The following is a 57,671-nucleotide window of genomic DNA, read 5'->3' on the forward strand; positions in this document are numbered from 1 at the left end:
CACCTGGGCAACGATGTAGGGCAGCAGTTGATTGGCCGGGAAGCGGCCGCCGGCCCACAGCCCTACGGACACCGCAGGATTTAGATGACAACCAGAGATATGGCCGATGGCGAACGCCATGGTCAAGACGGTTAAACCAAACGCGAAGGAGACCCCAACCAGCCCGATCCCCACCTCAGGGAAGGCCGCCGCCAGCACCGCGCTGCCGCAGCCGCCCAGCACCAACCAGAAGGTGCCTATGCATTCAGCCAGATATTTTTGCATTCCATGCCTCCCTGGCCGGCGGCGCGCCCTTGCGTTGCCTGATTTACACCGGCCTCGGTCACTGAGACTAGAAGAGATCCGTGAGAAAAGAGAACTTTGCAGTGAAAAGAGGGGCGATATACGGCCTTGGGGCAAGCAAGTTCCTCTTAAACGGCTTCGGTGCCCAATCATGAAAGGTCTCAGGCCAGGCTGAGCCAAACTGTCTATGGGAGGCCATAGGCCCTAATTACCGCCCTGCCCAAATGGGCCAGACTCGCCGAGGCTCTGTCTTTACCGCAGCAGCGCTCTTCCATTCGGCCCCGGATGTGGACAGAATAAACCAGTCGATAACGATAAAAACTTCACACCATCATCCAGATCATAAAGCAAAAGGACAGGCTTGCGATGACGACCCCATCAATGTCATCAGTACGACAGCTGCGGGAGAACACCGAGTTTTGAGTCCATCGCACTTCGCTAAGCACTGCGGGTGGGCCGGTTCTCATTGGCTTAAAACCTTTGCTCTGGTCCTGCTGGTGTTGGCAGCAGGGGCGTGCAGTAGCCTTCCCGACAGCTCCCATGTCGCACCAACCTACTCCCTGCCCGCCGCCGAAGATGGGCCACTGAAGGAACTGGCAGCTGGCTTCGTGCAGCAACACCCGCAGGGGCACTCTGGATTCAGCCTGATTAGCCGCGCCGACGAGGCGATGCATGCCCGCCTTGCGCTGATCGACTCTGCCACCACCTCGCTCGATCTGCAGTATTTCATCTGGAGTGATGACACCGCAGGGGATCTGTTGTTTGAACGCTTAATGCAAGCGGCCGACCGCGGTGTTCGGGTGCGCGTGCTGGTGGATGATTTTGGCCTGAGCGCCAGCAGCAAAGGGCTCTCCATTGCCAGCAAACACCCCAACCTCTCGATCCACGTGTTCAACCCGATCCCCGGACGGGACGGCGTCATCCGCAGCATGTTCAGTTGGCTCTCCTCGTTTCAGGAGCTCAACCGGCGCATGCACAACAAGCTGATGATCGCCGACAAGCAGGTGGCCATCGTCGGCGGCAGAAACATCGGTGACGCCTATTTTGGCCTGAGCGATAAGTACAATTTTGTCGATCTGGATGTTCTGGTGATAGGCCAGGTTATCCCGGAGCTGGCCAGCGCCTTCGATGAGTACTGGAACGATCCCATCGTCTTCCCGGCCGAAGCCTTCACCGACTCGGTCGACCCGAAGACACACCAAAAATTCCGAACCTGGTTGCGAGAGCGGGTCAACAAGGGAGCTGAGCGACAGTCGCTCTACCCCATCGAAGTGCAGGAGTGGGGCCCATGGCTGACACAGCGCAGCAAGGGGTGGCTCAGCGGCAAAGGCTATTTTATGCAGGATGACCCGGTGGCCATTGACGGTGAGAATCTGCGGCTGGTGGATATGCTGGCCTACATGTCGCAACCGAGCGAGCACGAGCTCATCTTGGCTTCTCCCTACCTGATCCCGGTGGACAACTTCCTGGATGCACTGGCTGAGAAGGCAGAGCGGGGTATCGAGGTACACCTGATCACCAACTCACTGGGCTCGAACAACCACACCATTGCCCACAGCCATTACCGCAAATACCGTGAAGATATCCTCGCCACGGGCGCACGACTGTACGAATTCAATCACCAGCCCGACACCGAGGTGCAATCCCTGGCAGAGCCGGAACTGGGGACCGCCAAGTTCATCTCCTTCCATACCAAAACCATGGTGGCCGATGGCCGCCGTAGCTTTGTCGGCTCCCTCAACTTCGATCCCAGGGCGTTGGTGATCAACACCGAGAACGGCCTGCTGATCGACTCAGAACCGGTGGCCGTGGCGATCCGCGACTACCTGCTCAAGATGAAGGCGCCGGAGAACGCCTGGCAACTGCAGTATCAACAAGATGGCAAGATAATATGGCGTGGCGCGGATGGTCAGGTGCTTGAGCGCCAGCCAGCCCAAGGCACGGGCCAGAGGGTCAAAGACAGCCTCTACCGGTGGATACCCATTGAGAGCCAGCTTTAGCGGTGACGAGGCAAACAGAACGGTCCTTGAGCCGCTGTGCAGGAAGTATCCAATCACCGGCTAAGTCTTTCATTTCGGCAATGAACCTAGCTAGAATGTGGCTCTCTCCCCATAGCTCAACAGGATAGAGCAGCCGCCTCCTAAGCGGCCGATCGAGGTTCGAGTCCTCGTGGGGAGGCCACTTCCGCCTCTCGCGAAAATCCAATGTATTACAACATTAAACATCGAGCCGATGTTCACTTCCAAAAGCTATAGAAATCATGAGCCACTCTACAACAGCAGAGTGAAGACTTTTAACTTCGCCAAACGGCCAAAGGCCTATGCAACTCCATTAGCCCTTCGATAGATTCAAAGGGCACTTTAAAAGAAGAACCGAGTTGCAAAGAGATACAGCTTAGCTACTCCACAAGATGACTTGCTTCAGTTCGCCTGAACCTGTCACCTAAGCTCATTAATGGCAACTACCATCACAATGAAGCACAGTAAAAGTTATATATAATATATACCTCCTGACCAAACTTCCAATCCTTACCTCCGGAATAATTAACGTTGGCTTCAGTAAACTGGCGAGAGGAAATTGACACATTATCGAAGCCATAATAGATCTTATCATGATTAAGGTTTAATGAACCGCAGTGCTTTTCCAAATTTCTTTTTTCATTATTGCTAAGGTAATGAAGTAATTCTTCAACAGCATTTGCATTTACATTTGCTGCATTTGATAAGTGTCCCATTCCATAATTATGAATTGTCAAGGATGGATAAATACTTCTAATGCTCCCTGAGCTGGTCTCCAAGTGTATATACTCCTTTGACTCTGCAGGGTTTGCACTAACTAGACATACAAAGAAAGACAAGCAACTTACTCGCATCAACGTGCGGCTCGAATAAATAATCATATTCAATCACCATAGATGTAATATACTTCATTCCATCTCTAAATGAGACCTGCCAAAGGTACTAGATTCCACACTCAAGTAGGGACAGAAGATAGAACCTTTTTTTGGTTTTTTACCTTCACTTAATCCTACTCCCTTGCGCCTCATTCTAATGAGTGAGTCAAGCGCTGGTCACAAGACCTGCCACCACTTGGCCATAACACTCACCAAACCCTATTCAACCTGAAAAGAGTGGATAGTAACACCAGTCAAATGTGTAGATATTTGTTTGTACAAAAAACATCCTAAATATGATTACCGTTTGATACAACATTTATACGAGGTATGTTTGTAATGCTTTAAATTCAATGTTTTCTATTAACAGGATAGCAAAATGAAATTCAAGAGATTGATCACCATTCCTTTAGTCGCTTTGTTTGTTACAGGTTGCTCTTCAAGAGTCGCCGACATGTATGAGCAAGAGGGTACAGACAAGTCCTCTTTATCCGGAGTCAGGTGGCACAATGTAGCTCAATCTCCTGGCATCCATGGTATCAAAGTAAAGAGCATTGATGGGCAAGCTCCAGGACTTTTCATTACTCGAGCACTAGTTGACCCAGGAGTAAAGACTGTTTCTATTGACTGCTATAATGAAGGAAAAAAACACGGAACATCTATCGATGGTATTGTTCGTGGTACCGGCAAAGCCCAACTCAACTTCGAACCCGGAGTGAATTACTTTCTCCAAGGACGTAAAGAAACTGTCAGAGACGCTAGAACTGGTACTCTAAGACAAGAGTGTGTACCCTTTATCTTCAGAACGAGCGAATTATAGACTAGTAATATGACATGCATGTCCGATGGTATTTATGCCATCGGACAATCCAATTTTAGTTATCGCCAATCTAGTTACTCATCGTCATTGGTAGAGTTAACCTGAGACTTTTTTCATCTCAAATTTCATGTGGTGTATGCTAGTGTTATTTCTCTAATTACCCCATCATACTTTTCGGCAAAATCGATGTTTTTTGCCCTTTCAACTGATATCGGAGATAAGCTCAGCGATCGCCAGTTCGGCGTTATCCGCTCGCTCCTGCTCCTTGAGGGCCGCTTCCTTCCAAAACTCCACCTCGTCGGCCCATTTGCGGTTGTTCCACATCCAGACACTGCTCATCAGCAGGACCACCCAGATGGCGGTGACTGTCTCTATTGCCATCGGGACCACCAATAGCCAAATTCATAGCCGCTGGTTTCTGCCGAACTCGCCCCAGCCCAATAGGCCAGCGCCAAAGCTGCCACCGCCAGCACGACCAGCTCTGCAATTGCCCTTATCTCTTTCATCGTCTCCCCCTGACCACTTTGCTTGGCCTCCAACCTCTATTACGTCCAGAAGCCCCTTATAGTTGGTGCGGTGCCACGGCCAGCCTGAAGCAGGGAGAACCGGCATCGGGTACCACACCGAAGCTATGAAAACAGAAGCCCAGGTTGTGATATGAGTCAGAACACGCCACGGCATGGGTATTGTGAGCTAAAACAGCCTTGAAGGCGGTATCGGGGATGTCGCCAGGAGCGCCGGGTCTCCGCCATTGAATCCTAGGCTATACACCATGCCGGGCCGTACCCGCTTTGCGCCTGTTTGCCTCCCTGCCGATTCGCGCTACGCTGAGCCCTTAGCCTGTTTGCCAAGGAAGCCGCAATGAAGCTCTATGAAACCGCCATGACCCCCAGTGCTCAGCGGGTCAACCTGTTCCTGCTGGAAAAAGGCATCCAAGTGGAGCGGGTATCAATGAACGTCCGCGCCGGGGACAACCTGACGCCGGAGTTTGCCGCTAAGTCCCCCACCGGCAAGATCCCCCTGCTGGAGCTGGACGACGGCACCTGCCTGGTGGAGTCCATCGCCATCTGTCGCTACTTCGATGCCCTACACCCGGATGAGCTGGCGCTGTTTGGTCGCACCCCGCTGGAGCAGGCCCAGGTGGAGATGTGGAGCCGAGTGGTGGAGATCTACGGCCTGCAGATAGCCTTCCAGGCGTTTCGCCATACCACCGGCGTCTACGCCGACCGGGAGCGCTGTATCCGCGCCTGGGGTGACGAGGCGCTGCTGCGACTTAAGGAGTTTCTGCCCAAACTGGAACGGCGACTGGGCGAGGCCGACTACCTGGCGGGGGAACACTACAGCGTGGCGGACATCACCGCCTATGTGCTGGTACGGATGCTGCCGCGCTTTGATATCGAGGTGAACTCACCCCACCTGGCTCGCTGGATGGAGCGGATAGAAGCCCGACCGGCCGTGCAAACCCTCAATCTCACCTGATCCTGGCTAACTCGTTCATTCAATAAAGGGTTTTAACCGCTGGCACGGAGGCCCGTGCCAGCGCGGTGTAACAAAGCTGTACAAGGTCTGATGATCCTGCCGGTAGTGTGTGCAAAGCCCCTGCCCGATCAGTACATTGATTCCTGTCGAAGCGTGAGCAACGCCCCCTTCCCCCCTTTTCGGGACGGCTCATGTCAACTCGTTTGAGGAGTCTGAATGTTCAAGCTGCTACAAACTGCCATGATGGTGCTGCTGGTCAGTAGCGCCTCCGCTTTCTCCGCACCGGCCCAGTCGGTGGGTACCGGCCATACCCTGGCCATTGCCAACGGCACCAATGCCCTTGGCCCTCGTATCACCCGCGAAGAGCGGGAAACCTATCGCCACCTGCCCCTGGGCCATAGCCAGCAGGACAGTGAAGGCTTCTATCAATCCCTGCGCGCCCTGTACGCGGCAGAAACCATTGATGCCTACCCGCGCCAGGACAGCAATGATTTCGCCACCCTGATGGCCCAGGCTGAGCTGGCCCAACAGGAGCTGGCCGCCCTGACCCAAACCCTGGCCGGTCAATACCACGCCGAGGCACTGGTTCCCGGGGTAAAATCCCAGGCCCGCGCCGAGGCCAAGCTGCACGGCGACCTGGATGGTGACGCCGCCCGACTGACCGATCTGGCCCGCGCCTCGCTGGTGGCGGATGACGTAGCCACCCTAGTGGAGCTGCACCAGGCCGTGGCCGAGTCGGTGGAGATCGTGCGCCTGAAGAACCGCTTTAAAACGCCGAAAGCCAACGGCTACCGTGACCTCAACCTGGTGGTGCGCCTGCCGCAAAGTGGCCACCTGGCGGAGCTGCAACTGCACCTCGATGCCATTGCCCAGGTTAAGAACGGCGCCGAGCATGACATCTATGAACAGATCCAGGCCCTGACTCGTCAGAGCGATCGCAACGAGTTTGACCAGCATCGCATCACCCAACTGCAACAGCAGTCGATGCAGCTCTATGCCAACGCCTGGCATCACCACCTCACCCCAGTTCACTCCTTAGCGCTGCCCAAATCAGCCTAACCTTTTGCCCCGCCTCCGAGCGGGGCTTTTTTTGCGAACCACCTGCCCTTTTGCCCCGTATACGCCACACTCAATAGTTGACCCGTTGTCCGGCTTGATGCGCTGCCGAGATGTAAGGAGGTCAAGATGCGGATCTGGGTGTGTCTGCTTGGCATGACACTGCTGTCGGGCTGTTGCCTGAACCAGCATTCACAAAAAGGCTATCAACGCTGGCCGGCGTGCATACTGCCGGTCAAATCTGAGTCCCTGGCGCCCAGCCCGGCGCCCCTGGTGCCGGCCCAGTCGGTGCCTGTACCACCAGAAAAGTCCTCGGCCATCCCCCTATCCCCCAGTCTGGTGCAGCTACCGGGTAGGCTCATGGGCCCATCCTGCACCATGGGGCAGACCGAGCTGTCTAGCCGTGTCACCAAGCTAGGCTGAAACGCCAGCGGCCACAGGTGCGCTGCCCCCCTTAACTGCGCTACCCTGAAGGCCCCGTCACAAGGAAGTGTTCACCATGTGGGTGCTGTTTACCCTGATGGCCGCCTTTATGCAGGCCTGGCGTAACGCCTTTCAGAGCGAGCTGAGTCGTGAGGTCAGCGTCGCCGGCGTGACTCTGGCCCGTTTCCTCTATGCCGCCCCACTGGCAGGGCTCTACCTGTGGTTGTTGTACCAATGGCAGCCGGTAGAACCGCTTGAGCTTAATCCCCGCTTTACCGGCTTTGTGGTGGGTGCGGCACTGATGCAGATCCTCGCCACCGGGCTGATGGTAAAGCTGTTCCAGATGAAGAACTTCGCCGTCGGGGCTGGGCTAGCCAAGAGTGAAGCCCTGGTGGCGGCAGTGCTGGGGATGCTGTTTTTCGGCACCCATCTGAGCTTGCTGGGTTGGCTCGGCATTGCCTTGGGGGCCGTGGCGGTGTTTCTGCTCTCCAGCCCCGGCAGCTGGCGCCAGTTGGCCCCGGCCACGGTGCTGCTGGGCCTGGCCTGCGGCACCGCCTTTGCCCTTACCTCGCTGTGGGTGCGCGAAGCCAGCCTTAGCATCGACCTACCCTTCCCCCATCGTGCCGCCTGGGTGCTGCTGCTGGTACTGAGCCTGCAAACCCTGCTGCTGCTGAGCTACCTGAGCTGGCGCGACAGCGCCACCCTTGTCGCCTTGTGGCAACGACCCCGGCTGACCGGACTCACCAGTCTGTCCAGTTGCCTGGGGTCCATCGGCTGGTTCTCCGCCATGTCGCTGCAGGCGGTGCCCTACGTCAAAACCCTGGGCCAGGTGGAAGTGTTCTTTACCCTGCTGATCGCCAACCTGTGGCTCAAGCAGAAGGTCAGGGTGAAAGATATGCTGGGCCTGGTGCTGATCGCCCTGGCGGCCATCATCGTGATGTGGTTCTAGGGCCAGTGAACGGCCATGGCCCCCAAAAATACATTTCGACTAATCTAGAAATTTGACAATGAGCACTACCCGGCCCTATCCTAGTCGCCAGTGACTGAAGCCGACGCTCAGGCGTCGGCTTTTGTTTGACTCAACACTTCGAACTTTGTGGAATTATTATGTCTGAAGCCTTCTACACCCAACTGTCCGAGACCGCCGGCTTCTTCCTGTTCCTAGCGGCGGAGCTTACCCTGCTGTTTCTGCTGATCAGCTTTATCATTGGGCTGGTGATGGAGTGGTTGCCGGCCGGCAAGATACAATCGATCCTCGGCTCCCAAGGGGGCCGCGGCTACCTCTCCGCTGGCCTGCTTGGCGCCCTGACCCCCTTTTGCAGCTGCTCCACCATCCCGATGCTGTCGGGGCTGCTCAAGGCCCGGGCGGGCTTTGGCCCCACCATCACCTTTCTGTTTACCAGCCCGCTGCTCAACCCCATCATCATCGGCTTGTTCTGGGTGACCTTTGGCCTTAAGACCACCTTGATCTACTTTGCCATTGCGCTGGGGATCTCGGTACTGGCGGGCTTTCTGCTGGAGAAGCTGGGCTTCGAGCACTACGTCCGCCAGGAGGTGGTAAACGCCAGGCCGACCGGCTGTGGTGCCCAATCCGGCGGCTGCGGTGCCCCGGCTGCCCCCAAGGCCAGCGAGCGCTGGCAGCGGATCTGGCGAGACACCTGGGCCCAGTTTAAGAAGATCTTCCCACTGCTGATGCTGGGGGTGGCCATCGGCTCGCTGGTGTACGGCTTCGTTCCAGAGGATCTGATCGTCAAATACGCCAGCAACGACAGTCCGCTGTCCATTGCCATCGCCTCGGTGGTCGGGGTACCGCTTTATATCCGTGCCGAAGCGATGATCCCGCTGGCAGCTGCGCTGCAGCTGAAAGGGATGGGGATGGGGGCGCTGATGGCGCTGATCATCGGTAGCGCCGGGGCCAGCATCACCGAGGTGATCCTGCTCAAGACCCTGTTCCGCAGCCAGATGATCATCGCGTTTCTGGCCGTCATCTTCACCATGGCATTCAGCGCTGGCCTGCTGTTCAGTCTGCTGTAATGACGTTGCGGTGCATTAGGGCCATATCCCCAAAACTATGGAATAATTGGCCCTAAGCCCCCAAGCACTGGACACAATATGGAACTTCTGGAATACCACGCCAAGGCACTGAAGGAGCTGGGTCACCCGGCCCGACTGGCGGTATACAAGCGGCTGTCCAAAGCGGGCTACCAGGGCCTGCCGGTGGGCAGCCTGCAGAAGGAGCTGGGGATCCCCGGCTCCACCTTGTCGCACCACCTGTCCGCATTGATGGCGGCTGGGCTGGTCAAACAGCAGCGCGATGGCCGCACCCTGTTTTGCATCGCTCAGTACGACCGCTTCGATGCCCTGGTGGCCTACCTGCAGGACCAGTGCTGCGCCGACGAGCAGTAAGGCTATTGGCCGGGCTGGATCAGCTCCGCCAGGATGGTGCCGCGGTTGCCCGGATAGACCAGGTACTCACCGTGGTACTTCACCTTGGATTTGTAATCGGTGACCTTGTGCAGCAACAACCCCTGGTCAAAGGCCAGCTGGACAAAGGCCCGCATATCGCCCCGCACATAGAGTGATACCGGCTTCACCAGCGCATCGTCATCGACGAAGTGCTCCTTCTGCTGCCGGGCACAAAGCACCAGGGAGCCCTGGCCATCGGTGTGATGGACGAAGGTGCCATCGATCTCCTGCTCCGGCTCAACCACCCAGCCCGCTTCATCCAGCTGCTCCGCCAGGGCTTCGAACTGGCGCATCGATACCGGTTTCTCCGGGTTCTCAAACAGCGGTCCGTAGGTCGCTACGATCTGCTCAAACACCTGCTTGAGTGCCGCCCCCTGGCCCTTGGTACGGGCCTGCTTCTGCCAGGCCTTAAGCTGGGCGGCGCTGCTATGGGGGAAGCGTTTTTGCTTGATCGCCAGGGTGACCCAGGCACTGAAATAGTGAGCCTCGCTGGCGGGGCTTTTGGCGGTGCGTCCCTTGGCCTGGGATTGGGCCAGTTCAGTCAGACCCTGTTGGGCCAGGGAGAGGATATCGAGTGCAAAGGGGCTGGTCATTGAGCGGACGCCTCCGGGCTGGCGGGTAAACGGGTGGCATTGAGTTGCTGGCGCAGCTGCTGACGCTCACGCTCCAGCTGCTTGAGCAGCGCCAGTCGCTGTTGGCGTAGGTCCTTGAGTTCGGCTTTCTGCTCGCCGTGCCATTGATGGATCTGGGCCTGCAGATCCCGCAGTTGCAGTTGCAGATGGCGCTGGGTGCGGGTGGTGGCCTGCAGCTGTTGCTGTGCCGCTGCATCCCCCTGCACCTGGCTCAACGCCGCCTGCAGGGTGGGCTTGGCGATACGTAAGCGGGCGCTCAGCTCGAGCTGATCCATCCCTTCCCAATCCACGCTATGCTGGTCTTCGCTGGCCACGGTTTCCAGGTAGGCGGCGATCAGGGTGTGCCATTGTGCCGCCGGCAACGAGGGCGCAGTCTGGATCATCTCCTGCTCCGCCAGGTAGTGGCTGGCGCTGCGACGGGCCTGGAACAGGGTCAGCTGGCGCGCATCCCGGGGGCGATCATTGGGGCCCAGGGTATAGCGCTGCTGCACCTTGAGCACGCTGGTCTGCTCATCATCGGACAGCGGCGTGACCGGCTGGGCCCAGGCCATGCCGCTGAACAGGCCAGCCATCAGGCAAACACTAACAAAACGACGAATGCGCCCCATGGGCCGTTCCTTCACTGACTCTCTGAAAACGGCAATCCTAGCGAATAACGCGTCTAATACAAATGCTTGCCGGATGTAACTCCCACCTGGCTCACCCTTTGAACACCGTCAATGCAGGATCCCCTGCTCCCGGCACCGCTTGGCATACAGGTACAGAGCCAGGGCCACCAGGAAGATCAACAGGGTAAAGCCCAAGGAGAAGACATCGCCGATGATCTCCATACCGTTGGACAGCACGTAGTTCTGGAAGGTGACGATCACCATACACAGCAGCGACACCAGGAAGATCGGCACCGCACTGCCCTTGCGCAACAACAACATCACCGCCCCCAACACGCCGCCCCACACTGCGATGGCCCAGCAGGCATCCGCCCAGGCTGGGAAGCCATAGAAGAACGCCAGCTGCTGCTCGGTGAAGTTGGCCATGTACTCCGGGTTGCGGGTCTGGGTCATGTAGTAATCCATCGCCCCCATGGCGTTCCAAAACAGCGCCAGTACCCCCACCACCCAGAGGTGCCACGGGGTTGTGCGATGACTCATGGTTTGATTCATGGATTGGTTCATGCTGTGCTCCTAATCCCTGGCGGGTCCCTGTCCTGGCTGACCCACTCAGGTTACCATAGCGCCAAATCCCCAACCCCGTGTGGTCATGCACCGTTTACGCGCCCTCATTCTGTCCGATCCGCAGCTGCTTCAGTGGCTTGAGGCGGTTCGCCAAACCCAGCTGCCGGATGCCTGGCTGGCCGCCGGGGCACTGCGTAACCGGGTCTGGGATCAGCTGCACGGCTATCCACCCAGCCCGCTCAACGATCTGGATTTGATCTACTTTGATGCCAGTGACCCAGAGGGCCAGGCAGGCGTGGCTGCCCAGCAGCGGTTATCGATGGGGAGCGACGCGGCGCAATGGCAGGTGAAGAACCAGGCTTTGATGCACCATCGTAATGGCCATGCTCCCTACCGGGATGCGGTGGATGCGATGCGCTACTGGCCCGAGCAGGAGACCGCCGTGGCTGCGCGGCTCGGCGCCAGTGGTGAGGTTGAGATCGCCGCGCCCTTTGGCGTGGAGAGCCTGTTGGCCGGCCAGCTCCATCCCAACCCGGCCCGCCCCTACGCCCTGTTCGCCCAACGGCTCGAAAGCAAGGGTTGGTTGAGGCGCTGGCCAAGGCTCAAGGTGGTGCGCTAAGTCTTTGTCAGTCATAGGGCGAAATGGCAACTAGACTTGCCTGATGCGGGCATGAGGCCCGACGCAATGGACAAGGAGAGCCATGGCCCACGCCCACAAGCACTCGCACTCGCACAATAAGCGACAGCTCTGGTACGAATGGCTGGTGCTGTTCGTCGCCCTCCCCCTGCTGGCCTGGTGGTGGTCGCCGATGCGGATGCCACTGCTGATTGGGGTGGCGCTGTACTGCTTGTGGATGGCACGGCGCAAGGGGATCCGACGGCGCCGGCGCTTTATTCCCCCCACCTTCAAGTTCTGGCTGGCGATCCGCATGGTGCTGGTGAGCCTGGGGATCTTTGCCTTCAGCTACTGGTATGACCCGACCCGCTTTATGGATCTGCCGCGCCAGGATATGGCGATGTGGCTGCTGTTCTGCCTGCTCTACCCCCTGCTGTCCGCCCTGCCCCAGGAGTTCATCTTTCGCCGCTACTACTTCCAGCGCTACCGGCCGCTGTTTCGCCGGGTCAACACCCTGCTGGTGAGCTCGGTGCTGACCTTCGGCCTGGTTCACCTGGTGTACGAGAACTGGTTGGCGGTGGCGTTGAGCCTGGGCGGCGGTACCCTGTTTGCCTTTACCTACGCCCACAGCGGCCGCCTCAGCTGGGTCACCACAGAGCACGCCCTCTATGGCCTGGCGGTGTTCAGTTCCGGCCTGGGCAGTTACTTCTACACCGCCTGAGCCCCTTACTAACAGGGCACAAAAAAGCCCGGCGATGGCCGGGCTTTCTCATTCAGGGGCAACGCCTCAGGCGGCGCTCACCTTCTTGCCTTTGACCGGCTTCACCTTGACCACTTTGGCCTCGGCAAAGTCCTGGCCCTCCTGGTAGGCCTTGCCATAGAAGGAGGCCAGCAGTACCTGCTTAAGCTCGGCGATCAGCGGGTAGCGTGGGTTGGCGCCGGTGCACTGGTCATCGAAGGCATCCACCGCCAGCTCATCCAGCTTGGCCAGGAACTCGGACTCACTGACCCCGGCTTCGCGGATGGAGGCGGGGATCTCCAGGTCACGCTTGAGCTGCTCCAGCCACTCGATCAAGGCCTCCACCTTGGCACCGGTGTCGTCCCCGGCCTGGGTCAGGCCCAGGTGATCCGCCACCTCGGCGTAGCGACAGCGGGCCTGGGGCCGGTCGTACTGGGAGAAGGCGGTCTGCTTGGTGGGCTTGTCGGTGGCATTGAAGCGCACCACGTTGCTGATCAGCAGCGCATTGGCCAGGCCGTGGGGCAGGTGGAACTCGGCACCGATCTTGTGGGCCATGGAGTGACACACCCCCAGGAAGCTGTTGGCGAAGGCGATGCCGGCGATGGTGGCGGCGTTGTGGACCTTCTCCCGGGCGATGGGATCCGCCGCCAGCTTGGCGTAGCTGGTGGGCAGGTACTGCTTGAGCAGCTTCAGCGCCATCAGCGCCTGACCATCGGCGTACTCGTTGGCCAGCACCGAGACGTAGGCCTCCAGCGCGTGGGTCACCGCATCGTAGCCGCCGTGGGCGGTCAGGGCCTTGGGCATGTCCATCACCAGATCCGCGTCAACGATGGCCATATTGGGGGTCAGCTCGTAGTCCGCCAGCGGGTACTTGGCGCCGGTCTTGTCGTCGGTGACCACGGCAAAAGGAGTCACCTCGGAGCCGGTACCGGAGGTGGTGGTGATGCACACCAGCTCCGCTTTCTGGCCCATCTTGGGAAACTTGTAAATGCGCTTGCGGATATCCATAAAGCGCAGGGCCAAGTCGGCAAAGTGGGTGTCCGGGTGCTCATACAGCACCCACATGATCTTGGCCGCATCCATCGGCGAGCCGCCGCCCAGGGCGATGATGGTGTCCGGCTGGAAGCTCTTCATCGCCTCGGCACCCTTCTCCACCACCGACAGGGTGGGATCCGCCTCGACATCAAAGAAGGTGTGCACCTCCATACCCTGAGCCTTGAGCAGGGCGATCAGGGTGTCGGCATAGCCGTGGTTGAACAGGTAGCGGTCGGTGACGATAAAGGCCCGCTTCTTGCCTTCCAGATCCCCCAGCGCCACCGGCAGGGAGCCACGACGGAAGTAGATGGACTTGGGCAGCTTGTGCCACAGCATGTTCTCGGCGCGCTTGGCCACGGTCTTTTTGTTGATCAAGTGCTTAGGCCCCACGTTTTCAGAGATGGAGTTACCGCCCCAGGAGCCACAGCCCAGGGTCAGCGAAGGGGCGACATTGAAGTTATAGAGATCGCCGATGCCGCCGTGGGTTGTGGGGATGTTCACCAGGATACGGGCGGTCTTGAGCTTGTCGCCAAAGTAGCGGATCCGCTCCGGGTTCTTGTCCTGATCGGTGTAGAGGCCGGAGGTGTGGCCGATGCCGCCCATTTCGACCATCTTCTCCGCCATCGCCACCGCCTGCTCGAAGCTATGGGCACGGAACATCCCCAGGGTGGGCGACAACTTCTCGTGGGCGAAGGCGTCCTCAATGCCGATCTCCAGCCCCTCGCCTACCAAAATCTTGGTGTCCGCCGGGACACTGACTCCGGCCATCTCGGCGATGGCGGTAGCGGGCTGGCCAACAATCTTGGCGTTGAGGTGGCCGTCATTGAGGATCACCCCACGGACCTTGTCGGCGTCCGCCGCTGACAGGATATGGCCGCCGGATTGGGCAAAACGCGCCTTGACCGCGTCATAGACCTCGTCCATCACGATCACCGCCTGCTCCGAGGCACAGACCACGCCGTTGTCGAAGGTCTTGGACATGATCACCGATGCCACCGCCCGCTTGATGTCAGCGGTTTCGTCGATCACCACCGGTACATTGCCGGCACCGACACCGATGGCGGGCTTGCCGGAGGAGTAGGCCGCCTTGACCATGCCCGGGCCGCCGGTGGCCAGGATCAGGTTGATGTCATCGTGAGTCATCAGGGCATTGGACAGCTCTACCGAGGGGGCATCGATCCAACCGATGATCCCCTCCGGTGCACCCGCGGCAACCGCGGCTTCCAGCACCAGGCGGGCGGCGTCATTGGTGGACTGCTTGGCGCGAGGGTGCGGCGAGAAGATGATGCCGTTGCGGGTCTTGAGGGCGATCAGGGATTTGAAGATGGCGGTGGAGGTGGGGTTAGTGGTGGGCACGATACCGCAGATCAGCCCCACCGGCTCGGCGATGGTGATGGTGCCCATGGTGTCGTTCTCCTCGAGCACCCCACAGGTCTTCTCATCCTTGTACTTGTTGTAGATGAACTCGGAGGCAAAGTGGTTCTTGATCACCTTGTCCTCAACGATGCCCATACCGGACTCCGCCACGGCCTGCTGGGCCAGGGGGATACGGGCATTGTTAGCGGCCAGGGAAGCGGCACGGAAGATGGTATCGACCTGCTCCTGACTGAAGGTGGCAAACTCCGCCTGGGCAGCCTTAACCCGGGCCACCATCGCATTCAGCTCGGCAAGATTGGTCACAGCCATGTTCAACTCCTTAAGAAAACTAAAAATTATTTAGTAAATACATGGTGTTGATAGCTGGTGCCGGTCCTGGCGGTAATCGATGAGCGGGAAGATCCATGTGTTTAGTAAATCACTTTCAAAAATGATTATATGAAGTCAGTTTGAGGAAAGGTTTGAGCCAGATCACTGTGGGGAAGAATCGTTGTGCGCGCCACTTCATGGTTTCATACCGTCCGATGCCGCGTTTCTGCGAGCCGTGTCAGCCCCAGCACCGTGGCAATACGCCCTAGATCTCACTAACCCGATATGGCGCGATAGAACCTTCTCGTAAACAAACAACAAAATGGCACCGGATCACGGGGGTCGCCACATCCCGCTCCAACTCCCAATTCCGTCTTTGTTCCCTAGCAGAAAACTAGAAACGGCCTCCGAGGAGGCCGCTGGCTTATTGGGCTTGCCGCTGCAGCCGGGTGGGCAAGCAGGCGGTGGGGCTGTCCTCAACGCAGTCGGACTCCAACCACACCCGCTCTTTATCCAGCCGCAGGTTATCGATGTAGACCACGGCCTCACCCTCGTTGTTGGCGTGGCGACGTTTTAGACGCCAGGTCACCACCAGCTGGTGATAGTCCGGACGCTTACGGAAGGTGACCGTACGCTCGCCGCTGTGGCCGGGGCGGATATCCCCAATGTCGCGACGCTCCACCAGACGATTGCCGGCCTTATCATAGGCCTCCATCATCAGCTCCAGCTTGAAGCCCTCTCCCAGGGTTTCGGCATCGAAACGCAGCAGGTAGCGGGTGCCCAGCGGGTCATCGCCCACCTCCAGTGTGCGGCTGGCCTGCTGCCAGGCGAGCATGCCCGGGCCCCGCTGCAGCCGCAGGGCTCGCTCTCCCACACTGGCCTGTTGCGTCGTCACCACCTCGGCGCCCTTGCCCAGCTGCCAGTGCCGCTCACCCTGGGCAAAGTCGCCATTGGCCAGCGCCGCTTGCGCGCCACGGCGCAGCACCACCAGGTTCTCAAACCTTACCTGGCCCTGCTCCCCCAGCAGCTCAATGTGCAGGAAGTTACCGCCCTCGGGCTTTTCGGTGGCCAGCAGCATCGCCTGCTCACTGCCCAATGCCTGTGACTCCTGACCCGGCAGCAGGTTGGCCGGGTTGCCATCGCTGGACCAGCGCAGGCGCAGCTGGCCCTGGCCTGCCGTTTTGTCCTTGCCTTGCTCGAATCCCAGCAGCTGCACCAGGAAACGGGTCTTATCAAAGTCCAGGCTCAGATCCAGCGCCTGACTGACGCTTTGCCCCGCGCTGAGCACCACCCCCTTGCCACTGACGCCATCGACAACGCGGGGCGTGCCCTTGGCCTCCCAGCCTGTCAGGCCACGCTCGAAGTGCGGGTTGGTAAAGCGCATCGGCTGACCATCGAGCTGAGCCACCAGGTCCTCCAGCTCAACCCAGTCCCCCTGGGGATCAATCACCTCGAACTCGGCATGCTGACGTGGCAGGTCAAAAGGCGACATCTGGAAGCCGTAATCGGTGCGCAGACCATCGGCGTCGATGCCGATCACCCTACGGGGGGTCATGTTGGAGTAGAGCAGTTGTCCCCCCTCCACCTTGTACTGGGGGCGATAGAAGTCGCCACGCAGCTTGGCGATGGTGCCGGGCTTTAGGGTCTCCACCAAGCCAATGCCGCCGTACCAGAAGTCGGCGATCCCCACGGCGCGCATCCGGTAGTTGGGCAGGGTGTGGGACCAGCGGGTCAGCATCTGAATGTCGTCACCGCCGGAGGCGTTGTGCATCCGCTGACGTCGCCCATCCCGGTAGGCCATGTAGGCCCCCACCGAGGGGCTGGTAAAGCCGTGCTGGCCAAAGCCCAGTACCGCCGGGAAGTGGATCAGGTTGTTGGGGTGGTCCGACGGACCATCGTTGTAGTAGCCCCCACAGGGCAGCCCCTGCGGATTGGGCTTGGGGCAGTGGGGATGGTTACCAGCGGAGAAGGCGGCGAAATAGGGCGCACCCATCTCGTCGGTGGCGGCCATGGTCACGCCGTAGTAGTTGCGATTCTGCGCCAGCCAGCCCTCACCATCGAAGTGGTGATTGAGGATGAGGGTGGCGCCATTGACGATAAAGGCGGCGTGGGAGGCCAGGATCACCGGCTCCCCTTGCAGCCAGCGGTCGGTGCGGAAGCTGGACCGTTGGTAGCTGTAGTTGGCGTAATCCTCGGTGGCGTAAGGGTCCTGGGCGGCACCGATGTCGCCGAAGATCCAGGTTTCGTTGGACATCCGGTTGTTGATCTCCAGCGGGCCATGATCGTCGTTGGTCCAGGTGATGCGCTGCTCCGCCTTGACGGTATCGCTGGAGCGGACCACCAGCTGGCGCAGGTACTCCTTGTACTGCTGCAGCCGGGGGTTGTCCGGGTAGAGCTCCGCGGCCTTGAATGCCGCCGGCAGGAACTTCATCGACACATAGACCTGGGGCTGGGACAGCACCTCGCCTTTGGCATTGACCCCGGCCCTGGGCAGGCCGTCGTTGCCATAGACCCGGACGAAGTGGCCATCCACGGTACGCACGCCGCCGTGGCCATGGGGATTGAGCCCGGCATGGGTCTGGATCAGCAGCTCCACCAGCGGTTCGATGTCCGGATCCGGCCGGGCCTGGTCGATGGCCATCAGCAGGAACAGCGCCCAACCGACGTTATCGGCTATGGGGGTATCGCTGGGTTCGACACCGGGGGCAACAATGGCCCGCATCAGCATCCCCGGTTTGCCAATCAGGTTGCTGGTACCGTCGATATCGCCGTGCTCTATCAGGCTCTTGATCGCCGCCAGATAGCTGGCCAGCTCATCCTCCAGCCAGTCGTGGTAGCCCAGTCTGGGGTCGCGGGGGTCGGTCAGCCGCTGCACCGAATCTGCCAGCAGCAACAGGGCACCGTCGGCGGTGGCGGTCAGGTCCCGCGCCTGGGCTGAGAGCCCCTCAGCCAGCAGAACCAGGCTGTCGTCGGCCAGAGCCTCGGGCTCAGCCAGGGATTGCTGTGGCAGTGACCAGATGCGGCCCTGTTTGCCGTTGTTTTGCAGCACAAACAGCCCGCCCTGCTCCGGCATGCCAAACACCCGCCCCATGGTCAGGGTGATGAAGTGTTGCCCCGACACCACCGGCAGCAGGCGCCCACCCTTGGGGCCGAGGCGCCACAGCCCATCCGGGGTGCTGGCAAACAGCTGTTGGCCCAGCATCTCCATGGCGATGCCGTTGATGGGGCCAGGCGCGGTTATCCGCTCAGGCTCGCCCAGTTGCCCCTGGTAGAGGCTGTTGCGATCCAGCCGGTAGCGCAGCAACGCGGTTTCACTGCCCAGGTAGAGCTGGCCCTGGAAGTAGGCGATGCCCCACTGTCCCGGTGCCCCCCCCTGCCCTGCTGGGCGCTGGCCCAGATCGCGACGGTCCACCAGGCTGATCTTGCCGGTGTTGGTATTGAAGGCCAGCAGGCTGTCGTCACCCTCGCGGCAGAAGGCGGCAAACAGGTAACGCCCGGAAGGGGTAAAGCCCAGGCCACAGGCCTGGTGAGGCTGGTCACCCAGCAGTTGGGCCAGACGGGCTTTGCCCAGGCGATACAGCGGCTGCTGATTGATGTCGCGGACCTCGATGCTGTCGTCACTGGCCACCGCGTAGTGGCCCGCCACCGAGGCGGCGGCTGTCAGGCTGGGATTGGCGCCGTCAAAGGCCCAGGGGGTGCTGTCCAGCGGACTGGCCTGCAGGCCGACACTGGCTAGGCTCAACAGGGAGAAACTGAGAAGACGGAGATACTGCATAAACTCACCACCGGGCAGACAGGCTGCGCTTTGCCGCGCCGACGGGAGTTGCGACGCCATTGGCTGGCGTTATAGCACGGCCAAACGGGTGGGGTGAGCGGCTTTACCCGCTTTGCAAAACCTTTACTTCGCAGCGTGATCCCCGCGGCGAAGCGGGCAGCACGGGCTGAAGAAGCAGCTCCGGGATAGGCCCACAACAGGCACAAAAAAAGAGGCCGCACGGCCTCTTTTTTCCTCTCAGCAACGCCTAGCAGTTCTGGTCAAAGAACCAGGCCGCGGCGCCCATCAGCGCGGTGTCGCTCTTCAGTGCCAAGGAGACCGGAACCGGGTCCAGGTAGCCGGTCATGATCCCCTTGTGGCCAAACGCCTGGGTGAAGTCGCTGTGCTGCAAGAACTCCTTGATGCGCGGCAGGATGCCACCACCGAGGTAGGCCCCGCCCAGGGCGCCCTGGGCCAGCACCATGTCCGCGGTGACGCTGCCCAGCCAACGGCAGAACTCCCGCAGGGTCTCCAGCGCCAGCGGGTCATTACCCTCCTGGGCTGCGGCGGTGATCTGGGCCGGGGTCTCCAGCTTGGGCTCCATCGAGAGCAGGATCCCCATCGCCTTGTAGAGGTTCACCAGGCCGTTGCCACACAGCACGGTTTCCACCGAGACGTGGGCAAAGCGACGACGCAGGATCTCAATCAGCGCCGCCTGGCGCTCATTGGTGGCGGCCAGACTGATGTGGCCGCCTTCGCAGGCGATGGGTTGCCATTGGCCCTCCCCACGGGGACTCAAGGAGGCCACGCCGAAGCCGGTGCCCGGGCCGAGCACCACCATGGGCGCCTGCTTGGCGGCTTCGCCGGGCTTCACCGTCTGCAGCTGGCTTTGCGGCAGCAGCGGGATGCTGTAGGCGTAAGCGACAAAGTCATTGACCACGGTCAGCTTGGGCAGGCCCAGGTTGTGGCCCAGATCGCCAATGTGGGCGTGCCAGCCCAGGTTGGTGAGGGACACGGTTTCCGCTCCCACCGGGCCGGCCACCGCCAGGCAACCACCCTGAGGGGTGATCCCCGCCGGCAGGGTCTCCAGGTAGCGGCGCACCACCTGCTCCAGCGAGGCGAACTCGCTGCTGGGGAAGCGCTCGACGTGGTCGACCACGATCTCGCCGTCGACCTTGTGAGCCAGGGCAAAACGGGCGTTGGTCCCGCCGATGTCGGCGACAATGATGTGTTGTTGCTGTTCCATGGAAATCCTACGAAGCCGTGATCCTGCAAAAAGGGGGGCCGAAGCCCGCCCGATTATGCGTCCGTCATCTTCTCCAATTCAATCCCTTTGGTTTCCTTTACGAATTTAAAGACGAACAGGAAAGCGACAAAGGAGAAGAAGGCATAGAAGCTGTAGCTGAGTGCCAGGCCCAGGCCTGCCAGCATCACCGGGAAGCTCATGGTGATGAGGAAGTTGGCCAGCCACTGGGCCAATCCCGCCACCGCCAGGCCGGTACCACGGATCTGGTTGGGGAACATCTCACCCAGCATCACCCACATTACCGGACCCCAGGTCATGTTAAACAGGAATACGTATGCATTGGCGGCCAGCAGCGCCACCCAACCGTTGCTGCCCAGATCCAGGGTGCCATCGGCGGCGACGTCGGAGGTGCCAAACACCCAGGCCAGGACCGCCAGCATGATGCCCATGCCGATGCCACCCAGGTAGAGGAAGGGCTTGCGGCCGATGCGATCGACGTAGCCGATGGTGATGATGCATGCCACGATGGAGACCATGGGGCCGAGGATGTTGATCAGCAGCGCGTCCTGCTCGGTGAAACCGGCGGCTTGCCACATCACCGCGCCGTAGTACATCACCACGTTGATGCCCACCAGCTGCTGCAGCATCGCCAGACCGATGCCGATCCACACCACCTTCTTCACCTTGCCGGCACGATCCAGCAGGTCACGGAAACTCGGCGCGTGGTGATCCTCCGCCAGTGAGGCTTCGATCTCCTGCTCCTTCTGCTTGCCGGTCACGCTGCCGTACAGCTTGGCCAGCACGCCGGAGGCCTGACCCAGTTTGCGTTGGGCGATCAGGTAGCGCGGGCTTTCCGGGATCAGCAGCAGGCCGATAAAGAACAGCGCGGCGGGAATGATCTCCATCCAGAACATCCAGCGCCAGGCAGTGATATCCAGCCACAGGGTGGCGGTGGAGCCACCGGCGTAGGAGGCCAGGATGTAGTTGCTGAGGAAGGCGGCGAACAGACCCAGGACGATGGCCACCTGCTGAATGGAGGTGAGGGTACCGCGGTAACGCGCCGGGGCCACCTCGGAGATGTAGGCCGGGGTCATCACCGAGGCGGCACCGACCGCCAGGCCACCGAGGATACGGTAGACGATAAAGGCCATTGAGCTGCCAGCGGCGCCGGAGCCATAGGCGCTGACCAGGAACAGCAGCGCCGCCACGATCAGAATGGTTTTACGGCCAAAGGCGTCCGCCAAACGGCCCGCAAAAAAAGCACCAAGGGCACAACCGAGCAGCATGGAAGCCACGTTAAAGCCGGTGCCAATATCGTTGGCATTAAAGGCCTGCTGCAGGCCATCAATGGTGCCGTTGATTACGCCACTGTCGAATCCAAACAGAAAGCCACCCAAGGCGGCAATACAGCTGATCAGGACAATAAACAGGGTATTTTCTTCAGTCTCTGCCATAGACTGGGAGTGAGGGCCGGTGGCGGCCTTGGAGTGGGTCACTAGGGTCTCTCCGCGGAGTTATCGTTGTAATTAGTGAACTGTGTTTGCGCTGGTCAGTGTAGCGGCATTAATGCCATAACAGAACCGTGAAATATGCCAAGACTGTGAGGTTGGTTTTTATTTATTGATAATCTCTGGCTACAGATCTGGCTATTTTCATTTCGCCGTTGGTGATTGACATTAATTGACACTTTAACAATACCAGCCGAAGCAAAATAATATGTGGCTGGGTTGAGCCAATTTCCAAGCAAAAAAAACCGAAGCCATCGGGCTTCGGTTTCTTTTTTACCTGCTTAGGACTTGGTGTTGAGGATCTCACCCTGCTCGCCGTAGCTTTGCGGGAACAGCTCCGGCAGCTTCGGTTTGGGGGTGCGATGCTCACGCAGGTTCATCCGGCGCCACTCTTCCATCGGCGGCACATCGTACTGGGTCTCCAGATCCTTGAGGCGGGCCTTGAGGCGCTCGATCTCCGCGGCGTAGGCCGGATCGTCGATGGCGTTGTTCATCTCCTTGGGATCCTTCTCCAGGTCGTAGAACTCCCAGTCGTCGGTACGGAAGTAGAAGTGCATCAGCTTGTAGCGGCCGTCGCGGATACCGTAGTGACGGCCCACCTGGTGGATCGCCGGGAACTCGTAGAAATGGTAGTAGAGCGCATCACGCCACTGCTCACTTTCGCCGGCAATCACCTCCACCATGGAGGCACCGTCTACGTCGCCATATAGCTCAACGCCAGCGTACTCCAGGAAGGTCGGGGCGTAGTCGATGTTCTGCACCATCTCCTCCACCACGGTACCGGCGGCGATCTTGGCCGGGTACTGGATCAGCAGCGGGGTACGGAACGACTCCTCGTACATAAAGCGCTTGTCGAACCAACCGTGCTCACCGGTGTAGAAGCCCTGATCCGAGGTGTAGACCAGGATGGTGTTCTCGGTCAGGTCGTTCTCATCCAGGTAATCCAGTACCGCACCGACGGACTCGTCCACCGCGATGATGGTGGCCAGGTAGTCCTGCATGTAACGCTGGTACTTCCACAGCGCCATCTCTTCGTCAGACCAGTTGGCCTCGTTGGCGTTCATGTAGTCGTTGCGGGCCTGGTAGGCCTCGTCCCACTCCTGGCGCTGCTCGTCGGTCAGACGGGCCAGCAGGTGGGGCCAGATGTCCTGGCGCCACTCGGTTTCACCGACGCCAGTGGTCATCTTCAGGTCGTGGCCTTCCTGGGCATCGCGGTAGATGTTCATCTCCTGCGCCGCCGCGGCTTTACGACCGTCGTAGTTATCGAAATAGGTGTCCGGCACCGGGAACTCGACGTTCTCGAAGGTGCGGGTGTGACGCGGGGCCGGCATCCAGTTACGGTGCGGCGCCTTGTGGTGCATGATCAGGGCGAAGGGCTTGGACTCGTCGCGCCCCTCCTCCAGCCAGGTGAGGGTTTTCTCGGTGATCATGTCGGTGGTGTAGCCATGCTCCATGGTCACACCGTCTTTGGTGATCCAGTCCGGGTTGTAGTACTCACCCTGGTCGTTGAGCAGCTCCCAGTGGTCCAGCTTGAAGCCGTCCGGCAGGATGTTGATGTGCCATTTGCCGATGGCCGCGGTGTTGTAGCCGGCATCGTGCAGCGAATTGATCCAGGTGTCCTGGCTGCCGTCGAAGGTCTGACCGTTGAAGTTGAAGCCGTTCTTGTGACCAAACTTGCCGGTGAACATCGCCGCGCGGGAGGGGCCGCACAGGGAGTTGGTGACAAAGGAGTTGGTGAACAGCGCGCCGTTCTGGGCGATGCGATCGATGTTGGGGGTCGGGGCCAGGTCCGCCAGGTCACTGCCGTAGGCGCTCAGGGCGCGGATGGCGTGGTCATCGGACATGATGTAGATGATGTTCGGGCGCTGCTGATCCACCTCGGCGGTGGGGGCGGCGTTGTCGACACCGGAGCCGGAGCAACCGGCCAGTACCGCAGTACCGGTCAGCATGGCGGTGCTAGTCGCGAATTTTTGCATTGTTATACAACCTGAGTCGTTATGTTTTTTGGACCTGAAACCGCGAAGGGTCATGTCGCTGCCACTGCCGCAGCCGATGCCCTCCCCTGATTGGCTGTCGCGGGTACCCCGCCCAGAGGCCAAATCGGATTCCAAGCTTACCCTCAGGCCGCTGCAATCTCCGGCGATTTTACGATTCATTACATAGACAAAAAGCGCCGATGAAGGGGGACTTCATCGGCGCTTTTTGCTGGCCTGGAGCAGGCTGGATGGACGGCGACAAGCGCCCGTTCAGGGCTGGCTGGGCAGCAGCTGGAAAGTGGCCCGTTGCACCCGGTTGGAGGCGCTGCCTACCATCACCTCGAACTCGCCCGGCTCCCAGCCCCAGCGGTTATCGGCACGGTAGAAGGCCAGGTCATCCGGGCTCAGCTCAAAGCGCACGGTGCGGGTCTGGCCCGGCTCGAAATGCAGCTTACGCCAGCCCTTGAGCTCCTGCACCGGGCGGGTGCGGGAACCCACCTTCTGGCGGGTGTAGAGCTGCACCACCTCCTCGCCGGCATAGTCGCCCCGGTTGGTCACCGTCAGTTCCACTGTCAGCGGCGTTTGCTCGCTCAGGCTGTCGCTGGACAGCGACAGGGCGCCGTACTCAAAGCGGCTGTAGCTGAGGCCATGGCCAAAGGCGTAGAGCGGGGTGTTGCGGCTGTCGTCGTAGCGCGAGGTGTAGTGCTCCGCCCGCTGGTTCGGGTTGTTGGCATTGTAGGGCCGGCCGGTGTTCTTACTGCTGTAGTAGATGGGGATCTGGCCGACGCTGCGGGGGAAGCTGATGGGCAGCTTTCCGGAGGGGGAGACATCGCCGGAGAGCACGTCCGCCAGGGCGTGGCCCGCCATGGTGCCCGGGTACCAGGCGTGGAGGATGGCATCGACGTGCTCATCGGCCCAACTCAGGTCATTGGGTCGACCGGAGAACACCACCAGCACCATCGGCTTGCCCAGCGCCTTGAGCTCCTTCATCAGCGCCAGCTGGTTGCCCGGCAGGCCCAGCCCCACCCGGGAGGAGGCTTCACCGGTCTGACGCTCATGCTCGCCCATGGCCAGCAGGATGATGTCTGACTCCTCGGCTGCGTCCAGCGCGGCGCGGAAGCCGGCGCGCTGATCTGCAGGGGTGCTGTACTGGTAGCTGGCGCCCTTGGCATAGCGCAGGGTCACCTCGCTGCCAAAGCGTGCCTCCAGCCCCTCCTTGAGGGTGACCGGCTGGGTACGGCGATCGCCGACGGCGGCCCAGTTGCCGATCATGTCCCGCTTGGAGTCCGCCAGCGGGCCGATCAGGGCGATGTTGGGGGTGCGCTTGGGGTCCAGCGGCAGGGTCTGGCCCTGGTTCTTCAGCAGCACAAAGCTGCGCTGGGCCGCCTCCCGGGCCTGCTTCAGTAACGCCTCGGACAATACCTCGCGCTCGGCACGAACCGGATCGGCGTAGCGGTAGGGATCCTCAAACAGGCCCAAACGCCACTTGCTCTCCAGCACCCGGCGCACCGATTGATCCAGCGCCGCCTGGCTGATCTGGCCGCTGGCCAGCCGGGCCGGCAGCTGCTCGAAATAGTTCTGGCTCATCATCTCCATATCGACCCCGGCATCGAAGGCCAGTTGCGCGGCGTGACCGGGATCCGCTGCCACCCCATGGGGGATCAGATCGGAGATCGCCTGGTAGTCGCTGATCACCAGGCCTTCAAAGCCCCACTGCTGGCGCAACAGCTGACGCACCAGCTGCTGCGAGGCGGTAACAGGGATACCGTTGACCTCGTTGAAGGCGGTCATCACCGAGCCGACACCGGCGTCCACCATCGCCTTAAAGGGCGGCAGCAGGTGGGTCTTGAGTTCCACTTCTGAGACCTGCACTCGGTTGTAGTCCCGGCCCGCCTCCACCATGCCGTAGCCGACAAAGTGCTTGGCGGTGGCCATCATGGTGTCCGGAGCCGACAGTGACTCGCCCTGGAAGCCCTTGACCCTGGCCACCGACATCCGGGTAGTCAGGTAGACGTCCTCCCCTGCCCCTTCGGAGACTCGGCCCCAGCGCGGGTCCCGGGTCACATCCGCCATCGGCGCAAAGGTCCACATGATGCCATCGGCGGTGGCTTCCCGCGCCGCTGCCCGGGCGTTGGCCTCGGCCAGCTCCAGATCCCAGCTGGCGGCTTCGCCGATGGGCTGGGGGAAGATGGTCTTGTAGCCGTGGAGGATGTCATGGCCCATCAGCAGCGGGATCCCAAGCCGGGTCTCCTTCACCGCGATCTCCTGCAACTGGCGGCTCCACTGGGCGCCATGGACATTGAACACCGCCCCTAGGTGACCGGCGCGCAGCTGGCGCTCATACACCTCCTCCAGGTAGGGGCCGCTGCCTGCATTGCTCACCGCCTGGATCCCCAACTGGCCCAGCTTCTCCGCCTGGGTCATCTGGCCCAGCAGCTGGTCGATAAAGACGTTCATCGCCGCCTGATCCGAGCCGTTGAGAATGGTCGGTACCGAGCGTGGCTGTGGGTCGAGGTAGTGAGCGGCATCGCTGGCCTGGGCCACGGGCAGTGCCAAGGCAAACATCAGGGGCCAGAGTGGGCGGCGGTTGGTGGTGGGCATCCGGTGCGCAGGGTCCAAGTAGAGAAAAGTTCGGGCATCGTCGGACAACGCTACCACTTCATCGGCCATTTTGCGCCATACAAGGATGACAAAGTGCGAACTGGGCAGGGCCTTTTACCTTCCCTTACCTTGGCCCTTTCGCTTGTTGACCAATGACCATCGGCCCTCCCAAGCCCTTGGCCTTTAGCGCCTAGCTCCCGGCTCTTAGCTCCTAGTACCCAGCACCTACCCCCTAGCTCCTAGCTCCTAGCGCCTAGCTCCTAGTACCCAGCCCCTAACCCCGAGCTTCTTTTCCCAAAAACAAAAAAGCGCTGCCGAGGCAGCGCTTTTGGTTTCAGGCTCGAGCCTTACTCCACCAGGGTGAAGCCCAGCTTCTGAACCTGGTCGGAGGCGGTGCCCACCATCACCTGGAACTCACCGGCTTCGGCGCCCCAGCTCATGTCGGCACGGTAGAATGCCAGGTCCTCGGCGGTCAGGGTAAAGGTGATGGTCTTGCTCTCACCTTTGTCGAAGTGCACCTTCTGCCAGCCTTTCAGCTCCTGCACCGGACGGGTCACGGAACCCACCATCTGACGGGTGTACAGCTGGATCACCTCTTCACCGCCGTGCTCGCCACGGTTGGTCACCTCGACGGAGACGGTCAGTTCGCCGTCCATGGTCAGGGTCTCGCTGGACAGTTTCACCTCACCGTACTCGAAGTTGGCGTAGCTCAGGCCGTGACCAAAGGCGTACAGCGGGGTGTTCGGGCTGTCGTCGTAGCGGGACTTGTAGTGCTCCTGACGCTGATTCGGGTTCTCGGCGTTGTAGGGGCGACCGGTGTTCTTCATGTTGTAGTAGATCGGGATCTGACCGACGCTGCGCGGGAAGGTCATCGGCAGCTTACCGGACGGGCTGTAGTCACCCACCAGCAGGTCAGCGATGGCGTGGCCACCGGAGGTGCCCGGGTACCAGGCGTGCAGGATCGCATCCAGGTTCTGGTGCTCCCAGCTCAGGTCGTTCGGTCGGCCGGAGAACACCACGCCGATCATCGGCTTGCCCAGTTTCTTCAGCTCTTCCATCAGCTCACGCTGGGTGCCCGGCAGGGTGATCTCCACCCGGGAGGCGGCCTCACCGGACATGCGCTGCTCTTCACCGATACCCAGAACGATGACGTCGGCTTTCTTGGCCGCTTCCACCGCTTCCTTGATCATGCGGGCGTGGGCCGGCTTGCCACGGACATCGCGGGCCACGGAGCGGATGCCGATGTGGGTGGAGGTCTCCTCCTCATCGTGCAGGTGAGCGTAGGTGGCACCCTTGGCGTAGTGGATCGCCACGCTGTCACCCAGGCGCGCTTCCAGGCCTTCCTTCATGGTCACCGGCTGAGTGCGGCGATCACCGGCAGCGGCCCAGTTGCCAATCATGTCGAACTTGCTGTCCGCCAGCGGGCCAATCAGGGCGATGGACTCGATAGACTCCAGGTTCAGCGGCAGCGCGGCGTTGTCGTTCTTCAGCAGTACGGAGGACTTACGGGCGGCATCGCGGGCCAGCTCCAGGTTCTCCTCGGTCAGGATGTCACGCTCGGCGCGCTCCTTGTCGAAGTAACGGTAAGGGTCTTCGAACAGGCCCAGGCGCCACTTCATCTCCAGGATCAGACGCACGGAGTGGTCGATCTTCTCCTCGGAGACACGACCTTCCTGCACCAGCTCCTTCATGTAATCCATGTAGGACTTGCCCACCATGTCCATGTCGGCACCGGCGTTGAAGGCGATCTCGGCGGCGTGCTTGTCGTCACGAGCGTAGCCATGGGGCACCAGCTCGTTGACCGCGGTGTAGTCGGTCACCACGAAGCCCTCGAAGCCCCACTGGTCACGCAGTACGTCGGTGAGCAGGTACTTGGAGCCGGAGGCCGGGATGCCGTTGAGGTCGTTGAAGGAGGTCATGAAGGTGGCGACACCGGCGTCCACCATCGCCTTGAACGGAGGCATCTGCTGGGACCACAGCTCGTGATCGGAGATGTCGGTGCTGTGGTAATCACGACCGGCCTGGGACAGACCGTAGCCGACGAAGTGCTTGGCGGTAGCGGCCATGGTGTCGGTGGCGGCCAGGTCGTCGCCCTGGAAACCCTGAACCCGGGCAACCGACATCTTGGTGGCCAGGTACACGTCTTCACCCGGGGCCTCGGAGACACGGCCCCAACGGGGGTCGCGCACCATGTCCGCCATCGGGGCGAAGGTCCACATGATGCCATCTGCTGTGGCTTCTTTAGCGGCAACCTCGGCACCCACACGGGCAACCTCCAGGTCCCAGGAGGCCACTTCACCCAGGGACTGGGGGAAGATGGTCTTGTGACCGTGGATGATGTCGTGGGCGATGATGATCGGGATCCCCAGGCGAGACTCCTCTACTGCACGCTTCTGCAGCGGGTAGGCACGCTCGTAGGTGAAGTTATTGAAGATGGAGCCTACTTTCCCTTCAGCAACCCAATCCTCGTACTGGTGGTTAACCTGAGATCCGGTCACTGCCATGATTCCGGATTGCAGGTCGAGCTGACCGATCTTCTCGTCGAGGGTCATCTTGGCCAACAGGTCATCGATGAAGGCGTTCATCTTGGCTTTGTCGTCTTTCCAGACGGCCACAGACGCCTTCTCACCAGGTACAGGGTTGAGCACTTGGCCCGCATCGGAGGCCATGGCTGCCGGAACCACCAGGGCACCGGAAACCAGCAGGGACAGCAAACGTCGCTTCATGGTGTCACTTCTCTGTCGTTGTCGTTATCGCCGCCAGGAGGGCGGAGTTTTTTGCTGCCGACGTTATAACCTCTCCCCCCAGCCAGGGGGACTCTATTTACACGCCATGACATTACTTTGCGCCGAAACGCGCGAGGGATCGGGATCCCCTTTGCTGCGAACACAAAAAAGCGCTGCCGGGGCAGCGCTCAATCGGTTAGTGAAGCCTTACTCCACCAGGGTGAAGCCCTTGTGCTGTACCTGGTCGGAGGCGGTGCCGACCATCACCTGGAACTCGCCGGCTTCGGCGCCCCAGCTCATGTCAGCACGGTAGAAGGCCAGGTCCTCGGCGGTCAGGGTAAAGCTGACGGTCTTGGTCTCGCCCGGCTCGAAATGCACCTTATCGAAGCCCTTAAGCTCCTGCACCGGACGGGTGACGGAGCCCACCAGCTGTCGGGTGTAGAGCTGCACCACCTCTTCACCGGCGTGCTTGCCGCGGTTGGTCACCTCGACGGAGACGGTCAGCTCGCCCTCCATAGTCAGGGTTTCACTGGACAGGGTCAGCTCACCGTACTCGAAGCTGGCGTAGCTGAGGCCATGGCCGAAGGCGTACAGCGGGGTGTTGGGGCTGTCGTCGTAGCGGGACTTGTAGTGCTCCTGACGCTGGTTGGCGTTGTCAGCGTTATAGGGGCGGCCGGTGTTCTTCATGTTGTAGAAGATCGGCACCTGACCGACGCTGCGGGGGAAGGTGATCGGCAGCTTGCCGGACGGACTGTAGTCACCCACCAGCAGGTCAGCGATGGCATGGCCACCGGCGGTGCCCGGGTACCAGGCGTGCAGGATCGCATCCAGGTTCTGCTGCTCCCAGCTCAGATCATTGGGGCGACCGGAGAACACCACGCCGATCATCGGCTTGCCCAGCTTCTTCAGCTCGGTCATCAGCTCACGCTGGTTGCCCGGCAGGGTCAGCTCAACCCGGGAGGAGGCCTCACCGGACATGCGCTGGTCTTCGCCGATGGCCAGCACTATCACGTCGGACTGCTTGGCGGCACTGACCGCCTCGGCGATCATCCCATCCAGCTGCTGCTGGGACAGGTCGTTATAGCCCACCATGTGGTCCGCGCGGGAGGCGGCAAACCCTGCATCCACCATGAAGTTGTAGGTGGCCCCCTCGGCATAGTGAATGGTCACTTCGTCGCCCAGGCGCTCTGCCAGCCCCTGCTTGAGCGAGACCGGCACCGTTTTGCGGTCGCCGGCGGCAGCCCAGTTGCCGATCATGTCGCGCTTGTTATCCGCCAGCGGACCGATCAGGGCGATGCTCTCCAGGCTGTCCAGCTGCAGCGGCAGCGCCTGGTCTTCGTTTTTCAGCAGCACCGCGGATTTGCGTGCGGCGTCCCGGGCGATGGCCAGGTTCTGCTCCGACAGGATCTCCTGCTCGGCGCGGGCGTTGTCGAAGTAACGGTAGGGATCCTCAAACAGACCCAGGCGCCATTTCATCTCAAGGATGCGGCGTACCGAGGTGTCGATCTGCTCGATGGAGACCTTACCCTCCTCCAGCAACTCCTCCATGTAGTCCAGGTAGACCCGGCCTACCATGTCCATGTCGGCACCGGCATTAAAGGCGATCTCCGCTGCGTGCTTGTCGTCGCGAGCGTAGCCGTGAGGCACCAGCTCGTTGATGGCGGTGTAGTCGGTGACCACGAAGCCCTCGAAGCCCCACTGGTCGCGCAGCACGTCAGTAAGCAGGAACTTGGAGCCGGTGGCGGGGATGCCGTTCAAATCGTTAAAGGCGGTCATAAAGGTGGCGACGCCCGCGTCCACCATCGCCTTGAACGGCGGCATCTGGGTGGTCCACAGCTCATGCTCGGACAGATCCGTGGTGTGGTAGTCGCGCCCACCCTGGGCCAGGCCGTAGCCAACAAAGTGCTTGGCGGTGGCCAGTACGGTATCCGGAGCAGCCAGGTCATCGCCCTGGAAGCCCTCAACCCGGGCCACCGACATCAGGGTGTTGAGGTAGACATCCTCACCGGCGGACTCGGAGATCCGGCCCCAGCGGGGATCGCGGGTGATGTCCGCCATCGGGGCAAAGGTCCACATCACGCCGTCGGCGGCGGCTTCACGGGCGGCAACGCGGGCGCCCTCTTTGGCCACGTCCAGATCCCAGGAGGCCACCTCACCGAGGGATTGGGGGAAGATGGTCTTGTGGCCGTGGATCACGTCGTAGCCAAACAGCATCGGGATCCCCAGGCGGGTCTCCTCTACGGCCATCTGCTGCAGGGTGCGGTTGAAGTCCGGCTCGTAGGCGTTGAACACCGCGCCGACGTGGCCATCCTTGATCTGCTGTTCGTAATTCTCGTTGATGGAGGGACCGGTGAGATCGCGGAAGCTGGTCTGCAGATCCAGCTGGCCGATCTTCTCCTTCAGGGTCATCTTGGCCATCAGCTCATCGATGTAGCTGTCCATCTTGGCCTTGTCGTCATTCCAATGCTGCACCGAGGCGGGCACCGGACTGGGGTGGGGATTGAGGGCCACACCGGCGGCGGTGACATTGCCTTTCGCGCCTTGCTGCTCGGCATTTGCCTGCGGGGTGCAGGCGGCGACACCCGCCACCAGGGCGGTGGTGATAAGAGCGGATAACAGTTTCTTTTTCATGGTTTCTCTGCTTTTTTCATGGGACCTTTCCTCACTGCAGGTCCGGGCCCAGGCTCATTGAATTGTTGGCTGTGGCTTAGTGGGCGTTATCCCGTTCCGGCTTATCCAGCACCATATGGGCGGGGAAGTCCGCCGCCTGATCGCCGCCGCGGGCCCGGTAGCGCTTGTTGCGATCCCAGCCGTGGGGCTTGTTCATCGGGATCTCCATGCCACCGGCCTCCGCCAGCAGCGCGAACAGCGCGTCCTTCATCTCTTCGATGGTGTCGGCGTAGTCCGGATCGGCGATCAGGTTGTTGGTCTCCCGCGGGTCTTTCTTAAGGTCATAGAGCTCGTCGGTGTCCCACAGGCCGTAGTAGGTGGTGTACTTGAAGCGGTCGCCCCGCAGCGAGAACACGGTAGGGGACTGGGGGAAGTTCTTCTCCCAGTAGTAGACATAGAGGAAGTAGTCGCGCCACTGGATCTCCTTGCCCTGGGCCAGGGGGATAAAGCTCTGGCCGTCCATGTGGGCCGGGGGTTCCAGCCCGGCGGCCTCGAACAAGGTGGGGGCGATATCGATGTTGGCCACCACCTCGGAGACCACCTGGGCACCCTCAACCTGGCTGGGCCACTGCATCAGCATCGGCACCCGGATGGAGGGCTCGTAAGCGACCCGCTTGTCGATCAGGCCGTGCTCGCCAAACATGAAGCCGTTGTCGCCCATGTAGATGATCAGGGTGTCTTCGTAGACCCCCATCTCCTTAAGGGTCTGCTTGATCATGCCGATCCCCTCATCCACCGAGGCGAAGGCCTCCGCGTAGTTCTGGTAGTAGGTGGTGATGTCCACCTCGGAGTGGTACGGGAAGTCCATGCCGTGCCAGGAGTTACGCTGATCCCGCAGCCAGCGCGGGCTGTTAGGGCCGTAATCCACCGGCTTGTGGTTGGCCGGCAGGGTGACCTTGCCGTCGTACATCCCCTTGTGGCGCTCGGCAGGGGTGAAGTCGGCGTGCACCGCCTTGTGGGAGAGGTAGAGCATGAAGGGCTGATCCGAGTCCTTCTGCTGCTTGAGCCACTCCACCGCGTACTGGTTGAGTTCGTCGGTGATGTAGCCCTTCTGCTCCAGCCGCTCGCCATTGAGATTGAGGGTGTAGCCCTCGTAAGGCGGGTAGTAGTGGCCCTGGCCCTCGAAGCTGAGCCAGTGGTTAAAGCCCTTGCGGGGGTGATCCGACTCCTCGCCCATGTGCCACTTGCCCATCAGCGCCGTGGTGTAACCAGCCTTTTGCAGGTACTCGGCAAAGTAGACGATGTCCTCCGGCTCCTCGCGCTGGTTGTCGATCACCCGATGCTTGTGGGTGTAGAGCCCGGTGAGGATGGAGGCGCGGCTGGGGGAGCACAGCGAGGTGGTGACGAAGGCGTTCTCCAGGTGCACCCCTTCGGCGGCGATGGAGTCCAGGTGCGGGGTCTGGATAAAAGGGTGGCCCATAAAGCCCATGGCATCGTAGCGGTGATCATCGGTGAGGATGAACACGATGTTGTGGGGCTTGGCACCGGGTACCGGGGTGATCTCGATGCTGTCAGGGAACACCGAGGCCTGGGCTGGCAGCGCCAGGGTGGCCAGGGCACCGCTCCAGAGCGGAAGCTTAGTTTGCATGATCATTCCTTTTTTCTGCGTTTTCGAAGGTAGCGGGGCCGCCACTGCCCGACAGCGTCCCGCTGCAGGCTCCTGCCGTGTTCACACGAGGTGGTTCCAAGTCGGCAATGAGCCTAAACAAAAGGCCCCCGGCGAAGCCGGGGGCCTTGTTATCCCCTGGGGTAGGCGACGTGCCATGCCAAGGTGGTCATGGCTTAGAAGCTGTAGACCATACCGACGTTGACCTTACGACCCGGGTCATTGAACACCCGGATGGTGCCGCCATCGGTGTAGATGGAGGAGTCGTTGTCGAACAGGTTGCTGATGGAGGCAGTCAGGCGCAGGGCCTGGGCCGGCCGGTAACTGGCCGCCAGGGTGGTGCGGTTCTGGTCATCATAGTAGGTGGCCGGGCGCACACCGTCCGCCGGATCCTTGAGGTAGCCGGCACGGTAGTTGTGGGACAGACGCAGGTCGACCTTGGTGGTGCTGTAGTACATCACCAGGTTGGCGTTGTGCTTGGACGCCGCATCCAGCAGCTCCGGCTCGGAGTTGTCGATGAAGGTGTAGTTGGCCTGCATGCCGGTGTTGCTCAGCCAACCCGGCAGTTGGGTAAAGGCGGTCTGGTAGGCAAACTCCAGGCCGTGAAGGTGCAGACCCTCTTCGTTGTCCTGGCTGCGCACGGTAACCTCTTGTAGGCGGGTGCTGCCATCCAGATCGGTCACTTCGACCATCTCTATACGCTCGTTGAGGCGCACGAAGGTCTCCAGATCCTTGAAGAAGTAGGCAGCGGAGATCATCGAGTCCTCGTTGTAGAACCAGGACCAGCTGATATCCACGTTGTTGGAGATGAAGGGATCCAGCGCCCCTTCCGAGGTGTTGATGGTGATATCACCCTGACCATCGCCGGTGACAAAGGTGTTGCCGGTCAGGTCGTTCTTGTTGGGGCGCGCCATGGTGCGAGACAGGCTGAGGCGCACGTCCATGTCATCACGCATGGCGTACTTCAGATTCAGGCTCGGCAGGAAGTGACTGTCGGTCTTGTCAGTGGTTTTGGTTGTTACCTCGTCATTGAAGACATAAAGGATGTTACTGGTCGGTACACCCGGGTTCGCTCGACCAACGGCGGTCACACCCTGGGTCCAATCGGCGGTGTAGGCGTTGGCGGTGGTGTCGGTACGGACGTAGCGTACGCCAACGTTACCGCTCCAGTTGTAGCCAAACTCAAAATTGGCACGGAAGTAGGCGGCAAAGGTGTCCTCGAACAGGTCGTACTGGAACTCCTCGAAGTCCTTGCAGCGTAGTTCCCCGCTGGCTTCACATTGGGCCTGCTGGTCGCGGCCGAAGGCACGCAGGTCATCCAGATGGATGGAGTCCATAAAGCCGTTGACGTTCGGTGCCCAGAAGTTCTGCGGGGCATAGTTGGTGCCGTTGGCGCCATCGAACCAGCCGCCGTTACCCGGCGCCGCCATAATAAAGCCCGGATCGCTGACACCGTAGTCCTGCATAAAGCGGGCGAACTGCTGGGTGTCCAGATCGAGGAAGGCGGTGCTCTCCAGCATCTCTTCCTTGGTGTAGCTCATGCCGAAGCTGACGTTGGTGACGGCAAAGTCGCCCATCACGATCTCGGTGTAGCGGGAGACGTCCAGGTTGACTGCATCGGAGTTGCTCTCCTGCACGGTACCGAAGTTGGTACTGGCCATGTACAGGTCACCGTACAGGCTCTGATCCGTCAGGTCGACGCCCGGGGTACGGTACTCGATGCCCCACGGGCCACCACGGTCGCCGTGGAAGGTCATGTCCAGGCGCTCGTTCAGATCGGATTTGAGGTTCACTGCGTTCCACAGCATCTCGGAGCGCACCATGGTGTAGCCAGCGTTTACCGTCCAGTCGCCCCACTCGTAGGTGGCTTCCAGGGTGTTCACCATGATGTCGGCGTCACGGGAGATGGGGTTGGACTCAACGAAACTGGAGACGTTGTCGATCTCCATGCGACGGGCGTAGATGTTGCCGTCGTGCTCGTAGAAATCGCCGCCGACCAGGTCGGTGCCCAGCGCGGTGTTGAAGTTGTGACGCAGACGGTTCTCTTTGCTGGAGTAGTCGGTGTAGAACACCTCACCAAACAGGGTGAAGTTGTCGTTGGGACGCCACTCCAGGTTGGTGAACACGGCGGCACGCTCACGCTCGTTGTTCTGCAGGTCAGCACGGATGGCGGAGGTGCCATAGACCCGGTCGGTATCGCCTTCGTCGTTGATCTCAACGTCGTTCCAGAACTTGGAGCCCAGCGGGTTGGAGTTGGTGTGCTGGGAGTAGTTGTCTTCCTGCAGGTAGTTGGCACCAAAGGCAAAGCCCAGGGTGTCATCGGCAAAGCGGTCGGAGTAGATGAAGCTCAGATCCGGGCCCCACTCGCCACTGTTGTCGTCGTAAGAGCCCTTGACCACAGCACGGACCACCCGCTCGTTGGCCATAAAGGCGCGGTGGCTGCGCAGATCCACGGTACCGGCGATGCCACCCTCGGTCAGATCAGCGGAGGAGCTCTTCTGTACCGACGCCTGGGAGATGAAGGCGGAGGGCATGATCTGGTAAGAGAAGTTACGGTTGGCATTGAGCGGCGTGGAGATGCTGCGACCGTTGTAGAGGGTCTTGGTAAAGTAACCCGGCAGGCCCCGCACGTTCACTTCACGGGCTTCGCCGTTCTCGCTACGCTGGATCTGTACCCCGGCGACACGCTCGAGGGAGTCACCGATGTCCGGATCCGGCATCACACCGATATCCTCGGCGGCAATCACATCGACCTGGGCATCGGAGAAGCGCTTCTCGTTCAGGGCTTCACTCAGGCTGGCGCGGGTGCCGGCGACGCGGATCACCTCGACATCTTCAGTGCTGAACTGTTCCTGCTCTTCCGCCATCACTGCGGTAGGGGCCAGGGTCATCGCCAAGAACGCCGCGATGGGCGTGAGTTGGGTGGGTTTTACTGCCATGGTTTCATCTCTTTGTAGTTATCTGCACACACCGCTGAAGCCCTCCAGGGAGCCCAGGGGAACCGACGTACGCTTGCGACGAAAGAGCCGGATCGCTCCGGTAAGACAAGACGGCAATTGGTAAAGACTTAAACTCGACAACGTGCTGTTACCAACAAGAACCCTCCCCAGTGTTGCGTTGCTCTTTTTTACAATTTGGCAACTGGCTCTTTTGGCCTTTATTCACTGAGAGGTGGCTCGGTTTGAATCGGCTTGTCCGAATCTCAAACGACCTTGGCACTATTCATAGGAATGACATAAACCGCAATAGTAAAGCGGTCAGTTCCCGACAAAATTCTTTAAAAAAAACGCCCCTCAGTATGCTTTTTAGGCAAAGATCACTCCACCCACCCTATTAACCAACCCCACAGCAACACAAAATGAAAATCACCAACAAGCATTAACAAATAAAAATCGCCTGCGTTTTACTCCTTTTTTCCCTACTTTCTCACTCCACCCACCCGAGCCGGGCGCAACACCCAGGCTACCGGAGCGCAACCTGTTGGCAACCTGTGATGACGCTGGCACCGCCCACGATTGGTCTTACCAATTTCCGAAATATCGAGTAGTATTTCCACACTTCTCTTGTTATTGCTCACAAAGCCTCACATCGAGCTGTTAAAAGCCGAATTGCTGTTAACTTAATGTGACATTAAAAACTGAGAACTCGGCCATGACTCTGTGCTGCTTTTTACGCTGAATAATGCGGTTAATCCGAATTGAACCTGACGATAAAAGAGCACAAATTAACGGATTTCCGAGTGTATTAACCCTGGAAATGTTACAGGGAATATTCGGTCAATCTTCGTCAATTTCTCCCCATTCCTTTACATTCGAACCTCGAACTTTATTGCCACTCTGAACGAGTTTCCGGCACTGCTTTAGATCACACTGAACCAACCTCACCACAGTCACAACAACACTGAGATCGATGAACCTACCTCAACCAACACCCTGCTTACTCAAAGCGTGAGCCCGGCGACACTTTACCGATCTGGTCACATGGCCGTTCACCTCCCTGAGCTATAACGCACGCTCCCAAAAAAGGGAGCTCAACCTTCTGAGTTTAAAGGAATAAGAATTGAACAATAAGATCTCCATCCTGGCCGCCTCGGTGGCTTCCGCTCTGGTTCTGGCAGGCTGTGGTAGCAGCAGTGACAGTGGTGATAAAGACAAGCCGGTATTCGGTGACTTCCAAGGTGTCGTAAACAAAGGGATCGTTGCCAACGCCCAGGTCACCGTGTGCGAAGCCACCAGCACCGATTGCAGCGACGAAGAGGCCTTCATGGCCACCGTCACCACCGACGTGCGTGGCCACTACCGCATCGAGAACGCCCCGGCGGGCGTACCGCTGTTGGTGATGGCCAAGGCCGATGCCAACACCCTGATGACCTGTGACGTTGCCCAGTGTGGCGACGGCGTTGCCTTTGGTGACAAGTTCCACCCCGGTGCCGACTTCGAGCTGAAGGCGGCTACCCCGGGTGTGGCAGCCAAGGCTACCGACCTGGTGGTGAACGTCACCTCCCTGACCGACATCGCCGCTGGCCAGGCCATCGCCGAAGCCGGCAGCCAGGGCATCGGTGCCAACACCATCCGTCGATCCAACGACGTGGTGCGTCAGGCATTCAACCTGGATGAGAACATCAACCAGGTGGGCGCGGTGGATCTGACCGACGCTGAGCAGATGGCCAACGCCTCCACACAGGATCAGCTGGCCGCGGTCTACTCCGCCTCCGTGTACCAGGCCCAGGTTGAAAACCCTGAGCTGGACATGGCGGAGCTGATCGAAGCGGAAAGCAGCGACAGCTACCGCATCGACACCGACATCCTGCGTGAGGTGATCGGCGCCGCCGGCGACGTGACCGAGACCGTCGACGAGCACCACGATGATCTGGACATGACCGGCATCGAAGAGGGCGTCAACGATGCGGACAGCAATGTGGACGACATCGAGCAGGGTGGCGGCACCATCGTGCCGGATCCGGACCTGCCGGACGAGGAGATCGACGAGGTTGAGGCAGCCAAGAAGTTCGTCGGTGACGTACGCTCCGTCGTTGCTTCCGTATCCGAAGGCGGTGACCTGAACAACGCCCTGCACCACTTCGCCGAGAAGTTCGAAGGTCTGGAAGAGATCGTCGGTGACGACATGGCGGTGATCCTGGAGAAGGTGGAGTACTCCGCCATCGCCATCGCCGAGGCCTATGAAGAGGGCAGCCATCCGAATGTAGAGATTGACTCCGGCAAGAACACCTACAGCATCACTGGCATCGACGGCGTTACCTTCGTCGCCACCATCGATGAGGTGGACTTCGACTGGAGCGAGAGCGAAGGCTGCGACGGTGACTGGAACGACAACTACAGCTGCACCGAGCAAGGCTACGCAGAGCTGGACCTGTCCATCGACGAGCTGGCCGTCACTGAGAACGCTACCCAGCTGTCCGCCACCGGCAGCGCCATCATCAAGGGTGCGCAGCTGGACAGCGACTACGAGCGCGACCAAAGCTGTGACGCTGGCGTCGGTTACTGTGAAGGTGAAACTGAGTACAGCGAGCAGCTGGCCGCCGACCAGGTTGAGTTCAACCTGGTCGATGCCAGTATCAGCAATGGCGAAGCCAGCTTTGTTGGTTCCATCGAGCTGGCGGTAAAGGGCCTGCGTTTCGCTTTCGAAGATGAATACGGCCACTACAACGATTGGAACGATTGGAACAACGACTACAGCTACGAGTTCGAGTACGTTGAGATCACCGCCGAGTCCATTCGCTTTGCGCTGGACGGTGCCCTGAACCATGGCGGCGAGTTCGCCGAGATCGGCCTGCTGGCTAACCTGAACAACGAGCTGGGCTTTGTGTTCAAAGAGCAGACCTGCGACATCTGGCAAGGCGTTGTAGACCGTGACTGCGAGGAGTCCCGCAGCAGCGAGACCGAGGACAGCTACGTCAAGGCGCTGGTTCAAGCCTCTGCCGCTGTGGACGTGGACACCGCCAACAACGAAAACGTACCGGCCTCCATCAGCCTGAAGGTTGAGCGTGCCGAGTTCGACCGCGTCGATGCCAGCGTCAACGTGCTGCACCAGGACACCACCACCCTGATCGAGGCAGCCCTGGGAATCTACGACCGTGAAGGCGAATACGAGGCGATCACCGCCAAGAACTTCGACGGCTCCGTGGTGATGACCCTGGATATGGATGACAACGGTCGTCTGATTGGCAACATCGCTGTGGAAGGCGTACACGCCGCCGACATCGAAGAAGCCAGCAACGGCATGATCACCATCCGCTACATCAACGGTGACTTCGAGTCCATCCTCTAAACCCCAAAGGTTAGACAGGGAGGCTTCGGCCTCCCTTTTTTGCTATGTCCCTGTTTCTTTCCGCACTGACCCTGGCGTCGGTGCTGCCCTACGACCGATCCGATCACCCCGATTGGCAGCTGTATCATCACTACCAGGCCTTTGCCCACGCCGAGGACAACAGCATCTATCAGGTGATAGAAGCCAAGAAGGTGCCCTATACCCCCAGCGAGTTTGCCTTCACCCATGGTGAAGCCAGCTTTGGCCTGGTAAAGGGTAACCTGGCCATCTCGGTGTTCTCCCGAATGGATTGGCAGCTGGATTTCAGCGAAGACACCATGGCGTTCTACAGCGCCATCCGCAACAAGACCCTGATCGACGACGGCCGTCTCTACCAGCTGGATCTCAAGGCCCAGGAGTTTGGCGCCCAGGGGGTAAAACTGGGCTACCGTTGGCCGCTGTCTGAGCGCTTCACCCTCTATGGCGCGGCGTCCCTGCTTTATGCCAACAGTCTGACTGCCGGTGAGGCTGGGGGCTACGCCGGCCTAAGCGAAGACGGCAACTACACCGGTGAAGTCGTGCTGCGCTACACCTACACCCGCGACTACCTGTTTGAACGGCCGCTCGAGGACAACCACAGCCACTGGGGCTACAGCCTGGATCTGGGTTTCGAATGGCAGGCCAGCGAGCACCTAACCCTGTCCGGCCTGGTGCAGGATCTGGCCAGCGAGGTGAAGTGGTACGACAGCCCCTACACCGACGCCTACGCCGACACCGCCAACACCATCATCGACCCCGACGGCTCGGTCCATGTCGACCCCATCATCCATGGCCGCGAATATTATGGTGACTACCGCCAGAGCCTGCCCCGCCGCTACCAATGGCGCGCCAACTATCAACGGGGCCAGCATCACTGGCAACTGGGGGGCCAGCACTATCATCACCAGCACTACCTGTCGCTGGGGTGGCAGACCCAACGGGATAACGACAGCTGGGGGGTGCAGTTCTACCCGGGCCACAACGCTTTGGCCCTTAACTGGCGCAACCGCTACCTGCAGCTGTCCTGGATGGCGGACCGACTTAACCCCCGCCAGGCCAGCCTGGCTCAACTCGGGGTCTCTGCCGTGCTGCCATTTCAGCTCTAGGGTCCTCTGGCCAAATCAACTGCTACCTTTGGACAACGGCCTCTCGACAGGATCTCGCCATGTCCTTTGTTTTGCTCCTGCTTTTTGCCCTACTGCAGGGCTCGCCTGCGGGTCTCACCACCCTGCCCCAACCTGCCCTGGCCGAACCGGCCACAGAGGCGCCAGGCCAACGTCATGGCCAGGTTAAGAGCGATGCCAGCGGCCAGCCCCAGGCCTATGACCAGAACCAGGGCCAGTGGCTGACAATGGAGGCATTCTGGCAAGCCTATGCCGATGAAAACGGCGGCCTGACCTGGGGCAAACGCAGTGACTACCCACCCTATGATGAGGTCAAGGAGGGGGATACCCTCTGGGTCGAGCTGCCCCAGGGCCCCTGCCTGATGGAGTTCTTCCACGCCCGCTGGCGACGGGCCAATGATGTCCGCCGCTGGGATCCCTCGTTCAATGACTATGGTGGCTGCCCCAACGTGTTCGACTAAGACCGGGATTTGCCCCAGAGGAGGTTCCATGCGCCTTGCCCTGACACTCTTCTCCCTGCTCCTTGGCCTTACCGGCTGCGGCGATGGTGGTGATGTGCCGGTGGATACCCAGCCCAACAGCGTGCAGCGCAGTGCCCAGGTCACGCTGTTCAATTTCACCGAAGCCCCGACTCCCACTGATGCCGCCCAGGTGGTGGATGTCGATGCCCTGGTGGGGATCGAAGCGGTGCAATCCCTGGCCAGCGGGCTCGGCCACCTGTTTGGCGCGGGAGCCCCACTGTCCTGGTCCCAGCTCTATGTGGGTACCGCGGTGCCAGCGCCAGAGAGTGTCGGCGTCAGCTACCAGCTGCTGGACAGCAACAGCCGGGCCAGTCTGGCACAGCTGCAAAGCCAGTTGGAACACCAGGTCGATTACTGGCTATTCGCCTCCGGTGTGGTGCAGAGCAACGTGACCCTGACTCAGTTCGAGGTCAGCCAGGCCGAACCCCATGAGGGCGAGGTCACCCTGCAGCTGTTCCAGGGCGACGGCCGCCATGAGCAGCGGCGGCTGGACCTCTACATTGACCGCCAGCTGCGCTTTGCCAACCAGCCATGGAACAGCCTGAGCGAGTTGCTGGCGCTGCCGGAGGCGGAGGCCAATGGCCAGGTGGATATCCTGGTAGCAGGGGATACCCCCAACTTCGACAGCCCGGAAGGTCATCTTTGGCACACCAATGCCCTGGGGCTGGATGAGGGCGGCCGCTACCTGCTGGCCACGGTGAACGACGAGCGCGGCACCCTGACCCTGCTGATCCATCAGTACTGACTGGCACCGGCTTGATCCAGTTAAACAAACTTAAGACTTCGATGCGCTAAGGTAGCCGTTAACAGTTCACGCAATGACCCATAATGATGAAACGCCCTCTGCTGAGACACCCTTTGCAGCGTAGGATGGTCGTACCGGCCCTGCTGCTGGCCGTCAGCCTGCCACTGACCTTCCTCGGCTGGCCCCACTGGAGCGAGTGGCAGTCGGATCTGTGGATGGCCGTGCTGTTGGCCACCCAGAGTGTCATCTGTCTGAAACTGGGCCTGGCCCTGTGCCGTTACATCGCCAGTCGCTAGCTCCTGTTCATCCAAACCTTATTTCCCCACCCTGCTTGCATCCCGGCCCAAGCTGCGCTGTGATGGGCTTTGGCACAAAAGTGACGGCGGTTTGTCATACGTCAGTCACCCATCTGGCCTAAGGGAATTTGCTGCTCGCCCCTAGTCTGAAGCCGACCCTCAACGACATAGGAGCAGCACAATGGAAACGGTTATGCAGATCAACAAGGACGTGATCAAACAGGCTCGCGATCAACGGGCCTGGACCCAGCAACACCTGGCCGAGGCCTGTGGCCTCAGTCTGCGCACCATTCAGCGGGCCGAGAAAACCGGCACCGCCTCCCAGGAAACCCTCACCGCCTTGGCCTCGGTACTGGAACTGGAGCTGGCACAACTGCAACTGGCCCAGCCCCAAGGCCAACCTGCCCAAATTACTGGCAAACGCCAGTGGCAATGGCAGCTACTGGCGGTGATCGCCAGTCAGCTTATCGGCCTGCTGGGGGTGTACCTGGGCCGTAGCAAGCTCAGTGAAGCCCAGACGGACCTGGCATTGGCCACCGTGGCCATCACCACCAGTTTGTGCCTTTTGGCGCTGTTGGTTCAGGGCGGGCTGCGGGGCTACCTGGGCACAAGTACCGACAAAACCTCCTAGCCCACGGATAAGCGCAGACGCGTCGGCCAAGGTAGTGATAGGATCGCTGCCATTGCGACTTGCTGATATACGACGCCTTTCATGCACATTCTTCACACTTCAGACTGGCACCTGGGCCAGGTGTTCTACGGCAAAAGCCGGGCAGCAGAACACCGGGCCTTTCTCGACTGGCTGCTGCAACAGGTTGACCAACACCAGGTCGATGCCCTGATCGTTGCCGGTGATCTGTTTGATACCGGCACCCCGCCCTCCTACGCCCGGGCAATCTACAACGAGTTCGTGGTGGCACTGGCCAGCCGGACCTGCCAATTGGTGCTGCTGGGCGGCAACCACGACTCCGTAGCGATGCTCAACGAGTCCAAGCCGCTGCTGAACAAGCTCGGCGCCACTCTGGTGGCTGGTGCCCGGGAAGACCTGACAGAGCAGGTGATGTGGGTTCGTAATACCGAGGGGGATCCCATTGGCCAGATCTGTGCCGTGCCCTACCTGCGCCCCCGGGATATTCAACGCTCTGAAGCGGAGCAGTCCGGTGAGCAGAAGCAGCGTAGCCTGCAGCAAGCCATCGCCGAGCATTACCAGGGCGTGATCGAACTGGCCCGCAGCCAGCAGCGTGAGCAGGGGCTGACTCTGCCCCTGGTGGCCACCGGCCACCTCACCACGGTGGGCGCCAGCAGCAGCGAGTCGGTACGGGATCTCTACATCGGTACCCTGGACGCCTTCCCCGCCGCGGCGTTTCCCGAGGTGGATTACCTGGCCCTGGGCCATATCCATCGCAGCCAGACCGTTGCCGGCCAGGACCATCTGCGCTATTGCGGCAGCCCCATCGCCCTGAGCTTCGACGAGCTGGGCAAAGCCAAAGAGGTGTTGTTGGTGGAGCTTGGCGCCGGCCAACCCGCCCAGGTTACCGCTTTGAAGGTGCCCAGTTTCCAGCCCATGGCGATGCTCAAGGGCGATCTGGCGGCCGTCGAGCGACAACTCAGCGAATTGGAGAGTGACTCGGATCAGGGCCCGGTCTGGTTGGATATCGAGGTGGTGTCCGATGATTACCTTAGCGATCTGCAGGCCCGGGTGATGGCCCTGGTGGAGGGGCTCGAGGTGGAGGTGCTGCTGGTGCGTCGGGCCCGAGCCGACCGTAGCGCCACTTTGCAGGCGGAGGTCGAAAACGAAACCCTGGCGGAGTTGTCAGTTCAGCAGGTGTTTGAGCGGCGCCTGGCGCTGGAAACCCTCAGTGAGGCGCAGCAGCAACGGCTGCAGCAGCGCTTTGACCAGGTGGCCGAAATCCTGGCGGAGGAGCAGAGCGAATGAAGATCCTCAGCCTCCGGTTCAAGAACCTCAACTCGCTCAAGGGCGAGTGGAAGATCGACTTTCGCCAGGAGCCCTTTGCCAGCAATGGTTTGTTTGCCATCACCGGTCCCACCGGCGCTGGCAAGACCACCCTGCTGGATGCCATCTGCCTGGCGCTCTACCACGAGACCCCCAGGCTCAAGGTCTCCCCGACCCAGAACGAACTGATGACCCGCCATTGTGCCGATGCCCTGGCCGAGGTGGAGTTTGAGGTCAAAGGGGTGGGCTACCGGGCGTTCTGGAGCCAGCGTCGCGCCCGCGGTGCCAGTGACGGCAAGCTGCAGTCGCCCCAGGTGGAGCTGGCCGCTCTGGAGGATGGCAAGATCCTGGCGGACAAGGTCAAGGACAAGCTGACCCTGACCGCCGAGCTGACCGGCCTGGATTTCGGTCGTTTCACCAAATCGATGCTGCTGTCCCAGGGACAGTTTGCCGCCTTTCTCAACGCCGCCGCCAATGACCGGGCAGAGCTGCTTGAGGAGCTCACCGGCACCGAGATCTACGGCCGCATCTCCGAGCAGGTATACGACGCCAGCGCCCAGGCCAAGATCCAGCTGGACCAGCTGAAGATCAAGGCGGAGTCGGTGGAGTTGCTGGCGCCGGATCAGCGCCAGCAGCTGCAACAGGAGCTAACCCAGTTAGAGACCGATCAGGCCAAGCTCAATGACCAGCGCCAGCAATGGCAGCAGCAGGCGGACTGGCTGGCCCGCCAGGCAGAGCTGACCGATACCCTGGCCCAGGCTCAATCGGTCCAGTCCGAGGCCAAGGCCGAGGAGAAGGCCAACAGTGAGGCGCTGGCCACCCTGGCAAAGGGTGCCCCGGCGGAAGCCCTGCGGCCTCAATACCTGCAACTGCAGGAGAGCCAGCAGCAGCACCAGACTCTGCAGGACCAGCTGAGCGAACTGGAGGCACGTGGCCAGGCGCTGCAGCAGGCCCTGGCTCAAGCCGAGGCTCAGCATCAACGCCAGCAAGAGGCACTGAGCACCCAGCGTCAGCGCCAGGAGCAGGAGCAACGTCAGATCCTGGAGCAGCTGGTACCGCTGGATCAGCGCATCGAGCAACAGGATAAACAGCTCAAGGAGCTGTCCGCCTTGCAGCAGCAGGGGCAGATGCAGACTCAGCAGCTGCAAGCCCAATTGGAGCAGGGCCAGCAAACCCTGGGTCAGGCCCAGCGACAATCCCAGCAGCTGCAGGCCAACCTCTCCGCCCATCCCTACGCGGAGCAGCTCAATGCCCGCCTCACCGGCTGGCAACAGCTGGCCGAGCAGGATATGCAGGCCCGCCAACAGCTTAAGCAATGGCAGCAACAGCAAGAGAAGTTGCAGCAGCAGAGCCAGACCGAGCAACAGCAGCGCCAGCAACAGCAGCAGGCTGCCGAGACCCAGCGCGGCAAGCTGGAACAGGCCAAGGCCTCCCTGGCCCAAGTTGACCAGCAGTGGCAAACCCACGGCAGCGGCCTGGAGACACTGGAGCAGCAACAGGTCCAGGATCAGCAACAAGCCGGCCACTGGCAGCAGCTGCTCAACATCGAGCCACTGTATCGACGTCAGCATGCGGCGCTGGTGCAACAGCGAGCAAAGCAACAAGAGTTGTCAGCGCAGCAGCAGGTGCAGGAACAACAGCTCAAGCAGCAGCGGGAGCGCTACAAAACCCTGCGTCCGCACTTCAAGGATCTGGAGGCCCGGCTGCAGCTGGAGCAGCGCATTCAATCGCTGGAGGCGGAGCGTGCCCGGCTTCAGCCGGACCAGCCCTGCCCCCTGTGTGGGGCCACCGAGCATCCGCTGGTGGAGCGCTATCAGGCCCAGGATGCCAGTGAAACCCAGCAACGCTTTGACCAGATGCAGGCCGAACTTAACGAGCTGGAACAGGCCGGAGCCGACACCAAACAATCCCTGGCGCTGATCAATCAGCAGCTGGAGCAGCTGCACAAGCAGATCGGCGAGGGGGAGGAACAGATCGGCCAATGGCAGCAGCAGTGGCAGCAAAGCTGTGAGGCGCTGGGCCAGTCAATGACAATGGATCAGGCCGATACCCTCAGCCAAGCCCATCAACAGTGGCAGCAGGCCCAGCGGCACCGACAGCAGCAACTGGAGCAGGCTCGAAAGCTGGAGCGGGAGCGGCACCGTCAGCAAAGCCAGGTCCAGCAACTGACTCAAGCGGTGCAGGCCAGCGAGGCGGCGCTGAGCCAGAGCCTGCAGCAGGCCGATCACCTGGCCAGCCAGTTAGCCCAACTGACCGAACAAAGTGATGCCATGCAGGCCCAGCGCAAGGCCCGCTGGCAGCAATGGAGTTCGGAGATCAGCGAGTTGGGATTAACCCCACCAACGGTCAGTCAGTGGGGTGCTTGGCTGCAGCAGCATCAGCAACTGGCGGAGCAGCTTGCCCGTGAGCAGCAGCAGGTGCAGCAGCTGGGTCAACAGATTGCCGTCGGCGAATCGGAAACCGGCCAGCTTGGTCAGCGCTTGCAACAGAGCCAGCAGGAGCTGGCCCAGCTGCAGAGCCAGCTTAACCAGCTGCAACAGAGCCTGGAGCGGGATCGCAACGAACGGACGGTGCAGTTTGGTGACGAGAGCGTCGCCCAGTTGCGGGCCCAGTCGCAGCAGCGCACCGAAGCGGTGGAGCAGGCCCTGGTGGCATCGCAACAGGCCCGGGAGCAGGCACAGCAGGCACACCACGCCGCTGCCGGTGAGCTCAGTCGTCACCAGGCCCAGTTGACTGAGGCCCAGGCTCTGAGAGAGCAGCGCCAAAGCACCCTGGAGACCGCCCTGGCGGAGCAGGGCTTTGCCAACCTGGCCAAGCTGGAAGCCGCGCTGCTGCCAGCGACACAACGGGACGAGCTACAGCAGCTAAAACAGCGACTGGACAAGGCGCTGCACCAGGCCGAGGTGATGCTTACCCAGGCCACTACCGCGCTGACCAAGCATGCTGAAGCCCGACCCGAAGCGCTGCCGGCCAAGGCCGGTGACAAACAAGCGGAGCTGCTGGCCGGCAAACTGAGCGAAACCCAGCAGCAGCTGCAGCAACTTATCCACCAGCAGGGCCAGTGCCAGGCCAGGCTGGAGGGGGACGATCAGCGCCGCCAGGGGTTGAGCGCACTGACCGGGGAGATCGAGGGGCAGCAGGCCCAGTACGATGACTGGGCGGCGCTGAACAGCCTGATCGGCTCACGGGATGGTGCCAAGTTCCGTCGCTTTGCCCAGGGGCTGACCCTGGATCACCTGATCCACCTGGCCAATCGCCAGCTGCAGCGCCTACATGGCCGCTACCAGCTCAAGCGCAAGGGCTCGGATCTGTTGGAGCTGCTGGTGCTGGATACCTGGCAGGGGGACACCGCCCGGGACACTAAGACCCTGTCCGGCGGTGAAAGCTTCCTGGTTAGCCTGGCACTGGCACTGGCGTTGTCGGATCTGGTCAGTCACAAGACCCGCATCGATTCCCTGTTCCTGGACGAGGGCTTTGGCACCTTGGACCCACAAACCCTGGACACCGCGCTGGATGCGCTGGATACCCTCAACGCCAGTGGCAAGATGATCGGGGTGATCAGCCACGTGGAGGCGTTAAAGGAGAGGGTACCGGTGCAGATCCGGGTAGAAAAACGGGCCGGATTAGGCCATAGCCGACTGGCGCCGGAGTTCGCCCTGCCGGCGCAGTGAGCCAACCTTGGCAGCCGGGCAAATCACCGATTGCCCGGCTCGCCTGGTATCGCTAAACTTGAACGCTAATGCGCTTTTGCGCTGCGTTTTGGGATCGTTCATGAAAGTTACCATCAAGGATGTGGCTCGGCAGGCAGGGGTCTCCTTTAAGACCGTCTCCCGGGTGATCAACAAGGAAGCCTCGGTGCGTCCAGACACCGTGGAGAAAGTGGAAAAGGCGATCCAGCAACTCAACTACCGGCCCAACAGCGCCGCCCGCAACCTGGCGGGCACCAAGGCCTACGCCATCGGGTTTATCTACGACAACCCCAATGCCTACTACGTCATCGACATGCAAAACGGCATCCTCGAGGCCTGCCGGGAGACCGGCTACGAACTGCTGATCCGCCCCACCAACGCCAAGTCCGAGGCGATCAATCAGCAGCTCAGTGAGATGATCCAGCGCTCGCGGGTAGCGGGCCTGGTCCTGACCCCGCCGTTCTCGGAAAGCCCCGCCATCGTTAACACCCTGGAGCAGCTGGATGTGGCCTTTGTCCGCATCGTCTCCGGCTCCGGCGAGGGCGAATCCGACCCCAACTGCCTCTACATCGACGACCGGGCCGGCGCCTACGCCATCACCGAGCACCTGTTGTCGCTGGGCCATCGCCGCATCGGCTTCCTCTGTGGTGACAACGAGCACCACTCCAGTTATGAACGCCTTAAGGGCTACAAGCAGGCGCTGAAGGACCACAACGTGGCGGTGGAACCGGCGCTGATCCTGGATGGTCACTACGCCTTTGACTCCGGGGTGGATAACGCCAAGACCCTGCTGGCGATGGAGACGCCGCCAACGGCGATGTTCGCCTGTAACGATGAGATCGCGGCGGGGGCACTGTTCGCCGCACGCTTGCAGGGGGTCGCCATTCCGGAGCAGCTCTCCATCGTTGGCTTCGAGAACAGCCCCTTCTCCCGTCAGACCTGGCCCAAGCTCTCTACGGTAGACCAGCCCATCGTCACCATCGCCCGCCAGGCCACCGAGCAGCTGCTGAGGCAACTGCGCGGCGCCGATGGCGAGTCCCAGCGCTTTGTGCCCCAGCCCAAGCTCAGAGACTCCAGCGGCCCCGCTGCCAGCTAAACCGCTATATAGAGCAGTTCCTCACTGTCCTCCTCGAAGGGCTGCAGGCAGGGGTCGTGCGGCTCTTCGCCGACTTTGCCGCTCTTGTGCATCCCTGCACTTGCGGCATTGGTACTTCCCTGTACGGCAGAGAGCCCGAACTCAAGCGACAGCGGCAAGGTTGAGGGCCAGGATGGCCCGAATGACCAGCGGAGACAGGAAGTCGACTCTGGTCTATGCCGCCAGCCGTTGACGCCAGAGTGAGGATTCAGCACCGATTGGAGGCAAATGGGGGTTCCAAGGGGGCGGAACGCCCCTTTGGTTGCTGCCGGCAACCCGGCCTATACCTTTATGAATATCTGCCGCCTCGCCATAAAGGCCAGCAGCGCCCATTGGCAGGCCAGCAGGGCAATCACCGCCAGCAGCGGCTGGGCCGGCTCCGGCAGCGCCGCCACCACACCGCCGAACAGGCTCAAGCTGGTGTAATCCCAGTTGACCCAGGCACTGAGCAGGTAGATGGCGATGGAGTTGACCCCAATCAGGGCAAACAGCCCACCAAACCAACGCCACTGCCAGCCATCCACCAACAGCAGAAACAGCGCCAGCAACCACAGGCTCCAGCCCAGGGTGACCGCCACGAAGCTGACCGTCCACAGGGTCTTGTTGACCGGGATCCAGGGATGCATGCCCCAGCCCAGGGCCAGGCAGAGTGCTCCGGCCAGCACCAACCCCCAACCCCGCTGTGACAGCGAGCGGGATTGCGTCAGCCAGCGCCCGGCCCAGACACCCGCCAGGGCATTGAGGGCAGCACTGAGGTGCGACAGCAGCCCTTCCGGGTCCAGCGGCGCATTCTGATAGGTGATCCCCGGCAACAGCGCCTGGTCCAGCCAGGCATTGGCCGAGCCCGCGGCACTGTAGGGATCCGGCGTCGGCCACAGTCCCTGCAACAGGGCATAGGCCAGGGCCAGCCCAGCAGCGGCCCAAAGCTGGGCCCGGGGACGCAGGTGCCAGACGATCATCGCGGCGATAAACCAGGCCATGCCGATGCGACCCAGAACGCTGGCAAAGCGGATCTGATCCACGGCCATCGGCATGCCACCACCCCAGCCGTGGTTGTACAGCACCCCCAGCCCCAACAGCAGCAACAGCCGCTTCACCGCCTTGCGGTAATGGCTGCGTCTCTGCTCAGCGGGCAGCTGCGGCAGGTACTTGGGGCGCAGCCCCAGGGTGACCCCGGAGAGGAAGATAAACAGCGGGAAGATCAGATCGTAGAAGGTAAAGCCATGCCAGGGGGTATGGCGCATCTGCGCGTCCGCCAAGGCAAAGCCTTGCCAGCCGGTGAGCAACAGCAGGGCGGCGAACAAACGTTCGCCGCCCAGGATCCAGAACATATCAAAGCCACGCAGGGCATCGATCGCCTGTAGTCGTGGCGTTTGGCTCACGACCAGCTCCGCATCTTATGCCCCTTGAGGGCATAGAACAGGATAAAGCCGTAACAGGGCAGACCAATCCAGTAGGCCGCCTGGGTATCGCCGGTGACATGGGCGATCTTGCCAAAGGCCAGCGGCAGGATGGCGCCACCGGCAATGCCCATGATCAGCAGGGCCGAGCCCTGGGCGGTGTACTTACCCAGGCCTTCCAGTGCCAGCGGCCAGATCGCCGGCCATACCAGGGCGTGGGCAAGTCCCATCAGGGCGACAAAGGTGACGGAGTTTGGCAGCACCGGGATGCCGCTCCAGCCCCACAGCACATCAGCAATGGCAGTGCTTTGTTGCGAGCCAAACACCACCCCAAGGATACACAGCAAGCCGGCAATAGCGGAGCCTTTCAGTGCCTGCTCCTGGCTGATGAAGCGGGGAATGCAGGTCACCCCGATGAGGTAACCAAACACCATAAACACCATGGTGTAAGAGGTCAGTGCAGCGAAGTTCTGCACCCCAAGGCCAGCACCATATAAGCCAATGGTGTCGCCGGCGATCACCTCGATACCAACGTAGGCGAACAGGGCGATGGCACCCAGCACCACCTGGGGGAAATGGATGATGCTGCCCTTCTCTTGATCGGCCTCCTGCTCAAACTCCAGCTCAGGCAGGGAGGAGAACTTCACCAGCGCCACCAGCGCCAGCAGGACCCCGGCCATCATCAGGTAGGGCATCACCAGGCGGTTAGACAGCGCCTCCACCTGGGCGGTGCGCTCCGCTTCCGGCATCTGCGCCAGGTGCTCGGCGGTGAAGCCCTCGAAGCCGGACAGCACCAGGGCGGTAAAGAGCACCGGCACGATCACCCCGGCGCCTTTGTTGATCAGGCCCATGATGCTGATCCGCATCGCCGCGCTTTCGCTGGGGCCGATCAGCACCACGTAGGGATTGGAGGCGGTCTGCAGGATGGTCAGGCCGGTGCCCAGGATAAACAGCGCCCCGAGGAACAGCGGGTAGGAGGCGCTTTGCGCCGCCAGGATAAAGGCCAGTGAGCCTGCCACCATCACCGCCAGCCCCAGCGCCATGCCGTTTTTATAGCCGGTTCGACGCAGGATAAAGGACATGGGCAGGGCCATCACCGTGTAGGCGATGTAGAAGGCGAAGGTGACAAACAGCGCCTGGAACTCATTCAGCTGGCAGATGATCTGCAAAAAGGGGATCAGCGAGCCGTTGAGCCAGGTAACGAAGCCGAAGATGAAGAACAGGACGCCGATGATGCACATCGGCAGGAAACTGCTTTTGCTCTGCGCGGATTGCGCCTGGGTGATACTCATCGCTGGCCTCCTGCTGCCGATGGGGCCAGGGAGCGGCCTGCGGGTGTCTCGGTCCACAAAGTACGACGTCGGGATTTCGTTATCATTGTCACGTCCTTGATGGTTCTGCCCTCACTGGGCACTTGATTGAAGGTGCGCTTAGTTGAAGGTGGCGCTGCCACCGATCCAGCTCTGCTTAACCTGTTGCTGCTCATCCAGCAGCACCATGTCAGCGGGACTGCCCGGGCGCAGATGGCCATGTTCGGACAATCCGAGGAATTCCGCCGGGAAGCGGCTGGCCATATTCAGCGCCCGCCCCTCCTCCAGCCCCAAAGTGGCGATACTGGCGCGCACCGCACTGGCCATATCCAGCACAGATCCGGCCAGCTCACCGGTGGGGGCGGTGAGCTTGTCGCCCTGGCGACGAATGGGTCGGCCCATCAGCTCAAAACTCTCGCCGGGTACACCCACCGGCGGCATGGCGTCGGTCACCAGCAGCATGCGATCCACCGGCCGCACCTTGAGTGCCAGCTGCAAGCTGGCATTGTGAACATGGTGGCCATCGACAATCAGGCCACACCAGGCCTGTTCATCCAGCAACGCCGCCCCCACCATACCCGGCTCGCGGGAGGTGAAGGGGGACATGGCATTAAACAGGTGGGTAAAGCCGCTGGCACCGGCGGCTAAAGCGGCCCGGGCGGTGTCAAAATCGGCATTGGAGTGGCCCAGGCAGACCCTTACCCCGGCGGCCACCAGGCGGGCGATCTGCTCGCGGGAAACATTCTCCGGGGCCAGGGTGACCATCACCTTGCCCAGGTCCTGGCGCAGGAACTGGGCCATCTCCGCCTCGGACAGGGGACGAATATGCTCGGCGCTGTGCACCCCCTTCTTGGCCACCGACAGGTGCGGCCCCTCGAAGTGCACACCAAGCAAGCCAGGCAGCTGCTCACTGCGAGCCTGGGCGATGGCGTCCGCCGCCCGCTGCAGGGTGGCCAGATCATCGGTGATCAGGGTGGCCATCAGCCCGGTGCTGCCAAAGCGACGGTGGGCATCGATCAGGGTCTTGAGGGCATCGACGCTGGGCTGCGCGTTAAACAGCACCCCGCCACCACCGTTGACCTGTACATCGATAAAGCCGGGCACCAGGGTGCCCTCCAACCGCTGTGAATCCACCGGAGCCTTGCCCTGCCCCAGGCCGACCACCTGACCGGCTGAAACGGTTAACCAGGCGTCGGAGAGAAACTGTTCGCCATCAAACAGGCGCGGTACTACATAGCTTTGGCTCATGGGCCCTCACAGGGTCTGGGTGACTTTCTTTAACCCCTTGGGGTTATCCGGGTCGATGCCACGGGCGGCGGCAACCCGCTCAACGTCGAGATAGAATCGCTGCATCAGGGACAAAGGTGCAACCCTGGGATGCAGACTGCCGACCTGGCTCATCGCCACCACACTGGCACCGCGGCTGCGGATGTCGGCCATCTGCTCGGCGTGGGCGGCGGCGGATTCGTCCTCGACATTGAGGCTCAGCAGCGCCAGCTGCTGCTCCACCAGGGTGACCGGACCATGGAGAAACTCGGCACTGGAGAAGGCCTCGGCGTGAATACCGCACACCTCCTTGAGCTTAAGAGCGATCTCCTTGGAGACGGCGTATCCCAGACCTCGGCCCAGCACCACCAGGTTGGCCACACCCTCTACCGACTCCGGGGTCAGCTGGGCCGGGGCATCGATCGCCTGCTGCAGCAGTTGCGGCAGCTGCTTCACCGCCGCCAGCAGCTCGGCGTCATCACGCCAGCTGGCCACCAGGTGCAGCAGGGCGGCCAGGGTTGCCAGGTAGCTCTTGGTCGCGGCCACGGCGTTTTCTTTACCGGCGCCCAAGGGCAGCACGTAATCCGCCAGCTCTGCCAGCGGCGAGCTCTCATCGTTGACCAGGGCGACGACGCGACCGCCGGCGCTTTGCGCCATCCGGGCCTGGGCCAGGATGTCCGGGCTGCGACCGGACTGGGAGATCACCAGCACCAGAGCGCCATCGAGGGCCAGGCTCTGGCCATAGAGGCTGGCCACAGAGGGGGCAGAAGCGAAGGTGGGGATCCCCAGCTCCACCTCAATCAGGTACTTGGCGAAGACACCGGCGTGATCTGAGCTACCACGACCGACCCACATCACCATGCTCGGCGGGGTGTGTCGCAGCTGCGCCCCCAATTGCTCCAGCACCGCGCTGTTGCGCTCAACCTGCTCGGCGATACGCTGGGGCGCTTCCCGCGCCTCTCGTTCCATAATGCTGCTCATCTGCCGTTCCTTTCCTTAATTATTGGGCTTGGGCCTGGGGCACCGCGCCCAGGCAATCTTGTGCGTAATAGACCGCACCCATCTCCGGTGCCGCCTGGGCCGGCGTCATTGCCGCCTGGATGGGGGCTGAAAGATGGGGGGTCAACAGCGGGCCAAGGCCACCGAGCAGCGCCAGTCGGGGCGCACCATCGTCCAGCAACTGCTGGCCCAGCTCGCTGATGTAGCCAGCGCCCTCGGCGAGGATCGCCTGGGCCACCGCATCCTGTTTGTCGGCGGCGCGAAACACCACCGCCGCCAGCCGGGCGAAGGCGGTGGAGCGCTGGCCCGCCATCTGCTCGACCCACTCCAGCGGCTCATGGCTGCCCAGCAGGGGCGCCAGTTCACCGGCGATGGCCGTCGGCTCGGCCAGGCCGTCGCTGGCCTGCAATGCATGCTGCAGCGCCATCAGGCCAAACCAGGCACCGCTGCCCTTGTCCCCCTGGGGGAAGCCATGGCCGCCGTAGATCCGCTGGTGACTGCCGACGCTCAAAAAGCCACAAGAGCCGGTACCGCTGATGATGATGGCGCCATCCTGGCGGCCATGGGCCCCCAGACAGGCAATATGCAGATCCGTGGTCAGGTGAAACTGGCCAAAGGGGTGCTGCCAGGCCTCCATCGCGGCCATACAGGAGGGCAGGTTGACCCCGGCTAAACCGGCACCGGCAATGCAGTTGCGCAGTTCGCCGGGGGCCAGCTGGGCCTGGCGCAGGGCCTGTTCGCAAGCGTCGAGGATCGACTCCTTGGCCGCCTGCAGACCGTTGACCGGATTGGCAGCACCGGACAGGCCGGTACCGAGGATCCCGTCGCCATCACGGTAGAGGATCGCTCGACATTTGCTGCCGCCGCCGTCGATGCCGAGAAAGAGCGGTGCCTTGTGGTTGTGTGTTGTCATCATGGCCTCACTGCCCGGCGGTGCCGGTTGCTTCCAGGGGCAAACTGCGGCCCGGTCGTTGTCCATCGGCGGAGCGTGCCCGCACCTCCAGGGCACCACTGACCGGGGCATCGGCCCGGTAGGGCTGCCATTCACCGCCAGCAATCCGGTACTCCAGGGCAAGGCCCGGGAAGATCAGGTTGGCCTGCAAACGATTCTGCTCTGCCACCGCCCCGACAGTGGGGATGCGATAGGCGATGCCTGCCCGATCCAGCTTGGCCAGCTCCTGCTGGCCCAGCAGGGCGGCAAAGCGTTGCCAGTCGGCGGTGCGGGCTTCCTGCTGCTGGAAGTGCTGGGTCTGGGCGTTGAAGGTCAGGCCGGGCTGGTATTCCAGTTCCCAGTCCGCCTGATGCCAGGCCCGCTCCGCCACCGCCAGCAGGCGGGGGAACAGCTTGTATTCAACCTGGTCAGGATGGCGCACGGTTTCGGTCCACAGCTGGGCCTGGATCCCCTGGATTCGCTCGCCATCCAGAGCAAACTGGGTGTCTGCCGCCTGGTAGGGGTTGCCCTGGCGATCCCGCCAGATCTCGGCGTGGGCCGGCAGGTTGTCCGGCATCAGGCTGAACACCTTGTAGGTGTTGATGTTACGCGCGCCCCAGTAGTAGCCACCCTCGTTAGGATCCGCCTCGTAGGGGAAATCGAAATAGAGTACATCTGGGCTGGAGAGCACCACATCCCAACCCAGCTTGAGCTGCTGATGGGTCTTGTCGTGGCCGCCCCAGGCCAGCAGATCCCAGCTGTAGGAACTGACCTGACCGGGCAGTTGATCCTTGGCGCTGAGCATGCCGTCGCTCCAGCCGGCGGGGCGAATGCCCCGCTGTTGCAGCAGCAGTGCCACCCGGCGCAGGAAGTAGCCGGTGAGGTCCTCGTCGGAGTCCAGCTGCAGCTCACTCTCGATCAGGGCCTCGCAACGGGGGGAGTGGCTCCAGGCCTCTTCAGTTTCGTCGGCGCCGATGTGGTAGGTGTGCAGGGGGACACCGGCACGCTGGTGCATCTGCTGTACCCCCTCCAGTACCTTGTCGATAAAGGCATAGCTGGAGTCCAGACAGGGATTGATGGTGTTATCGGTGTAGTACTGCACCGACAGGTATTCCGGCTTGTCTTCCAGGTCATGCAGCAGGTATCGGCCCGCCTCCTCGGCATCACCCTGGGCCATCAGGCGCTGGTGGCGCAGCGCCATCGCCCGCACCGCCGCACGGGCGTGGCCGGGCATATCCAGTGAGGGGATCACCTCGACCTGGCGGACATCGGCATAACGCAGCAGCTCGATGTACTCCTGCTCACTGAGATAGCCGTTGACCGAGCTTTGTGGGTCATCGCCAGCCCCCAGCTGCGGCAGCAGGCAACGCTGCTCAGACAGGTCGAAGCAGCGCTGGCCCCCCAGTTCGGTCAGCTCCGGCAGGCCCGGGATGGCCAGGCGCCAACCCTCGTCGTCCGCCAGATGCAGATGCAGGGTATTGAGTTTGTACGCGGCCATCTGGTCTATCACCTTGTACAGCACCTCTTCCCCCTGGTAGTTGCGGGCCACATCCAGGTGCAGGCCACGGTAGCCGTATCGGGGGGCATCCTCGATCTGCAGCGCCGGGATGCTGTCCCGATCCAGCCGGATCAGACCCGCCAGACTCTGCAGGGCATAGAAGGCACCGGCGGGCTCGGAGGCGCTCACCTCGATGCCAGCCTCACTGACACTGAGCTGGTAACCCTCGGTGCCAAGACCGTCTACCCTGCTCAGGCTCAGCGGGGTGCCCTTGTCGCTCTGGGCCAAGCCCAGCTGGGCCAACCGTGCCAGCGCGGCGGACAGATCGCCAAAGTCGTTGTCGGCCAGCCTCAATCCCCTGGCAAGGGTAAGCGCCTGGCCCTCCAGCAGGGTCAGGGATTGTGGGGTGGGGATCAGCCCCGCCTCAGGCAGTGCCGAGCCATCGGCAGCCAGGCGTTGGTTCTCGGTGTACAGCCACTGGGCGGTGGCCTGGGGGGTGTTGTCGTCACTGGTGCGTTTAAGCTGACGCTCGGGATCGGTCAGCGGGGCAACAAAGGGCATCTGCCACAAGCCGGTTTCCGGGTCCTGCAGCTCACGGCTGGACTGGATCACCACCGGGGTCTCATCACCCAAGGCGATCAGGTAGTTGGGCATGGGGTCGGAGTTTGACACACTCCAGAAGTTGGCCCGCATCAGGATATCGACACTCTCTCCCGGGGCCAGGCCGGCAAACTCGGCCTTGGGGGTGATGCGGTGCAGATCGCCGTTTATATGCTCCAGGGTAAAGGGGCCTTCGATGCTCTGGACGTAGGAGACCTGGCTGAACAGCAGCTGCCACCCCTGCGCCGGCAGGCCCTGGCTGCCCGCGGTCAGGCTGACGGCAAAGCGGTAACAGAAGCCATCGGCCTTATCAGGGTTGCATTGCTCATCGGGCCGATTGTCCACCACCTGGTAGCCCAGGCCCAGTTCCGCCGCCAGGCTCTCGCTGCTGATCGGTTCCACCTGCTGGCACCCGGCCAGCAATGTCAGTACGGCAATCCCTGCCAAACTCCTTCGCAACATTGTTCCTTCCCTTCCTGGCGCCGGGGCGCTGAATAAAAAAACCATGAAC

41 protein-coding genes and 1 tRNA gene (1 of these 42 only partly in view) are annotated in these 57,671 nt (G+C 61.3%); 19 read left to right on the forward strand and 23 right to left on the reverse strand.

Annotated elements, in window-relative coordinates; translation table 11 throughout:
- Positions 1–264, reverse strand: partial view of an aquaporin Z gene (aqpZ, locus tag BUC04_RS16990; RefSeq protein WP_067663743.1) — the start only. The gene continues 432 nt to the left of window position 1, outside the view; only the first 264 of its 696 coding nucleotides appear in the window; its start codon is at positions 262–264; its stop codon lies off the left edge, out of view.
- Positions 265–701: 437 nt separating this feature from the next.
- Between aqpZ and BUC04_RS17000 the strand changes: the two genes are divergently transcribed.
- Entirely contained in the window at positions 702–2,282 is a 1,581-nt protein-coding gene (locus BUC04_RS17000) for a phospholipase D-like domain-containing protein (protein WP_159437702.1), read from the forward strand.
- A 105-nt stretch (positions 2,283–2,387) separates the two neighbouring features.
- Positions 2,388–2,463 (forward strand) — tRNA-Arg (locus tag BUC04_RS17005).
- Between the two features lie 286 nt (positions 2,464–2,749).
- Here BUC04_RS17005 and BUC04_RS23730 read toward each other — a convergent pair.
- Positions 2,750–3,079, reverse strand: a complete 330-nt coding sequence (locus BUC04_RS23730) for a hypothetical protein (protein WP_143165775.1) — start codon at positions 3,077–3,079, stop codon at positions 2,750–2,752.
- A 475-nt stretch (positions 3,080–3,554) separates the two neighbouring features.
- Between BUC04_RS23730 and BUC04_RS23735 the strand changes: the two genes are divergently transcribed.
- Positions 3,555–3,995, forward strand: coding sequence for a hypothetical protein (locus BUC04_RS23735; RefSeq protein ID WP_143165776.1), 441 nt, complete (start codon positions 3,555–3,557; stop codon positions 3,993–3,995).
- 201 nt (positions 3,996–4,196) lie between these two features.
- Here BUC04_RS23735 and BUC04_RS17010 read toward each other — a convergent pair whose 3' ends face one another.
- Positions 4,197–4,376, reverse strand: a complete 180-nt coding sequence (locus BUC04_RS17010; RefSeq protein WP_143165777.1) for a hypothetical protein — start codon at positions 4,374–4,376, stop codon at positions 4,197–4,199.
- Positions 4,367–4,501, reverse strand: a complete 135-nt coding sequence (locus tag BUC04_RS24215) for a hypothetical protein (RefSeq protein ID WP_268762542.1) — start codon at positions 4,499–4,501, stop codon at positions 4,367–4,369. Before BUC04_RS24215 ends, BUC04_RS17010 begins: the two co-directional genes overlap by 10 nt.
- A 355-nt stretch (positions 4,502–4,856) precedes the next feature.
- Between BUC04_RS24215 and BUC04_RS17015 the strand changes: the two genes are divergently transcribed.
- The 5 genes from BUC04_RS17015 to BUC04_RS17040 all read left to right on the forward strand — a co-directional run bounded on the left by BUC04_RS17015 (position 4,857) and on the right by BUC04_RS17040 (position 9,359).
- Positions 4,857–5,474: a glutathione S-transferase family protein gene (locus BUC04_RS17015; protein WP_067663757.1), complete on the forward strand. Its 618-nt coding sequence runs from the start codon at positions 4,857–4,859 to the stop codon at positions 5,472–5,474.
- Positions 5,475–5,690: 216 nt separating this feature from the next.
- Positions 5,691–6,533 carry a RelA/SpoT domain-containing protein gene (locus BUC04_RS17020; protein WP_067663763.1) on the forward strand — a complete coding sequence of 281 codons (843 nt, stop codon included), beginning with the start codon at positions 5,691–5,693 and terminating at the stop codon, positions 6,531–6,533.
- A gap of 496 nt (positions 6,534–7,029) precedes the next feature.
- Positions 7,030–7,902 (forward strand): DMT family transporter, encoded by an 873-nt coding sequence (locus BUC04_RS17030; protein ID WP_067663768.1) that lies wholly within the window; start codon positions 7,030–7,032, stop codon positions 7,900–7,902.
- Between the two features lie 158 nt (positions 7,903–8,060).
- The gene (locus tag BUC04_RS17035) at positions 8,061–8,987 is read left to right on the forward strand and encodes a permease (RefSeq protein ID WP_067663770.1); all 927 of its coding nucleotides are present in this window, start codon (positions 8,061–8,063) and stop codon (positions 8,985–8,987) included.
- 78 nt (positions 8,988–9,065) lie between these two features.
- On the forward strand, positions 9,066–9,359 hold the full coding sequence (locus BUC04_RS17040) for an ArsR/SmtB family transcription factor (RefSeq protein WP_067663772.1): 294 nt from the start codon (positions 9,066–9,068) through the stop codon (positions 9,357–9,359).
- Between the two features lie 2 nt (positions 9,360–9,361).
- On the opposite strand, the gene BUC04_RS17045 is transcribed toward BUC04_RS17040, so the two are convergent.
- The 3 genes from BUC04_RS17045 to BUC04_RS17055 form a co-directional block, all read right to left on the reverse strand.
- Complete coding sequence (locus BUC04_RS17045; protein WP_067663775.1) at positions 9,362–10,012, reverse strand: DUF2913 family protein; 651 nt, start codon at positions 10,010–10,012, stop codon at positions 9,362–9,364.
- The gene (locus BUC04_RS17050; RefSeq protein WP_067663778.1) at positions 10,009–10,659 is read right to left on the reverse strand and encodes a hypothetical protein; all 651 of its coding nucleotides are present in this window, start codon (positions 10,657–10,659) and stop codon (positions 10,009–10,011) included. Before BUC04_RS17050 ends, BUC04_RS17045 begins: the two co-directional genes overlap by 4 nt.
- A 108-nt stretch (positions 10,660–10,767) precedes the next feature.
- Positions 10,768–11,223 (reverse strand): hypothetical protein, encoded by a 456-nt coding sequence (locus BUC04_RS17055; protein ID WP_067663781.1) that lies wholly within the window; start codon positions 11,221–11,223, stop codon positions 10,768–10,770.
- Between the two features lie 85 nt (positions 11,224–11,308).
- Between BUC04_RS17055 and BUC04_RS17060 the strand changes: the two genes are divergently transcribed.
- The gene (locus BUC04_RS17060) at positions 11,309–11,842 is read left to right on the forward strand and encodes a nucleotidyltransferase family protein (protein ID WP_067663784.1); all 534 of its coding nucleotides are present in this window, start codon (positions 11,309–11,311) and stop codon (positions 11,840–11,842) included.
- Positions 11,843–11,924: 82 nt separating this feature from the next.
- Positions 11,925–12,560 carry a CPBP family intramembrane glutamic endopeptidase gene (locus tag BUC04_RS17065; RefSeq protein WP_067663787.1) on the forward strand — a complete coding sequence of 212 codons (636 nt, stop codon included), beginning with the start codon at positions 11,925–11,927 and terminating at the stop codon, positions 12,558–12,560.
- A 66-nt stretch (positions 12,561–12,626) separates the two neighbouring features.
- On the opposite strand, the gene adhE is transcribed toward BUC04_RS17065, so the two are convergent.
- The 10 genes from adhE to BUC04_RS17115 all read right to left on the reverse strand — a co-directional run bounded on the left by adhE (position 12,627) and on the right by BUC04_RS17115 (position 36,325).
- Positions 12,627–15,299: a bifunctional acetaldehyde-CoA/alcohol dehydrogenase gene (gene adhE, locus BUC04_RS17070; RefSeq protein WP_067663790.1), complete on the reverse strand. Its 2,673-nt coding sequence runs from the start codon at positions 15,297–15,299 to the stop codon at positions 12,627–12,629.
- Positions 15,300–15,723: 424 nt separating this feature from the next.
- Complete coding sequence (locus BUC04_RS17075; protein ID WP_067663793.1) at positions 15,724–19,074, reverse strand: hypothetical protein; 3,351 nt, start codon at positions 19,072–19,074, stop codon at positions 15,724–15,726.
- Between the two features lie 247 nt (positions 19,075–19,321).
- Positions 19,322–20,299, reverse strand: coding sequence for a glucokinase (gene glk, locus BUC04_RS17080; protein ID WP_067663800.1), 978 nt, complete (start codon positions 20,297–20,299; stop codon positions 19,322–19,324).
- A 53-nt stretch (positions 20,300–20,352) separates the two neighbouring features.
- Positions 20,353–21,753: a sugar porter family MFS transporter gene (locus BUC04_RS17085; RefSeq protein ID WP_067663876.1), complete on the reverse strand. Its 1,401-nt coding sequence runs from the start codon at positions 21,751–21,753 to the stop codon at positions 20,353–20,355.
- Positions 21,754–22,088: 335 nt separating this feature from the next.
- Positions 22,089–23,783: a sulfatase family protein gene (locus BUC04_RS17090; RefSeq protein WP_067663803.1), complete on the reverse strand. Its 1,695-nt coding sequence runs from the start codon at positions 23,781–23,783 to the stop codon at positions 22,089–22,091.
- A gap of 270 nt (positions 23,784–24,053) precedes the next feature.
- Positions 24,054–26,453, reverse strand: a complete 2,400-nt coding sequence (gene bglX / locus BUC04_RS17095; RefSeq protein WP_200804703.1) for a beta-glucosidase BglX — start codon at positions 26,451–26,453, stop codon at positions 24,054–24,056.
- Positions 26,454–26,731: 278 nt separating this feature from the next.
- The gene (gene bglX / locus BUC04_RS17100) at positions 26,732–29,110 is read right to left on the reverse strand and encodes a beta-glucosidase BglX (RefSeq protein ID WP_067663806.1); all 2,379 of its coding nucleotides are present in this window, start codon (positions 29,108–29,110) and stop codon (positions 26,732–26,734) included.
- Between the two features lie 207 nt (positions 29,111–29,317).
- A complete protein-coding gene (gene bglX / locus BUC04_RS17105) occupies positions 29,318–31,741 on the reverse strand; it encodes a beta-glucosidase BglX (RefSeq protein WP_073326028.1) in 2,424 nt (807 codons plus the stop codon).
- A gap of 76 nt (positions 31,742–31,817) precedes the next feature.
- Positions 31,818–33,368 carry a sulfatase family protein gene (locus BUC04_RS17110; RefSeq protein ID WP_200804704.1) on the reverse strand — a complete coding sequence of 517 codons (1,551 nt, stop codon included), beginning with the start codon at positions 33,366–33,368 and terminating at the stop codon, positions 31,818–31,820.
- A gap of 194 nt (positions 33,369–33,562) precedes the next feature.
- Positions 33,563–36,325 carry a TonB-dependent receptor gene (locus BUC04_RS17115; RefSeq protein ID WP_067663812.1) on the reverse strand — a complete coding sequence of 921 codons (2,763 nt, stop codon included), beginning with the start codon at positions 36,323–36,325 and terminating at the stop codon, positions 33,563–33,565.
- 1,120 nt (positions 36,326–37,445) lie between these two features.
- Between BUC04_RS17115 and BUC04_RS17120 the strand changes: the two genes are divergently transcribed.
- From BUC04_RS17120 to BUC04_RS17155, 9 genes are all read left to right on the forward strand, one after another.
- On the forward strand, positions 37,446–39,674 hold the full coding sequence (locus BUC04_RS17120; protein WP_067663815.1) for a hypothetical protein: 2,229 nt from the start codon (positions 37,446–37,448) through the stop codon (positions 39,672–39,674).
- Positions 39,675–39,718: 44 nt separating this feature from the next.
- Positions 39,719–40,798: a hypothetical protein gene (locus BUC04_RS17125; RefSeq protein WP_067663819.1), complete on the forward strand. Its 1,080-nt coding sequence runs from the start codon at positions 39,719–39,721 to the stop codon at positions 40,796–40,798.
- A gap of 59 nt (positions 40,799–40,857) precedes the next feature.
- Positions 40,858–41,277, forward strand: coding sequence for a hypothetical protein (locus BUC04_RS17130; RefSeq protein WP_067663822.1), 420 nt, complete (start codon positions 40,858–40,860; stop codon positions 41,275–41,277).
- 28 nt (positions 41,278–41,305) lie between these two features.
- Complete coding sequence (locus BUC04_RS17135; protein WP_067663828.1) at positions 41,306–42,082, forward strand: hypothetical protein; 777 nt, start codon at positions 41,306–41,308, stop codon at positions 42,080–42,082.
- Between the two features lie 83 nt (positions 42,083–42,165).
- Positions 42,166–42,378, forward strand: coding sequence for a hypothetical protein (locus BUC04_RS23740; protein WP_159437703.1), 213 nt, complete (start codon positions 42,166–42,168; stop codon positions 42,376–42,378).
- Between the two features lie 181 nt (positions 42,379–42,559).
- The gene (locus tag BUC04_RS17140; protein WP_082766770.1) at positions 42,560–43,009 is read left to right on the forward strand and encodes a helix-turn-helix domain-containing protein; all 450 of its coding nucleotides are present in this window, start codon (positions 42,560–42,562) and stop codon (positions 43,007–43,009) included.
- 81 nt (positions 43,010–43,090) lie between these two features.
- Entirely contained in the window at positions 43,091–44,314 is a 1,224-nt protein-coding gene (gene sbcD, locus BUC04_RS17145) for an exonuclease subunit SbcD (RefSeq protein ID WP_067663834.1), read from the forward strand.
- Entirely contained in the window at positions 44,311–48,003 is a 3,693-nt protein-coding gene (locus BUC04_RS17150; protein ID WP_067663837.1) for an SbcC/MukB-like Walker B domain-containing protein, read from the forward strand. The genes sbcD and BUC04_RS17150 overlap by 4 nt, the downstream gene beginning before the upstream one ends.
- A gap of 100 nt (positions 48,004–48,103) precedes the next feature.
- Complete coding sequence (locus BUC04_RS17155; RefSeq protein ID WP_067663839.1) at positions 48,104–49,117, forward strand: LacI family DNA-binding transcriptional regulator; 1,014 nt, start codon at positions 48,104–48,106, stop codon at positions 49,115–49,117.
- A 320-nt stretch (positions 49,118–49,437) separates the two neighbouring features.
- Here the strand turns inward: BUC04_RS17155 and nagX are convergent, their stop codons facing one another.
- The 6 genes from nagX to BUC04_RS17185 form a co-directional block, all read right to left on the reverse strand.
- Entirely contained in the window at positions 49,438–50,538 is a 1,101-nt protein-coding gene (gene nagX, locus BUC04_RS17160) for a transmembrane glucosamine N-acetyltransferase NagX (protein WP_306305296.1), read from the reverse strand.
- Positions 50,535–51,848, reverse strand: a complete 1,314-nt coding sequence (locus tag BUC04_RS17165; RefSeq protein WP_067663845.1) for a sugar MFS transporter — start codon at positions 51,846–51,848, stop codon at positions 50,535–50,537. Before BUC04_RS17165 ends, nagX begins: the two co-directional genes overlap by 4 nt.
- A 138-nt stretch (positions 51,849–51,986) precedes the next feature.
- A complete protein-coding gene (gene nagA, locus BUC04_RS17170; protein ID WP_067663848.1) occupies positions 51,987–53,114 on the reverse strand; it encodes an N-acetylglucosamine-6-phosphate deacetylase in 1,128 nt (375 codons plus the stop codon).
- Between the two features lie 6 nt (positions 53,115–53,120).
- Complete coding sequence (gene nagB-II, locus BUC04_RS17175) at positions 53,121–54,113, reverse strand: glucosamine-6-phosphate deaminase NagB-II (RefSeq protein WP_067663850.1); 993 nt, start codon at positions 54,111–54,113, stop codon at positions 53,121–53,123.
- A gap of 19 nt (positions 54,114–54,132) precedes the next feature.
- Positions 54,133–55,044, reverse strand: a complete 912-nt coding sequence (nagK, locus tag BUC04_RS17180; protein ID WP_067663885.1) for an N-acetylglucosamine kinase — start codon at positions 55,042–55,044, stop codon at positions 54,133–54,135.
- Between the two features lie 7 nt (positions 55,045–55,051).
- Positions 55,052–57,622: a family 20 glycosylhydrolase gene (locus tag BUC04_RS17185; RefSeq protein WP_073326031.1), complete on the reverse strand. Its 2,571-nt coding sequence runs from the start codon at positions 57,620–57,622 to the stop codon at positions 55,052–55,054.
- Positions 57,623–57,671: the final 49 nt, after the last annotated feature.

Source organism: Ferrimonas marina (assembly GCF_900129905.1).
GTDB lineage: Bacteria > Pseudomonadota > Gammaproteobacteria > Enterobacterales > Shewanellaceae > Ferrimonas > Ferrimonas marina.

Coding starts and splice junctions, on each gene's coding strand:
- BUC04_RS23735 (WP_143165776.1), top strand. CDS start 3,555: ATGAAATTCAAGAGATTGATCACCATTCCTTTAGTCGCTTTGTTTGTT.
- BUC04_RS17010 (WP_143165777.1), bottom strand. CDS start 4,376: ATGGCAATAGAGACAGTCACCGCCATCTGGGTGGTCCTGCTGATGAGC.
- BUC04_RS24215 (WP_268762542.1), bottom strand. CDS start 4,501: ATGAAAGAGATAAGGGCAATTGCAGAGCTGGTCGTGCTGGCGGTGGCA.
- BUC04_RS17015 (WP_067663757.1), top strand. CDS start 4,857: ATGAAGCTCTATGAAACCGCCATGACCCCCAGTGCTCAGCGGGTCAAC.
- BUC04_RS17020 (WP_067663763.1), top strand. CDS start 5,691: ATGTTCAAGCTGCTACAAACTGCCATGATGGTGCTGCTGGTCAGTAGC.
- BUC04_RS17030 (WP_067663768.1), top strand. CDS start 7,030: ATGTGGGTGCTGTTTACCCTGATGGCCGCCTTTATGCAGGCCTGGCGT.
- BUC04_RS17035 (WP_067663770.1), top strand. CDS start 8,061: ATGTCTGAAGCCTTCTACACCCAACTGTCCGAGACCGCCGGCTTCTTC.
- BUC04_RS17040 (WP_067663772.1), top strand. CDS start 9,066: ATGGAACTTCTGGAATACCACGCCAAGGCACTGAAGGAGCTGGGTCAC.
- BUC04_RS17045 (WP_067663775.1), bottom strand. CDS start 10,012: ATGACCAGCCCCTTTGCACTCGATATCCTCTCCCTGGCCCAACAGGGT.
- BUC04_RS17050 (WP_067663778.1), bottom strand. CDS start 10,659: ATGGGGCGCATTCGTCGTTTTGTTAGTGTTTGCCTGATGGCTGGCCTG.
- BUC04_RS17055 (WP_067663781.1), bottom strand. CDS start 11,223: ATGAACCAATCCATGAATCAAACCATGAGTCATCGCACAACCCCGTGG.
- BUC04_RS17060 (WP_067663784.1), top strand. CDS start 11,309: ATGCACCGTTTACGCGCCCTCATTCTGTCCGATCCGCAGCTGCTTCAG.
- BUC04_RS17065 (WP_067663787.1), top strand. CDS start 11,925: ATGGCCCACGCCCACAAGCACTCGCACTCGCACAATAAGCGACAGCTC.
- adhE (WP_067663790.1), bottom strand. CDS start 15,299: ATGGCTGTGACCAATCTTGCCGAGCTGAATGCGATGGTGGCCCGGGTT.
- BUC04_RS17075 (WP_067663793.1), bottom strand. CDS start 19,074: ATGCAGTATCTCCGTCTTCTCAGTTTCTCCCTGTTGAGCCTAGCCAGT.
- glk (WP_067663800.1), bottom strand. CDS start 20,299: ATGGAACAGCAACAACACATCATTGTCGCCGACATCGGCGGGACCAAC.
- BUC04_RS17085 (WP_067663876.1), bottom strand. CDS start 21,753: ATGGCAGAGACTGAAGAAAATACCCTGTTTATTGTCCTGATCAGCTGT.
- BUC04_RS17090 (WP_067663803.1), bottom strand. CDS start 23,783: ATGCAAAAATTCGCGACTAGCACCGCCATGCTGACCGGTACTGCGGTA.
- bglX (WP_200804703.1), bottom strand. CDS start 26,453: ATGGCCGATGAAGTGGTAGCGTTGTCCGACGATGCCCGAACTTTTCTC.
- bglX (WP_067663806.1), bottom strand. CDS start 29,110: ATGAAGCGACGTTTGCTGTCCCTGCTGGTTTCCGGTGCCCTGGTGGTT.
- bglX (WP_073326028.1), bottom strand. CDS start 31,741: ATGAAAAAGAAACTGTTATCCGCTCTTATCACCACCGCCCTGGTGGCG.
- BUC04_RS17110 (WP_200804704.1), bottom strand. CDS start 33,368: ATGCAAACTAAGCTTCCGCTCTGGAGCGGTGCCCTGGCCACCCTGGCG.
- BUC04_RS17115 (WP_067663812.1), bottom strand. CDS start 36,325: ATGGCAGTAAAACCCACCCAACTCACGCCCATCGCGGCGTTCTTGGCG.
- BUC04_RS17125 (WP_067663819.1), top strand. CDS start 39,719: ATGTCCCTGTTTCTTTCCGCACTGACCCTGGCGTCGGTGCTGCCCTAC.
- BUC04_RS17130 (WP_067663822.1), top strand. CDS start 40,858: ATGTCCTTTGTTTTGCTCCTGCTTTTTGCCCTACTGCAGGGCTCGCCT.
- BUC04_RS17135 (WP_067663828.1), top strand. CDS start 41,306: ATGCGCCTTGCCCTGACACTCTTCTCCCTGCTCCTTGGCCTTACCGGC.
- BUC04_RS23740 (WP_159437703.1), top strand. CDS start 42,166: ATGATGAAACGCCCTCTGCTGAGACACCCTTTGCAGCGTAGGATGGTC.
- BUC04_RS17140 (WP_082766770.1), top strand. CDS start 42,560: ATGGAAACGGTTATGCAGATCAACAAGGACGTGATCAAACAGGCTCGC.
- sbcD (WP_067663834.1), top strand. CDS start 43,091: ATGCACATTCTTCACACTTCAGACTGGCACCTGGGCCAGGTGTTCTAC.
- BUC04_RS17150 (WP_067663837.1), top strand. CDS start 44,311: ATGAAGATCCTCAGCCTCCGGTTCAAGAACCTCAACTCGCTCAAGGGC.
- BUC04_RS17155 (WP_067663839.1), top strand. CDS start 48,104: ATGAAAGTTACCATCAAGGATGTGGCTCGGCAGGCAGGGGTCTCCTTT.
- BUC04_RS17165 (WP_067663845.1), bottom strand. CDS start 51,848: ATGAGTATCACCCAGGCGCAATCCGCGCAGAGCAAAAGCAGTTTCCTG.
- nagA (WP_067663848.1), bottom strand. CDS start 53,114: ATGAGCCAAAGCTATGTAGTACCGCGCCTGTTTGATGGCGAACAGTTT.
- nagB-II (WP_067663850.1), bottom strand. CDS start 54,113: ATGAGCAGCATTATGGAACGAGAGGCGCGGGAAGCGCCCCAGCGTATC.
- nagK (WP_067663885.1), bottom strand. CDS start 55,044: ATGACAACACACAACCACAAGGCACCGCTCTTTCTCGGCATCGACGGC.
- BUC04_RS17185 (WP_073326031.1), bottom strand. CDS start 57,622: ATGTTGCGAAGGAGTTTGGCAGGGATTGCCGTACTGACATTGCTGGCC.